Annotated in this window: 53 protein-coding genes, 1 tRNA gene and 1 riboswitch (2 of these 55 running past the window's edge); of the genes, 32 read left to right on the plus strand and 22 right to left on the minus strand. The window is 69.5% G+C overall.

All coding sequences use genetic code 11. The annotated features are described in order from the left end of the window. Positions 1-72: the 5' portion of an ATP-binding protein gene (locus tag DT074_RS04705; RefSeq protein WP_162914625.1), read on the minus strand. Its footprint begins 1,272 nt before the window's first position; only the first 72 of its 1,344 coding nucleotides appear in the window; it begins with the start codon at positions 70-72; its stop codon lies off the left edge, out of view. Positions 73-259: 187 nt separating this feature from the next. Between DT074_RS04705 and DT074_RS04710 the strand changes: the two genes are divergently transcribed. Genes DT074_RS04710 through DT074_RS04725 form a run of 4 tightly spaced genes read left to right on the plus strand, consistent with a single transcriptional unit; the run spans position 260 to position 3,695 of the window. After that, positions 260-1,048 (plus strand): TlyA family RNA methyltransferase, encoded by a 789-nt coding sequence (locus DT074_RS04710; protein ID WP_119418666.1) that lies wholly within the window; start codon positions 260-262, stop codon positions 1,046-1,048. Further along, the gene (gene rlmD, locus DT074_RS04715; protein WP_119418667.1) at positions 1,020-2,297 is read left to right on the plus strand and encodes a 23S rRNA (uracil(1939)-C(5))-methyltransferase RlmD; all 1,278 of its coding nucleotides are present in this window, start codon (positions 1,020-1,022) and stop codon (positions 2,295-2,297) included. Before DT074_RS04710 ends, rlmD begins: the two co-directional genes overlap by 29 nt. Next, positions 2,297-3,328: a class I SAM-dependent methyltransferase gene (locus tag DT074_RS04720; RefSeq protein WP_119418668.1), complete on the plus strand. Its 1,032-nt coding sequence runs from the start codon at positions 2,297-2,299 to the stop codon at positions 3,326-3,328. The genes rlmD and DT074_RS04720 overlap by 1 nt, the downstream gene beginning before the upstream one ends. Positions 3,329-3,335: 7 nt before the next feature. Beyond that, entirely contained in the window at positions 3,336-3,695 is a 360-nt protein-coding gene (locus tag DT074_RS04725) for an NIPSNAP family protein (RefSeq protein ID WP_119418669.1), read from the plus strand. 213 nt (positions 3,696-3,908) lie between these two features. Here DT074_RS04725 and DT074_RS04730 read toward each other — a convergent pair whose 3' ends face one another. Then, positions 3,909-4,385, minus strand: a complete 477-nt coding sequence (locus DT074_RS04730; protein WP_368744423.1) for a PaaI family thioesterase — start codon at positions 4,383-4,385, stop codon at positions 3,909-3,911. Positions 4,386-4,490: 105 nt separating this feature from the next. Between DT074_RS04730 and DT074_RS04735 the strand changes: the two genes are divergently transcribed. The 3 genes from DT074_RS04735 to DT074_RS04745 all read left to right on the plus strand — a co-directional run bounded on the left by DT074_RS04735 (position 4,491) and on the right by DT074_RS04745 (position 7,692). Beyond that, positions 4,491-4,940, plus strand: coding sequence for a MarR family winged helix-turn-helix transcriptional regulator (locus tag DT074_RS04735; RefSeq protein ID WP_119418670.1), 450 nt, complete (start codon positions 4,491-4,493; stop codon positions 4,938-4,940). Between the two features lie 326 nt (positions 4,941-5,266). Further along, positions 5,267-6,412, plus strand: a complete 1,146-nt coding sequence (locus DT074_RS04740; protein ID WP_368744431.1) for a multidrug effflux MFS transporter — start codon at positions 5,267-5,269, stop codon at positions 6,410-6,412. A 74-nt stretch (positions 6,413-6,486) separates the two neighbouring features. Further along, entirely contained in the window at positions 6,487-7,692 is a 1,206-nt protein-coding gene (locus DT074_RS04745; protein ID WP_162914626.1) for a hypothetical protein, read from the plus strand. A gap of 250 nt (positions 7,693-7,942) precedes the next feature. On the opposite strand, the gene DT074_RS04750 is transcribed toward DT074_RS04745, so the two are convergent. The 4 genes from DT074_RS04750 to DT074_RS04765 all read right to left on the minus strand — a co-directional run bounded on the left by DT074_RS04750 (position 7,943) and on the right by DT074_RS04765 (position 11,829). Further along, entirely contained in the window at positions 7,943-8,728 is a 786-nt protein-coding gene (locus DT074_RS04750; protein WP_119418673.1) for an SDR family NAD(P)-dependent oxidoreductase, read from the minus strand. 21 nt (positions 8,729-8,749) lie between these two features. Further along, positions 8,750-10,099, minus strand: a complete 1,350-nt coding sequence (locus tag DT074_RS04755) for an RsmB/NOP family class I SAM-dependent RNA methyltransferase (RefSeq protein ID WP_368744424.1) — start codon at positions 10,097-10,099, stop codon at positions 8,750-8,752. A 171-nt stretch (positions 10,100-10,270) separates the two neighbouring features. Continuing rightward, positions 10,271-11,083, minus strand: a complete 813-nt coding sequence (locus tag DT074_RS04760) for a 2-keto-4-pentenoate hydratase (RefSeq protein ID WP_119418675.1) — start codon at positions 11,081-11,083, stop codon at positions 10,271-10,273. Between the two features lie 8 nt (positions 11,084-11,091). Further along, positions 11,092-11,829 (minus strand): PhoH family protein, encoded by a 738-nt coding sequence (locus DT074_RS04765; protein WP_119418676.1) that lies wholly within the window; start codon positions 11,827-11,829, stop codon positions 11,092-11,094. A 358-nt stretch (positions 11,830-12,187) separates the two neighbouring features. On the opposite strand from DT074_RS04765, the gene DT074_RS04770 reads away from it, so the two are divergent. Beyond that, positions 12,188-12,367, plus strand: a complete 180-nt coding sequence (locus tag DT074_RS04770; protein WP_119418677.1) for a hypothetical protein — start codon at positions 12,188-12,190, stop codon at positions 12,365-12,367. Here DT074_RS04770 and DT074_RS04775 read toward each other — a convergent pair. After that, the gene (locus DT074_RS04775) at positions 12,354-14,717 is read right to left on the minus strand and encodes a GAF domain-containing protein (RefSeq protein ID WP_119418678.1); all 2,364 of its coding nucleotides are present in this window, start codon (positions 14,715-14,717) and stop codon (positions 12,354-12,356) included. The two genes, DT074_RS04770 and DT074_RS04775, sit on opposite strands and share 14 nt — an antisense overlap. A gap of 77 nt (positions 14,718-14,794) precedes the next feature. Here DT074_RS04775 and DT074_RS04780 point away from each other — a divergent pair, with 77 nt between their 5' ends. Next, positions 14,795-15,730, plus strand: coding sequence for an alpha/beta fold hydrolase (locus DT074_RS04780; protein ID WP_119418679.1), 936 nt, complete (start codon positions 14,795-14,797; stop codon positions 15,728-15,730). On the opposite strand, the gene trpS is transcribed toward DT074_RS04780, so the two are convergent. The 4 genes from trpS to DT074_RS04800 all read right to left on the minus strand — a co-directional run bounded on the left by trpS (position 15,727) and on the right by DT074_RS04800 (position 23,710). Continuing rightward, positions 15,727-16,728 carry a tryptophan--tRNA ligase gene (gene trpS, locus DT074_RS04785; RefSeq protein ID WP_119418680.1) on the minus strand — a complete coding sequence of 334 codons (1,002 nt, stop codon included), beginning with the start codon at positions 16,726-16,728 and terminating at the stop codon, positions 15,727-15,729. The two genes, DT074_RS04780 and trpS, sit on opposite strands and share 4 nt — an antisense overlap. 62 nt (positions 16,729-16,790) lie before the next feature. Beyond that, positions 16,791-18,350: a murein biosynthesis integral membrane protein MurJ gene (gene murJ, locus DT074_RS04790; protein ID WP_119418681.1), complete on the minus strand. Its 1,560-nt coding sequence runs from the start codon at positions 18,348-18,350 to the stop codon at positions 16,791-16,793. Between the two features lie 49 nt (positions 18,351-18,399). Further along, positions 18,400-20,724: a response regulator gene (locus tag DT074_RS04795; RefSeq protein WP_162914627.1), complete on the minus strand. Its 2,325-nt coding sequence runs from the start codon at positions 20,722-20,724 to the stop codon at positions 18,400-18,402. Positions 20,725-20,887: 163 nt separating this feature from the next. Further along, positions 20,888-23,710, minus strand: a complete 2,823-nt coding sequence (locus DT074_RS04800; RefSeq protein ID WP_119418683.1) for a [protein-PII] uridylyltransferase — start codon at positions 23,708-23,710, stop codon at positions 20,888-20,890. A gap of 220 nt (positions 23,711-23,930) precedes the next feature. Here DT074_RS04800 and DT074_RS04805 point away from each other — a divergent pair, with 220 nt between their 5' ends. The 4 genes from DT074_RS04805 to DT074_RS04820 all read left to right on the plus strand — a co-directional run bounded on the left by DT074_RS04805 (position 23,931) and on the right by DT074_RS04820 (position 27,363). Further along, positions 23,931-24,923, plus strand: a complete 993-nt coding sequence (locus DT074_RS04805; protein ID WP_119418684.1) for a TRAP transporter substrate-binding protein — start codon at positions 23,931-23,933, stop codon at positions 24,921-24,923. 61 nt (positions 24,924-24,984) lie between these two features. Then, complete coding sequence (locus DT074_RS04810; protein ID WP_119418685.1) at positions 24,985-25,491, plus strand: TRAP transporter small permease; 507 nt, start codon at positions 24,985-24,987, stop codon at positions 25,489-25,491. Further along, entirely contained in the window at positions 25,488-26,810 is a 1,323-nt protein-coding gene (locus DT074_RS04815; protein ID WP_119418686.1) for a TRAP transporter large permease, read from the plus strand. The genes DT074_RS04810 and DT074_RS04815 overlap by 4 nt, the downstream gene beginning before the upstream one ends. A 4-nt stretch (positions 26,811-26,814) precedes the next feature. Next, a complete protein-coding gene (locus tag DT074_RS04820; protein ID WP_119418687.1) occupies positions 26,815-27,363 on the plus strand; it encodes a hypothetical protein in 549 nt (182 codons plus the stop codon). Here the strand turns inward: DT074_RS04820 and mutS are convergent. The 4 genes from mutS to pspA all read right to left on the minus strand — a co-directional run bounded on the left by mutS (position 27,282) and on the right by pspA (position 31,436). Beyond that, positions 27,282-29,978 carry a DNA mismatch repair protein MutS gene (mutS, locus tag DT074_RS04825; protein WP_119418688.1) on the minus strand — a complete coding sequence of 899 codons (2,697 nt, stop codon included), beginning with the start codon at positions 29,976-29,978 and terminating at the stop codon, positions 27,282-27,284. The genes DT074_RS04820 and mutS overlap by 82 nt on opposite strands. Before the next feature lie 83 nt (positions 29,979-30,061). Next, a complete protein-coding gene (locus DT074_RS04830; RefSeq protein ID WP_119418689.1) occupies positions 30,062-30,532 on the minus strand; it encodes a PspC domain-containing protein in 471 nt (156 codons plus the stop codon). Further along, complete coding sequence (gene pspB, locus DT074_RS04835; RefSeq protein WP_119418690.1) at positions 30,529-30,759, minus strand: envelope stress response membrane protein PspB; 231 nt, start codon at positions 30,757-30,759, stop codon at positions 30,529-30,531. The genes DT074_RS04830 and pspB overlap by 4 nt, the downstream gene beginning before the upstream one ends. Then, a complete protein-coding gene (gene pspA, locus DT074_RS04840) occupies positions 30,756-31,436 on the minus strand; it encodes a phage shock protein PspA (protein ID WP_119418691.1) in 681 nt (226 codons plus the stop codon). The genes pspB and pspA overlap by 4 nt, the downstream gene beginning before the upstream one ends. 160 nt (positions 31,437-31,596) lie before the next feature. On the opposite strand from pspA, the gene pspF reads away from it, so the two are divergent. The 5 genes from pspF (at position 31,597) to DT074_RS04865 (ending at position 37,215) form a co-directional block, all read left to right on the plus strand. Then, on the plus strand, positions 31,597-32,628 hold the full coding sequence (gene pspF / locus DT074_RS04845; RefSeq protein ID WP_119418692.1) for a phage shock protein operon transcriptional activator: 1,032 nt from the start codon (positions 31,597-31,599) through the stop codon (positions 32,626-32,628). Between the two features lie 75 nt (positions 32,629-32,703). Next, entirely contained in the window at positions 32,704-34,971 is a 2,268-nt protein-coding gene (locus tag DT074_RS04850) for an NADP-dependent malic enzyme (protein ID WP_119418693.1), read from the plus strand. A 19-nt stretch (positions 34,972-34,990) separates the two neighbouring features. After that, positions 34,991-35,386 (plus strand): DUF350 domain-containing protein, encoded by a 396-nt coding sequence (locus tag DT074_RS04855; protein ID WP_119418694.1) that lies wholly within the window; start codon positions 34,991-34,993, stop codon positions 35,384-35,386. 10 nt (positions 35,387-35,396) lie between these two features. Further along, entirely contained in the window at positions 35,397-36,071 is a 675-nt protein-coding gene (locus DT074_RS04860; RefSeq protein ID WP_162914628.1) for a DUF1190 domain-containing protein, read from the plus strand. Between the two features lie 7 nt (positions 36,072-36,078). Then, entirely contained in the window at positions 36,079-37,215 is a 1,137-nt protein-coding gene (locus DT074_RS04865; RefSeq protein WP_119418696.1) for a glutathionylspermidine synthase family protein, read from the plus strand. A 4-nt stretch (positions 37,216-37,219) separates the two neighbouring features. Here DT074_RS04865 and DT074_RS04870 read toward each other — a convergent pair whose 3' ends face one another. After that, positions 37,220-37,918, minus strand: a complete 699-nt coding sequence (locus DT074_RS04870) for a hypothetical protein (RefSeq protein ID WP_162914629.1) — start codon at positions 37,916-37,918, stop codon at positions 37,220-37,222. A 59-nt stretch (positions 37,919-37,977) separates the two neighbouring features. Next, a complete protein-coding gene (locus tag DT074_RS04875) occupies positions 37,978-38,904 on the minus strand; it encodes a LysR family transcriptional regulator (RefSeq protein ID WP_368744426.1) in 927 nt (308 codons plus the stop codon). A gap of 123 nt (positions 38,905-39,027) precedes the next feature. Here DT074_RS04875 and DT074_RS04880 point away from each other — a divergent pair, with 123 nt between their 5' ends. Beyond that, positions 39,028-39,405 (plus strand): cupin domain-containing protein, encoded by a 378-nt coding sequence (locus DT074_RS04880; RefSeq protein ID WP_119418699.1) that lies wholly within the window; start codon positions 39,028-39,030, stop codon positions 39,403-39,405. 7 nt (positions 39,406-39,412) lie between these two features. Here the strand turns inward: DT074_RS04880 and DT074_RS04885 are convergent, their stop codons facing one another. Next, positions 39,413-39,850 (minus strand): GNAT family N-acetyltransferase, encoded by a 438-nt coding sequence (locus DT074_RS04885; protein ID WP_368744427.1) that lies wholly within the window; start codon positions 39,848-39,850, stop codon positions 39,413-39,415. Further along, complete coding sequence (locus tag DT074_RS04890) at positions 39,847-41,943, minus strand: protein-disulfide reductase DsbD family protein (RefSeq protein WP_368744428.1); 2,097 nt, start codon at positions 41,941-41,943, stop codon at positions 39,847-39,849. Before DT074_RS04890 ends, DT074_RS04885 begins: the two co-directional genes overlap by 4 nt. Before the next feature lie 171 nt (positions 41,944-42,114). Here DT074_RS04890 and DT074_RS04895 point away from each other — a divergent pair, with 171 nt between their 5' ends. From DT074_RS04895 to DT074_RS04920, 6 genes are all read left to right on the plus strand, one after another. Next, complete coding sequence (locus DT074_RS04895) at positions 42,115-44,289, plus strand: adenylate/guanylate cyclase domain-containing protein (protein WP_162914630.1); 2,175 nt, start codon at positions 42,115-42,117, stop codon at positions 44,287-44,289. An 11-nt stretch (positions 44,290-44,300) separates the two neighbouring features. Next, the gene (locus tag DT074_RS04900; RefSeq protein ID WP_162914631.1) at positions 44,301-44,696 is read left to right on the plus strand and encodes a c-type cytochrome; all 396 of its coding nucleotides are present in this window, start codon (positions 44,301-44,303) and stop codon (positions 44,694-44,696) included. 129 nt (positions 44,697-44,825) lie between these two features. Next, positions 44,826-45,104, plus strand: a complete 279-nt coding sequence (locus DT074_RS04905) for a DUF1488 family protein (protein ID WP_119418701.1) — start codon at positions 44,826-44,828, stop codon at positions 45,102-45,104. Positions 45,105-45,172: 68 nt separating this feature from the next. After that, on the plus strand, positions 45,173-45,634 hold the full coding sequence (locus tag DT074_RS04910) for a RidA family protein (RefSeq protein WP_119418702.1): 462 nt from the start codon (positions 45,173-45,175) through the stop codon (positions 45,632-45,634). 145 nt (positions 45,635-45,779) lie between these two features. Further along, entirely contained in the window at positions 45,780-46,979 is a 1,200-nt protein-coding gene (locus DT074_RS04915; protein WP_119418703.1) for an MFS transporter, read from the plus strand. 54 nt (positions 46,980-47,033) lie between these two features. After that, a complete protein-coding gene (locus DT074_RS04920) occupies positions 47,034-47,855 on the plus strand; it encodes a sulfite exporter TauE/SafE family protein (RefSeq protein ID WP_119418704.1) in 822 nt (273 codons plus the stop codon). 187 nt (positions 47,856-48,042) lie between these two features. Here the strand turns inward: DT074_RS04920 and DT074_RS04925 are convergent, their stop codons facing one another. The 3 genes from DT074_RS04925 to DT074_RS04935 form a co-directional block, all read right to left on the minus strand. Continuing rightward, the gene (locus DT074_RS04925; protein WP_119418705.1) at positions 48,043-48,570 is read right to left on the minus strand and encodes a PAS domain-containing protein; all 528 of its coding nucleotides are present in this window, start codon (positions 48,568-48,570) and stop codon (positions 48,043-48,045) included. 154 nt (positions 48,571-48,724) lie between these two features. After that, positions 48,725-48,799: transfer RNA gene (locus DT074_RS04930), tRNA-Thr, on the minus strand. Positions 48,800-48,875: 76 nt separating this feature from the next. Next, positions 48,876-49,349: an RT0821/Lpp0805 family surface protein gene (locus tag DT074_RS04935; RefSeq protein WP_119418706.1), complete on the minus strand. Its 474-nt coding sequence runs from the start codon at positions 49,347-49,349 to the stop codon at positions 48,876-48,878. Between the two features lie 168 nt (positions 49,350-49,517). Between DT074_RS04935 and pdxH the strand changes: the two genes are divergently transcribed. The 7 genes from pdxH to DT074_RS04970 form a co-directional block, all read left to right on the plus strand. Next, positions 49,518-50,108 carry a pyridoxamine 5'-phosphate oxidase gene (gene pdxH / locus DT074_RS04940; RefSeq protein ID WP_119418738.1) on the plus strand — a complete coding sequence of 197 codons (591 nt, stop codon included), beginning with the start codon at positions 49,518-49,520 and terminating at the stop codon, positions 50,106-50,108. Continuing rightward, on the plus strand, positions 50,105-51,025 hold the full coding sequence (locus DT074_RS04945; protein WP_162914632.1) for a cation diffusion facilitator family transporter: 921 nt from the start codon (positions 50,105-50,107) through the stop codon (positions 51,023-51,025). Before pdxH ends, DT074_RS04945 begins: the two co-directional genes overlap by 4 nt. Next, positions 51,006-52,580 carry a bifunctional aminoglycoside phosphotransferase/ATP-binding protein gene (locus tag DT074_RS04950; RefSeq protein WP_368744429.1) on the plus strand — a complete coding sequence of 525 codons (1,575 nt, stop codon included), beginning with the start codon at positions 51,006-51,008 and terminating at the stop codon, positions 52,578-52,580. Before DT074_RS04945 ends, DT074_RS04950 begins: the two co-directional genes overlap by 20 nt. A 64-nt stretch (positions 52,581-52,644) precedes the next feature. Next, positions 52,645-53,511: a universal stress protein gene (locus tag DT074_RS04955; protein WP_162914633.1), complete on the plus strand. Its 867-nt coding sequence runs from the start codon at positions 52,645-52,647 to the stop codon at positions 53,509-53,511. 34 nt (positions 53,512-53,545) lie between these two features. Beyond that, on the plus strand, positions 53,546-54,436 hold the full coding sequence (locus tag DT074_RS04960) for an isocitrate lyase/PEP mutase family protein (RefSeq protein WP_119418708.1): 891 nt from the start codon (positions 53,546-53,548) through the stop codon (positions 54,434-54,436). Beyond that, the gene (locus tag DT074_RS04965; protein ID WP_119418709.1) at positions 54,433-55,731 is read left to right on the plus strand and encodes a YihY family inner membrane protein; all 1,299 of its coding nucleotides are present in this window, start codon (positions 54,433-54,435) and stop codon (positions 55,729-55,731) included. The genes DT074_RS04960 and DT074_RS04965 overlap by 4 nt, the downstream gene beginning before the upstream one ends. A gap of 26 nt (positions 55,732-55,757) precedes the next feature. Beyond that, positions 55,758-55,969: riboswitch (cobalamin riboswitch) on the plus strand. A gap of 210 nt (positions 55,970-56,179) precedes the next feature. Continuing rightward, a protein-coding gene (locus DT074_RS04970; RefSeq protein WP_119418710.1) for a TonB-dependent receptor plug domain-containing protein crosses the window boundary here: on the plus strand, positions 56,180-56,370 show its beginning. Its footprint extends 1,702 nt past the window's final position; the window shows 191 of its 1,893 coding nt (coding positions 1-191); its start codon is at positions 56,180-56,182; its stop codon lies off the right edge, out of view.

A 56,370-nucleotide genomic window follows, 5' to 3' on the forward strand; every position in this document is an offset into this window, starting at 1 on the left:
GAGGATGAAGGCGACCAGGCACAGGCTGACCAGGCCCGCATTCGACAACAGCTCGTAAGTCGCTTCCGGCATGGGGCCCTCCACGCACCAACTGGCCCCCCTCTCCGTCTTCATCATGCGGCTACAAAGGTAAACGGCGGGTTAAGATTAGGGGCCGGTTAACATGGCCGCCGCGCCGGCATCCGTTAGATTGGCGGGTCGGATCGGCGTCGGCGGCAGGGCAGATGAGCGCGAGCGGTTACCGGGCGGGGAAACGGCGATGAGGCCGCGGGGCAGTCCCGGCGGCGCGCCGGCGCCGTCGCGGTCGAAGCCCAGGCTCGACCAGCTCCTGGTCGAGCGAGGCCTGGCCGAGAGCGGCAGCCGGGCCCGCGCCCTGATCCTGGCCGGCAAGGTCTTCACCGGCACGCGCCGGCTCGACAAGCCCGGCATGATGCTGCCGGCCGACAGCCCGCTCGAGGTCAAGGGCCCGGCACACCCCTACGTCTCGCGCGGCGGCCTCAAGCTCGCCCATGCGCTCGACGCCTTCGGCATCGATCCGGCCGGGCTCACCTGCCTCGATATCGGCGCCTCGACCGGCGGCTTCACCGACGTGCTGCTCATGCGCGGCGCCGCGCGCGTCTATGCCGTCGATGTCGGCCACGGCCAGCTGCACTGGAAGCTGCGCAACGATCCCCGCGTCCAGGTGCGCGAGCGCGTCAATGCGCGCCACCTGACCGAAGCGGAAGTGCCGGAGCTCGTCGATCTGCTGGTCGTCGATGCGAGCTTCATCGGCCTCGCCGTGCTATTGCCGGCGCCGCTCAAGCGGCTCAAGCCGGGCGGCCGCCTGGTCGCGCTGATCAAGCCGCAATTCGAGGTCGGGCCGGAGCATGTCGGCAAGGGCGGCGTGGTGCGCGACCCGGCGCAGCACGACGCGGTCTGCGCCCGCATCCGCGCCCATCTGGAAGACGCGCTGGGGCTGAAGATCATCGGCCTGACCGAAAGCCCGATCCTCGGGCCGGAAGGCAACAAGGAGTTCCTGATTGGCGCGCAGCTTCACCCAGGAGGTTGAGATCACCCGCCTCGGCGGCCATGGCGACGGCGTGGCGGAGACGCCGAAGGGCCTCGTCTTCGTGCCCTATACCGCGCCGGGCGACCGGGTCGGCGTGCGCCTCCTGAAGCAGGTCGATCAGGGCGTCGCCGCCGAACTGCTCGACCTGTACCAAGCCGGGCCCGACCGCGTCGAGCCGCCCTGCGCGCATTTCCACGATTGCGGCGGCTGCGCGCTGCAGCATCTCTCAGGCACCTTCCAGGCGAGGTGGAAGCAGGACCAGGTGCGTGACGCGCTGCGCCGCCGCAACCTCGATCCGGAGGTCGTGCGGCCCATCGCGACGGTGGCGCCGGGCGACCGCCGCCGCGCCGAATTCGTGGCTCGCCGGGTGGGGGCGGGCGTGCTCGCCGGCTTCAACCGCCGGCTCAGCCCGAAGATCGTCGATCTCGAAATGTGCCTGGTGCTGGACCCCAGGCTGGTCGCGCTGCTGCCGCCGCTCCGCGATACCTTCACCGGCCTGCTCAAGCCCGGTGCCGGCCTCGACGTGCAGGCGACGCTCACCGATACCGGCATCGACATGCTGCTGCGCGGCTTCGAGCCCGATCTCGCCGCCCGCGAGCGCCTCGCCGCCTTCGCCGCCGAGGCCGGCCTCGCGCGCCTCTCGCTCCGCCGCCGCGACGGCGAGGTCGAGGCGCTGCTCGTGCGCGGCACGCCGCAGGTGACGTTCGGCGGTGTCGCGGTCACGCTGCCGCCCGGCGCCTTCCTGCAGGCCTCGCCGGCGGCGGAGCGCCTGTTGCGCGACGCCGTCCTCGCCGGCATCGGCGATGCCGCGCGCGTCGCCGATCTCTATGCCGGCTGCGGCACCTTCGCCCTGCCGCTCTCCGGGAAGGCAGCGGTCACCGCGGTGGAAGGCGATGCGGCGCTGGCCGAGGCCTTGCGCAAGGCGGCCCAGCTCGCCGGCTGCCGCGTCACGGTGGAGACGCGCGACCTGGTGCGCCGGCCGCTGCAGGGAGCCGAGCTCGACCGCTTCGATGCCGTGGTGCTCGATCCGCCGCGCGCCGGTGCCCGCGAGCAGGCGGTGGCGCTCGCCGCGTCGAAGGTGCCGCGCGTCGTCATGGTGTCCTGCATGCCCGGCACCTTCGCCCGCGATGCGCGTATCCTCGTCGATGCCGGCTATCGGCTGACCGAGGTGCGGCCGGTGGACCAGTTCGTCTTCACCCCGCATATCGAGTTGGTGGGCGTGTTCGTTCGCGGCGAAGGAGACGCGTGATGGCGCTGGTGGATCGTCTGGCTTACGGCGCCAACCGGGCAGCGCGGGTCGGCTGGTACACGGCGCATTACTTTCTGGCGCGCCGGATCGCGCCGGCCGATGGCGAGCGGCGCGCGACGCGCGAGGAAGGTCTCGCGCTCCGCGCCGAGCTGCGCCGCGCCATGGCCGATCTGTTCGCGGCCGAGCTCGCCGATATCGAATCCGGCATCTACCGCGCCCCGCCGCCCTTCGAGCTGCCGCCGCATGAGCTGGTCGCCCGCTCGCTCCGCTTCTTCGCCGATATCCGCGAGGTCGATGCGCGCCGCCGCGGCCGCGTCAACGACGAGCCGTTCCGCGCCGGCCTGCGCCCGGACCTGCCGCGCTACTACCTGCAGAACTTTCACTACCAGACCGATGGCTGGCTCAGCCCGCAATCCGCCGCGCTGTACGACACCCAGGTCGAGACCTTGTTCACCGGCATGGCCGATGCGATGCGCCGCCGCGCTCTGCCGCCGCTCCGCCGGGCGCTCGCCGGCCGGCTGCGTTCGGCTAAGCTGCTCGACATCGCCTGCGGCACCGGCCGCTTCCTTGCCGAGGTGAAGCGCAACTGGCCGCGCCTCGCCGTCACCGGGCTCGATCTCAGCGGCGACTATCTTGCCGAGGCGCGCCGCCTGCTCGCGCCCTGGTCGCGCGTCGACCTGGTCGAGGCGAACGCCGAGGCGATGCCGCTGCCCGACGCGGCCTTCGACGCGGTGACGGCGATCTTCCTGTTCCACGAACTGCCCCGTGCGGTGCGCGTCCGCGTCGCGGCCGAGATCGCCCGCGTGCTGAAGCCCGGCGGCACTTTCGTGCTGGTCGACAGCCTGCAGAAGGGCGATCGCCCCGCCTTCGACGGCCTGATCGAAGCCTTCCCCAGGAGCTTCCATGAGCCCTATTACGCCGATTACGCGCGGACCGATCTGGCGGCGCTGTTCGGCGAGGCCGGCCTGCGCCTCCGCGAAACCGAGCTCGCCTTCATGAGCAAGGTCACCAGCTGGCAGCGCGAACCATGAGGTCCCGATGTTCACCTGCTTCATCCGCTATTCGATCGCGCCGGGCAGGCACGAGGCGTTCAAGGAATACGCCCGCGCCTGGATCGGATTGATCCGCAAATACGGCGGCACGCATCACGGCTATTTCGTGCCCGGGACGGAAGCGGACGACCTCCCCGACGCGAAGTTCAGCTTTCCCGGCCTCGGCCGCGAAGGCCCGCCCGATACCGGCATCGCCCTGTTCAGCTTCCCCGACCGCGCGAGCTACGAGCGGTACCGAAAGGACGTGGCCGAGGACGAGGGCTGCAAGGCCGCGACCGCGCGGTTCGAGGAGACGAGGTGCTTCTCCGCTTACGAGCGCACCTTCCTTGTGCCGATCTTCGAGTGAGGATGAGCGAGGTCGCGATGTACGAGCGCGCCTGAAGTCAGCTGAAGTCGAGCCTTCTCCCGTGGGAAGAGGGCGCCCGGCAGGGCGGTGAGGGGCAACGCTTCAGCCTTGCACTGCCTGCGGCAGAGGGCGCGCGGGTGGAGAGCGCACCCCTCATCCGCCCCTCCGGGGCACCTTCTCCCCAAGGAGACGGGAGTCGTTGCCACTGCCCCCTCAAATCGCGAACGTCATCACCGTCGTCGAGCCATGCGCGAGGAGCGTGCCCTTGGCGTCGGTGAGCTTGCCTTCCGCCGTGCTGATCGTCTTGCCGGCATGGATCACCCGGCCCTCGGCGCGCACCTCGCCGATCGCCTCGCTCAAGGGCCGCACGAAGTTGACCTTCATCTCCACCGTGGTGCAGGCCTGGCCGGCCGGCAAGGTCGCATGCACCGCGCAGGTCATGCAGGAATCGAGCAGGGTCGCGACCCAGCCGCCATGCACGGTGCCGATCGGGTTGAGATAGCGCCGGTCCGGCGTGCCGGCGAAGACCACGCGGCCCGGCTCCACCTCGACCAGGTTGAAGTTCATCGTCTGCCCGATCGGCGGCGCCGGCAGCTGGCCCGCCGCCATGGCGCGGAACAGGTCGATCGCCGGAGTGTCCCGGGCGCGCTCGCGCGGAATGGTGCCGGTCAACCTTTCGGGGGCGTTCATGGGGCAGGCTCGCTTCGCTTGATTACGGTGCATATACACATATCTTGCGGTCTGGCGCCGTCAAGCCGTCATGCTAGATTCGCCGGCGGAGGCATCGAACAAGCGATGAACAAGCACGTGGCCCCGGCCACCGCGCTGCCGCCGACCCTGGGCTGCACCTGTTTCCGCCTGCGACGGGCGAGCCGCAAGGTGACGCAGTATTACGACCGCTATCTGGAGCCGAGCGGGCTCAAGGTCACGCAATACAGCCTGCTCGGCAATATCCGCGCGTCCGAGCAGATCTCGATCACGGAGCTCGCCGAGGCGCTGGGCATGGACCGCACCACCCTGACGCGGAACCTCAAGCCCTTGCTCGACCAGGGCCTCGTCACGGTCAGCGAGGGCGCCGACCGCCGCACGCGTGCCATCGAGGTCACGCCGGAAGGCGACGCCGCCTTCAAGCGCGCCGTGCCGCGCTGGAAGGAAGCCCAGGCCAAGCTGATCGAAACCGTCGGCCGCGACCGCGTCACCGAGCTGCACCGCCTGATCGACGAAGCGGTCGACCGGCTGGGGTAACTAGATATCGCGTTGCGGCGCCGGTGAGCCCAAGGAACCCTCTCCGCCCTCGAAGAGGGGGGAGAGGGCAGGGTGAGGTGGGGAGGATGCGGTTTGAGGCTGAGCGTAGACGCGGATGCGTTGCGCACATGCGCAATTGGTCGAGACGCGGCACGCCCCACCTCTCCCCGATCCCAAGCTATTCTGGCTCTCCGCCCCTGAGGGGCAGAGAGGGCTCGAATGCTTGAGGGCCTCGCCGCCCGCACGCGCGTTGACGCAGCCATCGCGAACTGATCCGCGCGCTTCAGGAGACCCACGCACTGACCGGCCGGCCGGCCTTCATCCTGCTGCTCACCGCGCTGACCGCTGTCGGCCAGTTCGCGTCCAGCGTCTATCTGCCGGCGCTGCCGGCGATGACGCGGGCGCTCGGCACCGACCTGCCGACCGCCCAGCTCACCCTCACCGCCTTCCTGATCGCCTTCGCCGTGACCCAGCTGGTCTGCGGCCCGGTCTCCGACCGCTTCGGCCGCCGCCATCTGGCGCTGATCGGGCTCGGAATCTTCCTGCTCGGCAGCGTCGTCGCCGCGCTGGCGGGCGGCATCGGCGCGGTCTTCCTCGGCCGCGTGCTGCAGGGCATCGGCGCGGCGGCCAGCACCATCGCCTCGCGCGCGGCGATCCGCGACTGCTTCGACGGGCCGGAGGTCGCCCGCGTGATGGCGCTGACCACCATGGTGTTCGGCCTGGTGCCCGGCCTCGCGCCGCTGCTCGGCGGCGCGCTGCAGGACGGCTTCGGCTGGAGCGCGACGCTCTGGTCTGCCGCGCTCGCCGGGGCGGCGGTGCTCGCCGCCGCGGCGCTCTGGTTCCCGGAAACGATTCAGGCGCGCATGCCGGCGCTCAATCTCGGCGCCGCGCTCGCCGCCTATGCGCCGATCCTGCGCTCGCGCGCCTATCTCGGCTACGCTTCGGCCGGCGCGCTCGGCCTCGGTTCGCTGTTCGCCTTCCTCGCCGCCTCGTCCGCGGTCTACATCAACCATCTCGGCGCCTCGGCCACCGAATACGGCCTCTATCCGCCGTTCGGCGTCACCGCCTTCGTGGTCGGCGCCGCCGCAGCGCGCCGCCTCGCCGGCCGCGTGCCCGCGCCTAAGCTGGTGCGGCGCGCCTATATCGTCGTGCTGGCCGGCGCCATCGGCATCGCGGTGCTGCCGGCCATCGGCCTCTTCGACAAGGTGCCGATCATGGTGGGCATGGTGGTGTTCAGCTTAGGCCTCGGCGTGGTGATGCCGACCGGTGTCGCCGCCGCCATCACGCCCTTCGCCGACCGCGCCGGCACCGCGGCGGCGCTGATCGGCTTCCTGCAGCTCGGCGGCTCCGCCCTCGGCACCGCGGTGGCCAGCGCCCTCGATCCCGCACTCGGCCCGATCGCCTTCCCGGTGACGATGGCGCTGCTCTCCGGCGTAGGTGGGGTGTTGCTGATCTGGCTGGTGCCGCGCTGACGAGGCGCGGAGGATAGATATTGCTTGTAGAGCAAATATATTGTATCATACGGCATTCTATGATGGAAGCCGCGATGTCCGAAGATCATATTCCCCGGAAGCGCTCGCTGGCCGAGTGGTCCTACCTCTACCGCCGGGAGCATGTGCTCCGCGCGGTGCGCCATCCCGCCCTCACCCCGGCGGCCAAGCAGGTGCTGGTCGCGCTCAGCGTCGCGGTGGACGATCCCTTCATCCTGCCGGAACGGCCGCCGGTCCGGGCGCTGGCGCGGCACCTCGCCTTGGCCGAGCGGACGGTCAGGCAGGCGATCGCCGAGCTGGTCGAGCAGCTCTGCCTGACCTTGCGGCCGAACGGGCATTTCTTCCGCCCCGGCGAGGGGCCGCCGGCGGATCCCGCCGGGCAGCCCGAGCTTGCCCGCGAATGGGCCTTCCTCTCCGCGGCGCGGGCCGAGCCGAGCCCGGCGGAATATCTCGACATGCTGGCGAGCCTGCGCGACCGCGCCATCGCGGCCAAGCGGATCGCCACCGCCGTCTCGGCCGAGCGCGCGTTGGGCCGGGCGCTGCTGGCAGGGGAACAGATGCGCCGCGAGCCGGCGGAGCCGCCTGAGGACGAGGCGCCCCTCGGCGCGCCCGAGGCGGCCAACCTCGTGCTGGTCTCCAAGGTCAATGCCGACCGGGCGCTGGCCCCGGCCGCCCGCCATGCCCTGATCGAGGTGATGCTCGACCGCGCCAACGACCCGGTCGACTTCCCCGAGGACGACCGCGACAAGAGCTGGGCCTTCCGCATATCCCGCCGCCACGGCATCACGGTGCGCGGCGCCCGCAAGGCGCTGGCCGAGCTGGAAGACCTCCGCCTGATCGCCCAGGCCAACGGCGATGTCTGCGTCTACGAGAGCCGGATCGAGGAACGGATGCGCCGCGGCACCGATGCGCCGTCCCGGCTCCCCCTATGTGAAGGCCTCGATCCGCTGCAGGCGCACCGCCACCGGCTGGAGCGGCTCCGCGACCTCGCGCTGGAACAGGGCCTCGTCTCCACCGCGCTTTCCGCCCACAAGGCCATCGGCCGCGTGCTCGGCTTTGGCGGCGCGAAGCGGAACGCGCGCGCCGCGCCAGAGCCGAAGCCGGCACCACGGCCCACCGCGCCGCCCGCGGTGCATCCGCAGTTCCTCCCGGTGATCCGCAACATCCTCGACATCGACCCCGGCGCCGGCCGCGTCATGCTCGACGTGCTCAAGCAGATCCGCGCCGAGGAAACGGCATTGCTCGTGTCCGCCGCGGAGTGAAGGGTTCCCCGGCCGTCTGGCGAAGAATCTTTTCAACACGGAGGGCGCGGAGGACACGGAGGCACACGGAGAAAGGAAAGCCTGCCTGCGGCAAAGCAGATGCCTCCGCGTGCCTCCGTGCTCCCCGTGTCCTCCGTGGTGAAAAAGGCGCGCTCCGGCGCACCTACACGAAGGTCAGCATCGCTGTGGATTGCGGCCTACGCCGCTTTCTCCGGCTTCCGGCGCAGCACCGGCGCCTGGGCCGCCGCCGTCACCACACCGGCGACAGCCCGCCATCCACGTTGATCGCCGTGCCGGTGATGTAGGAGCCGGCATCGGAGCAGAGGAAGCAGGCCATGTTGGCGAATTCCTGCGCCTGGCCCATGCGGCCGATCGGGATGCGCCGGTCCTTGGCGAAGGCGTCGAGCCACTGCTCGTAGGTCTGGTTGTTGCCGGTCTTCGAATGGCGGCGCACCCACTGGTCGCTCTCGATCAGCCCGACCAGCAGCGCGTTGACCAGCACGTTGTGGGCTGCGCCCTCGTTCGACAGCGCCTTCATCAGCGCCATGCCGGCGGCGCGGCTCACGCTGGTCGGGGTGGAGGAGGCGCCCGGCGCCTTGGCCGCGGTGGCCAGCACGTTGATCACCCGGCCCCAGCGACGGCTCTTCATGTCGGGGAAGGCGGCCCGGGTGAAGCGGACCGCGGCATAGAGCTTGAGCGCGATGTCCTCCTCCCACATCTGGTCGGTCACCTGCTCGAACGGCATCGCCGCCGACTGGCCGGCGTTGTTGACCAGGATGTCGACCTTGCCGAGCTCCTTCACCGCGGCGGCATAGGTGGCGCTCACCTGGTCGGCGCGGGTGACGTCGCAAGGATAGGCGCGGGCCTTGCCGCCCACCGCCTTGATCGCCTCGGCGACCTGGTTCAGCGGATCGGCGCGGCGCGCCACCAGCGCGACGCTGGCGCCGGAGCGCGCGAAGGTCTCCGCCATCGCCTTGCCGAGCCCGGTGCTCGCGCCGGTGATCAGGGCCACCCGGCCATCCATGCGGCATTCCATGTCGTTCCCTCCCTCTGGTCGTCAATCCTCGTCCGCTGCGTCGCCTTCCGCCGCGCGCACGCGCTCCAGCACGGCGATGAAGAAGCCGCCGGTGCCATGGCGCGCCGGCGTCAGGGTCAGCATGTCACCTTCGGCCGGGCAGGGCGCCTTCAGCGTGGCGGCCCAGATTTCGCCGATCGGCAGCACGCGGAAATCCGGGTGCCGCGCCAGGAAGGCGGCGACCTGGTCCTCGTTCTCCTCAGCCAGCAGCGAGCAGGTGACGTAGACGAGGCGACCGCCGGCCGCGACCAGCGCCGCTGCCTGGTCCAGGATCTTCGCCTGCTTCGCCACCAGTTCCGGTACGTCCTCCGGCTTCAGGCGCCAGCGCGCATCGGGCACCCGGCGCCAGGCGCCGATGCCGGTGCAGGGCGCATCGACCAGCACGCGGTCGGCGCGGCCGCGCTGACGCTTGAACCACTTGCGGTCGGTGGTCTCGCGCGTCTCCACATTGGCGCCGGCGCGGCGGAAGCGCTGGCGCGCGCGCTCCAGCCGCTTGGCCGAGACATCGCCCGCGATCAGCCTTCCGCGGCCCTGCATCGCGCCGGCCAGCACCAGCGTCTTGCCGCCGGCGCCGGCGCAGTAATCGACCACGTACATGCCGGGCCGGGCCTCGACCAGCAGCGCCGCGATCTGCGAGCCCTCGTCCTGCGGCTCGACCAGGCCTTCCATCAGCGCCTGGCATTTGCCGAGATCGATGCCGTGATCGAGCCGGAGGCCGAGCGGCGAGAGCGGCGCCGGCAGCGCCTTCAGCCCCTCGCGCGCCAGCGCCTTGCGGGCGCCGTCGCGGTCGGTCTTCAGGCGGTTGGCGCGCAGGTCGAGCGGCGCGTCCTCGGCCAGCGCCGCCATCTCGATGCCGAAGCGGTCGCCGAACGCGGCGCGCAGCCGGGGCTCGAGCCAGTCCGGAACGCCGTAGCGCACGGCCGGCGGCACCGCGAGGTCGAGCGGCTGCTTGCCCTGCAGCGCTTCGATCAAAGCCTGCTCGCGGCCGCCGGGCGGCGCGGCGGTGTCCGGGCGGCCGGTGAAGACGCGGGCGATGGCGCCGGGCGTGCGGCTCTCGAACAGCACGAGATGGGCGAGCACCCGCGCCCTGGGCGTCGGCGGCAGGCCGAGGCGGGTGCCTTCGATCCACCAGTCGAGCAGCGCACGGCGGCGCAGGATGGCGCTGGTGAGTTCCAGCACGGCGCCGCGCGACGGGCCTGCCAGGTCCGGATGCGCGCGCAGATAGCCGGCGGTCACTGCATCCGCCGCGCGGGCATCGGCATCGATGGCCGTGCCGAGCGCGATGGCATGGGCGATCTCGCGCGCGCGGATCGCCAGCCGCTCGTTCGGCACCGGCCGCGCCGGCGGCTTGTGCGTTGGCGGCTTGCCCGGCAGTACTTTCCCTGGCGCTGCTTTGCCCTGATGCGCTTTGCCCGGCTGTGCGTCGCGCTGACCTGGCGGTTGCGCGCGCGGACCGTCGCGGCGCTGCGGCGCCGGCCGCTTATGAGGCGCGGAGTGTCGCATTCAGTCGAACCTGACGGTCGCGCGGCCCAGGCCTTCGATCTCGGCTTCCACCGGCTCGCCGCGCGCCGGGAACTGGGTCGCGACCAGGCTGCCGGTCATCACGATGTCGCCGGCGCGCAGCGGATCGCCGAGCCGCGCGCGCAGATCGGCCAGCCAGGCGAGTGCCGCGAAGGGATGGCCGCCCATCACGTCGCCGCCCTTGCCCTCGCCGGCGAGCCGGGGGCCGAGCATCATGCGGCCGGTCGCCTTGGGCAGGTCGAGGCGGCGCCACTCGCTCACCGCGGGGCCCAGCACCACGCCGCGGTTCAGCGCGTTGTCGGCGATCAGGGTGATGGCGTCGAGGCCGCCGGCCTTGTAGTCGACGCCGCGGTCGTCGACCAGCTCGATGCCGATCATGCAGGCGGCGACGGCCTCCGCGACGCTCGCCTGGTCATAGGGCCGGTCGCGCGCCGGCAGGTCGGCGCCGAGGCGCACCGCCACCTCGCATTCGACGCAGGGATGCACGAAGTCGTCGAAGCGCAGGCGCGCGTCGCGATGATGGATGGTGGTGACGAAGATGCCGCCGCCGACCGGCTCGTGATAGCCGACCAGCTGCTGCATCACCGGCGTGGTCAGCGCGATCTTGCCGCCGGCCAGCCGGCCGAAGCGCGGCACCAGCAGGCGCTGATAGGCCAGCTGCACCGCATAGGCGAAGCTGGCGTCGTCCTGCCGCAGCTCGGGCGGCAGCGGCTGGAACTTTGCCCGGCGCTGATCGATCAGCCAGCGCGCGGCGCGCTCGGCCAGCTCGGCGTCAGGGGAGGTGAGTGATGCCATGCCTCCATTTACAGCACGCCGAGCATGCTGGCGACCAGCGGGTGGCGCACCACATCGGCCTCGCCGAGCCGGACCACGGCGACGTCGCTCAGGGGCTCGAGCCTGCCGGCGATGTCCTTCAGGCCGGACAGCCCGTCGAGCAGGTCGGTCTGGTCGGGATCGCCGGTCAGCACCATGCGCGAGTTCCAGCCGAGCCGGGTCAGCAGCATCTTGATCTGGCCATAGGTGCAGTTCTGCGCCTCGTCGATCACGATGAAGGCATTGTTGAGCGTGCGGCCGCGCATATAGCCGACCGGCGCCACCTCGATCTGGCCTTCGGCGAGCAGGGCGCGCACTCGCTTGTTGCCGAGCCGGTCGCCGAGCGCGTCGTAGAGCGGCCGCAGATAGGGCGCGAGCTTCTCATGCAGGTCGCCGGGCAGGAAGCCGAGCGCCTCGCCCGCCTCGACCGCCGGCCGCGACAGCACGATGCGGCCGACGCGGCCTTCCTCGAAGGCCTCGACCGCGGCGGCGATGGCGAGATAGGTCTTACCGGTGCCGGCCGGGCCCAGCGCCACGGTCAGTGTGTAGTCGCCGATCGCCTCCATCAGGCGGCGCTGGTTGTCGCTCTGCGGCTTGACCCGCCGGGTGTAGTGGTGCTCGCGGTCCTCCGGCCGTTCGATCGGGTGCCAGCCGGTCCGATCCGGAAAGATCGGCTGGACCTTGCCGCCGTAATTCAGGGCTGCCGTGGCTCGGGACCGTTTCGCCATACGGGCTGTTCCTCGCTGTTGCTGGACCAAAGACGCGCATTGCACCGGGCGTGTGCCAGGGGTGACGGGTTCAGGGAACGTTGCAGAGGAGCGTGGCCGCGGCGATGCCGGGCGGCAGAGGAACGGGCGAGCGTCGTACGCGACAACAAGAGCCCCGATATGTCCTCGAGCGAATCGATAGCTCCGAGAATAGTCCCGGCCGAGTCGCGCCGCCACCCGGTTTTGTGGGTGTCACGAAGGATTCATACCGCATCTGGACGGGCGCCGTGCGGCAGCGCCGAAGTCGCGGTGATCGCGGTCACAGCCCGTCAACCAGCGGCCTGCCATCCTCAGGCTGGGAAGGATCGTGGTTGTTGCGATGAGCGGTGGCGTCCGCGTCGACTATTCCGATTACCGCCGTCTGATGCAGACGGCGCGCGAGCGGCTCGAGCGCTGGCTCGAGGATCCGCAGGCGCCGCCGGATTTTGCCGAAGCGCTGGCGCAGGTGAAGGCCTGCCTCGAGGCGACGGCGGGCGATGACGAGGCTACTTCTCGGTGAGCGTCCAGACGCCGTCCCAATCGTCGCCGGGCGGCTGTTCGGCATAGTAGACGCAGCGGTCGATATAGACCTTGGACGGGCCGTCCTCGGGATTGGCGGCGAGCGCCGCCTGAAAGGCTTGCCGCGCCGGCATCCACAAGCGGCTGCGATAGAGCGCAAGCCCTTCCTTGAAGCAGGCGAGCACCGTCTCGCCGTTCGGAAAGCTCTCTTCGGTGTGGTGGTCCAGCGCCTCGAAGATGGAGCCGGGCCGCTGCCGTCCCTTGACGCGGATCAGGTCGAGCTCGCGGAAGCGGTGCGGCCATTCGACGTGGTCGATCGTCTCGCCGGCGACCAGGACATGCGTGCCGTAATGCTTGTTGGCGCTTTCCAGCCGGGCGGCGAGGTTCACGCTGTCGCCGATCACGGTGTACTCCATGCGCTTCTCCGAGCCGATGGAGCCCGCCAGCACCGGGCCGGTGGCGAGCCCGATGCCGATCTCGATCGCCTCCAGCCCCTTGGCCGCGCGGCGCTGGTTGAGGCCGCGCAGCGCCGTCATCATGCCGTTGGCGACGCGCAGCGCGTTGTCGGCATCGGAGCCGGAGACGATCGGCGCGCCGAAGGTCGCCATGATGGCGTCGCCGATATACTTGTCGAGAATGCCGCCATGGCGGAACACGATCTCGACCATCTCGCCGAAATACTCGTTCAGCATGGTGACGGTCTCGCGCGCCGTCATGCGCTCGACCAGCGAGGTGAAGCGGCGGATGTCGGAGAACAGCACGGTGGCGAGCTGCGAGCTCCCCTCCATCACCTCGCGGCCGCCTTCCAGGATCTTGTCGACCACCTCCTTCGCCATGTAGCGCGACATGGTGCTGCGCACCCGCTTCTCGCGGGTGATGTCCTCGAAGACCAGCATGTAGCCGATGGTCTGGCCCTTCAGGTCCTTCAGCGGCGCGACGGTCAGGTTGACCGAGGCGGCGGCGCTCTCCGGCAGCTTCAGCTCGGTATCGGCGTGGTAGTCGCTGCCGCCGGTGCGGCCGACATAGTCGAGGCTGCGCAGGATCCAGGGATTGGTCTCGGCGAACAGGTCGGCCACCGCCATCTGCTCGGCCTGGCCCTCGGCGATGCCGAGCAGGCGCTCCGCCGCCTCGTTCATCTTCACCACGCGGCGCTCGCGGTCGAGCGTGACCACGCCGTTGGTCAGCGATTTGAGCACGCTCTCGTTGTAGTTCTTCAGCTCCAGCACATCGGCGAACAGCCGCGCATTGGCGATCGAGATGGCGATCTGCGAGGAGAAGGTGCGGAGCAGGCGGATGTCGTGCTGGGTGAACGGGCCGCCGCGCTTGTTCAGCACCTGCAGCACGCCGACCGCACCGCCATAGCGATCGTCGACTGGCAGGCAGAGCAGGTTGCGGGTGCGGAAGCCGGAGCGCCGGTCGACCTCGGCGTTGAAGCGCGGATCGGCATAGGCATCGGCGATGTTCTGCGGCTTGCCGCTGGTGAAGGCCACCCCGGCGATGCCGGCATCGGAGGCGATGCGGATCTCGGCCAGCTCGGCGCCGGCGCCGGTCGCGACCTTGGACCAGAGCTCGCGCGTCTCCGGGTCGTACAGGAACAGCGTGGCGCGCTCGGCGTCGAGCAGGTCGTTGGTCGCCTCGACGATGCGGCCGAGCAGGGTGTCGATCTGCAGGTCGGAGGAGATCGCCTCGCTTATCTCCAAGAGGCGCGCCTGTTCGGACCGCGCCCGCTCCAGCGTCTCGTAGAGCCGGGCATGTTCCAGTGCGGCGGCAGCCTGGGCCGAGATCGCCTCCAGCAGATTGCGGTCGGCATCGCTGAACCGGGTGCCGCGATGATTGAGCGCCTGGGCGACGCCGATCACGCGCGCCGTCGGGTCGCGCATCGGCACGCAGAGGATGTCGCGGGTGCGGAAGCCGGATTGGCGGTCCACCTCCGGGTTGAACCGCTGATCGGCATAGGCGTCGGGCACGATGACCGCCTCGCCCTTGCGGAACACCGCGCCGGCGATGCCCGAACCGGCGGGCATGCGGATCTCGGTCACGCCGTCGCCGCTCAGCACGCGCGAGAACAGCTCGTCGGTTTCCGGATCGTGCAGGAACAGGCTCGCCCGCTCGGCATCCAGCAGCTCGCCGATCAGCCGGATCATGCGCGGCAGCATGCGGTCGAGCGACAGCGTGCCGGAGAGCGTGTTGACCACCTGGGCGAGTTGCGACAGCTGGCGGAGCGTCGCCGCCGCCTTCGCGGCCAGCGCCGCGTCGCCGCTGCCGAGGCCGGCGGCGAGTGCCTCCGTCTGCGCCACGTCGAGGCCGCGCGACAGCGCCAGGTCGATCAGGGCGGCGGGCTCGACGGTCATTCCATTCCCCGGCGCCGAGTGTATCGTGCGGCGGCCAGCGCGCGATAGCGGCGTCGAGACAGCATGCCGATCAGTTGATGAAGGCGGTCCTAATTTCCGCGGCGGTTCTCGCCGCCGTCGCGCTGTCGCTGTACGTCGCCTCGCGTCTCGTGGAGGCGGCGGTGGAGCGGGCGCACCCGCCGCGCGGCGATTTTGTCGAGCGCAACGGCATCCGCCTGCACGTGCTGGACCAGGGCAGCGGGCCGGCGGTGGTGCTGCTGCACGGCGCCAACGGCTCGGTCGGCGATTGGGCGGCGGTGTCGTCGCTGCTCGCCGATTTCCGCGTCGTCGCCATCGACCGGCCGGGCCACGGCTATTCCAGCCGGCCGGAACCCGGCCCCTGGACGCCCGACAAGCAGGCGGCGGCGATCCGCGAGGCGCTGGCCGCCATGTCGATATCGCGGCCGATCCTGGTCGGCTTCTCCTGGGGCGGCACGGTGGCGACGGCCTATGCGCTGGACCATCCGGCGGAGGTCGCCGGCATCGTGACCGTGGGCGCGCCGTTCAACGATTGGCCGACGCCGGTGAACGCCTCCTATCGCCTGCCGACCTGGCCGGTGGTCGGCCCGGCCTTCACCTACGGTCTCGCGCCGATCGCCGGCCGGCTGCTCGGCGACGCGATGACGGCCACGGTCTTCGCGCCGGAAACGCCGCCGCCGGCCTTCGCGGCCTCGCCCTGGCCGCTCGCGGTGCGCAGCCGCACCTACCTTGCCAATGCCGAGGACGTCCGGGAGCTGAAGCCGTTCCTGCTGCGCCAGAAGGCGCGCTATGCCGGCCTCGACCTGCCGGTCGAGATCCTGCACGGCACCGGCGACGGCGTGGTCTCTGTGGCGATCCATGCCAGGCCCGCGGCCGCGGCGATGCCGCAGGCGCGGCTGACCCTGGTCGAGGGCGCCGGCCACATGATCCCCTATACCCGGCCGGAGCTGGTGGCCGCGGCGATCCGCCGGATCGCCGCGAGCCCGCCGCGCTAGGCGCCGAGGAAGCCGACGATGCGCTTGGCCTCGCGCAGGATCGGCGCCGCCATGGCGGCGGCCCGCTCCGCGCCGTTCGCCAGCACGCCGTCGATATGGTCGGGATCCTTGACCAGGCGCTGCATCTCGGTGCCGATCGGCCCGAGCCTGGCGACCGCGAGGTCGATCAGCTGCGCCTTGAAGTCGGAGAACAGCTTGCCGCCGAAGTGGTGCAGCACCTGGTGGCGGGTGATGTCGTCCAGGGCGGCGTAGATGCCGACCAGGTTGTCGGCTTCGGGCCGCTTCTCCAGCTCCTCGATCGTCTCGGGCAGCGGATGCGGATCGGTGCGGGCCTTCCTGATCTTGTCGGCGATCTGGTCCGGACCGTCGGTCAGGTTGATGCGCGAATAATCGGATGGGTCCGATTTCGACATCTTCTTGGTGCCGTCGCGCAGGCTCATCACCCGCGTAGCCTCGCCCTGGATGATCGGCTCGGTGATCGGGAAGAACTCGACGCCGAAATCGTGGTTGAACTTCTGCGCGATGTCGCGGGTCAGCTCCAGATGCTGCTTCTGGTCCTCGCCGACCGGCACATGCGTCGCCTTGTAGACCAGGATGTCGGCCGCCATCAGCACCGGATAGGCATAGAGTCCGACGGAGGCGTTCTCGCGCTGCTTGCCGGCCTTCTCCTTGAACTGCGTCATGCGGTTGAGCCAGCCGAGGCGGGCGACGCAGTTGAAGATCCAGGCGAGCTCGGCATGCGCTGGCACCCGGCTCTGGTTGAAGATGATGTTCCGCTTCGGGTCGAGCCCGGCGGCCAGGAAGCTCGCCGCCACGGTGCGGGTCGCCTGGGTCAGCTCCTTCGGGTCCTGCCACATGGTGATCGCGTGCATGTCGACCATGCAGTACAGGCACTCGTAGTCGCCCTGCAGCGCCACGAAATTGCGGATCGCGCCGAGATAGTTGCCGAGATGCAGCTGGCCGGTCGGCTGCACGCCGGAGAAGATGCGGTTTGCCAAGGCTTTGGCCCTCGTGCCCAAGATCGGGCGGGGTTATGGCGGCTCCGCCGCGGGCGGTCAACTCAGGGCTGGGCCGTCGGCCTTCGGCGGATCTGCGCCCAGACCTCGGCCGCCCGCGCGGCGCCGAGCAGGTGGCACAGCGCGAAATACGCGACCGCGCCGCCGCCGACGATGAGGACCAGCGCCGCGACGCGATGCACGGTCGGGCCGTGCAGCCAGGCATCCAGCCAGTACGCCGCCAGCGCGACCAGCACGCCCATGCCGATGGCGGCGGCAATCTGCCGCGGCAGCACGCGCTTCAGCCGCCGGTCCATGCGCCAATGCTCGCGCCGGCGCAGCAGGTAGGAGAAGAGCAGGGCCTGCGCCCAGGCCGCCGTGCTGGTCGCGAGCGCGAGGCCGACATGGCCGAGCGGGCGGATCAGCGCGAGGTTGAGGGCAAGATTGACCGCGACCGCGGCCAGCGCGACCCGCAGCGGCGTCACCGTGTCGCCGCGGGCATGGAAGCCCGGCACCAGCACGCGGATCAGGATGAAGGCGGGCACGCCCATGCCATAGGCCATCAAGGCCTGCGCGGTCCCGGCGGTCTCCGCCGGGCCGAAGGCGCCGCGCTCGAACAGCACGCGGATGATCGGCTCCGGTATCGCGACCATCGCGACGGCGGCCGGCAGGGTCAGCAGCAGGCCGAGCTCGATGCCGCGGTTCTGGTGCGCCATGCCCTGGGCCACCCGTCCGGCGGCGATCTCGCGCGACAGCAGCGGCAGAAGGGCGGTGCCGAGCGCCACCCCGATGATGCCGAGCGGCAGCTCCATCAGCCGGTTGGCGTAGAACAGGAACGAGATGGCGCCGGCCGGCAGCAGCGAGGACAGCATCAGGTTGACGAACAGGTTGATCTGCACCGCGCCGGCGCCGATCGCGGCAGGCAGCATGCGGCGCAGCATCAGCCTTACCTCGGGCGTCAGCCGCGGCCATGGCAGCCGCAGCGGCAGGCCGAGGCGCCGGCAGGCGATGGCGAGCCAGAGGAATTGCAGCACGCCCGCGATCGAGACGGCCCAGGCCAGCGCATAGGCGAAATCGCCGGCAAGCCCGTGCGCGATCAGCAGCGCGACGATCAGGCAGAGGTTGAACATGATCGGCGCGGCGGCGGCGGCGGCGAACCGGTCGAAGGCGTTCAGCACGCCGGCCAGGAGCGAGACCAGGCTGATGAACAGGAGATAGGGAAAGGTCAGCCGCAGCAGGTCGGTGGTCAGCGCGAAGCGCTCGGGGTCGCCGATGAAGCCCGGGGCCAGCACGGTGATCAGCTGCGGCGCGAAGATCTCGCAAAGGCCGGTGAACACCAACAGGGTGGCGAGCAGGGCGGACAGCGCCGCCTCGGCGAAGCTGAAGGCGGCCGGCCGGCCGCCCTGGCTCAGCCGCTCGGCGAAGATCGGCACGAAGGCGGCATTGAACGCCCCTTCGGCGAACAGGCGGCGGAACATGTTGGGCAGCTGCAGGGCGACGAAGAACGCATCCGCCGCCAGGCCGGCGCCGAGTGTCGCCGCGGTCAGCAGATCGCGGACGAAACCGAGGATGCGGCTGGCGAGGGTGAGACCGCCGACGGTGGCGACGGAGCGGATCAAGGACATCGGCGCGGAAGATGGCCGAATTCGCTTCCGGAAGAAAGCGAGCGCGAGGTCAGACGCCGTCCGTCCCGGTGGCGAGCTGCTCGAACGAAGCGAGCAGGCTGCGCAGCTCGGCTTCCGCGGCGGGACCGGCGCGATGCTCCGGTTCGCGGCCGGGGCCGGGGCCGGCTTCGGGCAACCCGGCGGCCTCGGCGCCGGGCGGCATGCCGACCGCCCGCACCAGCGCAGTCCACAGCGCCGCCGGATCGATCGGCTTGGCCAGGAAGTCGGTCATGCCGGCGGCAAGGCAGTCGTTGCGCTGGCTGTCCATCGCGTGCGCGGTCAGGGCGATGATCGGCATCGTCGCCGCGTGGCCGCCCAGTGCCCGCAGCGCGCGCGTGGTGGCGAAACCGTCCATCCGCGGCATCTGGATGTCCATCAGGATGGCGTCGTAGCGCGTGGCGCGGGCGGCGGCCAGCGCTGCCTCGCCGTCGGTCGCCATGTCGGCACGGCAGCCGAACTGGGCGAGGATGGTGGCCATGATCTGCCGGTTGACCGGATGGTCGTCGACGATGAGCAGGTTCAGCCGATCCGGCAGGGGGCCGGCGGGGGCATTCGGCGCGTCGGCTTCGCCGGCCGGCGGGTTTGCCGCGGCGGCCGGCAGATCGACCGGGATGGTGAAGGCGAAGGTGCTGCCGCGGCCCGGCATGCTGTCCACCGTGATGGCGCCGCCCATCAGCTCGACCAGCTCGCGGCAGATGGCGAGGCCGAGGCCGGTGCCGCCGAAGCGCCGGGACGTGCTGGCATCCGCCTGGACGAAACGTTCGAACAGCCGCGGCCTGGCATCCGCGGCGATGCCGATGCCGGTATCTCGCACGGCGAAGGCGAGGCGGATCCGGCCGTCCTGGATCGGTCGCGAAGTCACCTCCAGGACGACCTCGCCGAAATCGGTGAATTTGACGGCATTGCCCAAGAGGTTGAAGAGGATCTGGCGGATCCGGCCGGCATCGGCGCGCAGCACCGGCGGCACGTCGGCGGCGATCGTGTAGTGCAGCCGAAGGCCCTTGGCGCTCGCCTTGGGGTGCAGCAGGCCGACCGTCGCCTCGATCACATGACCGAGGGTGAAATCGACCGGATCGATCTCGATCCGGCCCTCCTCGAGCTTGGTCAGGTCGAGGATGTCGTTGATGATGGCGAGCAGGCCCTGGGCGGATTCGACGGCGATCGATGCGTGGTCGCGCTGCGTATCGTCCAGCCTGGAGGCGAGCAGCAGCTCGAGCATGCCGATGACGCCGTTCATCGGCGTGCGGATCTCGTGGCTCATCATCGCCAGGAATTGCGACTTGGCGCGATTGGCCGCCTGCGCCACGTCGCGCGACGCGGCGAAATCCTTGGCCATGCGCGACAGCTGCACGGCCTGCTCCTCCAGCCGCCGGCGCGCCGCTTCCAGCTCGCCGATATAGCGTTCGAGCTCGTCCTGGTTGCGGCGCAATGCGGCCTCGTTGCGCTTCAGGTCGGAGATGTCGGTGAAGGTGAAGACGACATGCCCGCCGCTCGCCGGCTTGGCGATGGCGCGCCAGCAGCGGCCGTCCGGTCCGTCGCATTCGATCGGGGCCCAGTCCTCGGGACGGCCTCTGTCGCCGATTGCCTCGAGCAGCCGCTGGGTATTGAGCGCTCCGTGCGTGTCGCCGAAAGTGCGGCGCTGCAGATCCAGGATCTCGGCCAGCGTGAGGCCGACCAGCGATCCGCAACGCGCGCGCAGCATCGGCATGTAGCGCTCGTTGTGCAGCCTGAGGCGCCCGTCGCGGTCGAACAGGCTGAAGCCCGCATCGATCGCTTCGATGGCGTCGCGCAGCAGGAACTCCGCCCGCTTCATTGCCGTGATGTCGGTGCCGATGGCGACCAGGCCGCCGCTCGGAGTGCGCGTCTTGCTGACCCGGATCCAGCGGCCATCGGGCAGCATCCGGTCGTCCGGATGCGGGGGTGGATTGCGCTGGGTGTCGATGCGCTCCGCGATCCAGGCGTCGCGGTCGGCGATCTCCTCGCGCTGCGTCACCTCCCCGGCGGCCACGGCCACCAGTTCCGCGTGAGTGCGTCCGCGCAGATCGCCGAGCTGCCGCAGGCTCGGGTAATCGTCGATGAACTGCCGATTGCAGATCACCAGCCGGTCATGCTCGTCCCACAGGACGAAGTTGTCCGGCATGCTGTCGATCGCCTGGCGCAGGGCAGTGAGTTCGTGGTCGGCCGCTGCCGCAGACATGGCGGCGCGGCGACGCAGCCGGTGCCAGGCGAAAGCCGCGCCGGCCATCGCGCCGAGAGCGAGGCCGAGCAGCAATCCGCCTGCCGCGGGCAGCAACGGCACCGCCGCCGGCGCAGCCGCATCGGCCGCCGAGGCCATGCCCGGTGGCAGCGTCAGCGCGATCGCCGCGAGAGCTCGGCCGAGAACCGATAACGCTTGCCGGGACATGAGTCCGGATGGTGGCAGTTGACCCTGCCGGCATGCTTGCCTTCGGCCATCAAGGAAGGGTTAACCGCGAAGTGCCGCGGCGCGACACGGCAGGTTACTCGGCGGCGGTCGCCGTCTCGCGGCTGCGCTGAGCCTGCTTCGGCCGCGGCGCCTTGCCATCGGCCGCGGTGCCGTCCGGCGCGGCCAGGGCCTGCAGCAGGCGCCGCTCGATCGCCGCCAGCTTGTGCTTCTGGTCGATCTTCAGGCCGAACATGTCCTTGACGTAAAACACGTCCACCGCCCGCTCGCCATAGGTCGAGATCTGCGCCGAGGAGATCGAGAGCGAGAGACGGTACATCGCATAGGTCAGGTCGTGCAGCAGGCCCGGGCGGTCGCGGCCGTTGACCTCGATCACCGTATGCGTCGCCGAGGCCTCGTTGTCGAACAGGACCAGCGGCGCCACGGTGAACACGTCGGTCCGCTTCGGCCAGGTGCCGCGCGACTTGGCGAGCACGTCGCGCAGATTCACCTCGCCGCCCAGCGCCCGCTCGATCGAGGCCGAGAGCCGGGCCAGGCGGTCGGGCCGGTCGAAGGCGCTGCCGTCGCTCTCCTGGATCGAGAAGGCGTCGAGCGCCATGCCGTCGCCGGTCGTGAAGATCTTGGCTTCCAGGATGTTGGCGCCGGCGATCGCCATGGCGCCGGCGATGCGCGCGAACAGGCCCGGATGGTCGGGTGTGAATACGGTGACCTCGGTGACGGCGCGGAACCGGTCCGAGCGCGTCTCGACGGTCAGCGACTGTCCGGCGCGCTCGGCCTGGCGCACCATGCGGGCGTGGCGGACATGGGTGTCGGTGTCGAAGGCGAGCCAGTAGGAGGCGGCATGGCGGCGGAGATAGCGCTCCGACTCGGCCGGCGGCCAATCGGGGAGCTGGGCGCGCAGCGCCTCCTGGGCGCCGCGCACGCGCGCCTCGCGCCCTTCGGTCGCATGCCCGCCGGAAAGCGCGTTCTCGGCCTGGAAATAGAGCTCGCGCAGCAGCTGGCCCTTCCAGCCGTTCCACACGGTCGGCCCGACGGCGCGGATATCGGCGACGGTCAGCACGAGCAACAGGCGAAGCCGCTCCAGGCTCTGCACCCGTCCGATGAAGTCGGCGACCGTCTTGGGATCGGAGATGTCCCGCTTGAAGGCGGTCGCGCTCATGGCGAGGTGCCAGCGCACCAGCCAGGCGACCGTCTCGGTCTCCTGCTCGCTCAAACCGACGCGCGGGCAGAGCTTCAGCGCCACCTCCTCGCCCAGCACCGAGTGGTCGCCGCCGCGGCCCTTGGCGATGTCGTGCAGCAGCACGGCGAGGTAGAGCACGCGTCGCGACTTGATCTGGTGGATCACCTTGTGGGAGAGCGGGTGGTCGTCGGCGAGCTCGCCCTTCTCGATGCGGGACAGCAGGCCGATGGCGCGGATCGAGTGCTCGTCCACCGTGTACACGTGGTACATGTCGTGCTGCATCTGCGCGACGACGCGGCCGAAATCCGGGATGAAGCGGCCGAACACGCCGGCCTCGTTGAGGCGGCGGAGCGTCGTCTCCGGATCCTTCTCCGACGTCAGCATCTCCAGGAGCAGCCGGTTGGCTTCCGGATCGGCGCGCAGCTTGGCATTGATCAGCCTGAGGTGCTGGCGGATCTGCCGCAGCGCGTTCGGGTGGATGTCGAGGTTGCGTGCCTGCGCCACGTGGAACAGGCGCAGCATCTCGATCGGCTTCTCGGCGAAGACCTTGTCGTCCTTGACGTCGAGCCTGGTGCCGTCGAGCACGAAGCCCTCGACCTCGCGCTTGCGCAGGCCGAAGCGGGCGAGGCCGAACTTGGCCTTGCGCTTGTGCTGCTGCTCCAGTGCCGCGCAGAAGATGCGCGTCAGATCGCCGACATCCTTGGCGATCAGGAAGTAGTGCTTCATGAACCGCTCGACGCCGCGCGTTCCGGCGTGATCGGTGTAGCGCATGCGCGTCGCGAGCTCGCGCTGCACGTCGAAGGTGAGCCGCTCCTCCGGCCGGCCGGCCAGGTAATGCAGGTGGCAGCGCACCGTCCACAGGAAGGCCTGGGCGGACTGGAAGCGGCGGTTCTCCTCGACGGTGAAGACGCCCTCGTCGACCAGGTCGGCGATCGAATTGTTCTGGTAGAGATACTTGGCGATCCAGAACAGCGTGTGCAGGTCGCGCAGGCCGCCTTTGCCGTCCTTGATATTGGGCTCGACGACGTAGCGGGAATCGCCCATCCGCTGGTGCCGCTGGTCACGCTCGGTGAGCTTGGCCTCGATGAAGTCGGGCCCGGTACCGGCAACGACCTCCTTGAGGAAGCGCAGGCGCAGCTTACGCGGCAGCTCTTCGTCGCCCCAGATGTAGCGTGATTCGAGCAGCGCGGTGCGGATGGTCAGGTCCTGCTTGGCGAGGCGGATGCAATCGTCGAGCGAGCGCGTCGAGTGCCCGACCTTGAGCCCCATATCCCAAAGCAGGTAGAGCATGAGCTCCACCACCTGCTCGCCCCAGGCGGTCTGCTTGTAGGGAAACAGGAACAGCAGATCGATGTCGGATTGCGGCGCCAGCTCGCCGCGGCCATAGCCGCCGACCGCGACGACCGAGAGCCGCTCGCCGGCCGTGCGGTTGGCGAGGCGGAACACCCGCTCGGTCGCGAGGTCGTGGATCACCCGGATCAGCTGGTCGATCAGGAAGCTGTACTCGCGGGCGCAGACGAGGCCGGCATCGGCGACGCGCGCGCCGTCGAAGCGGAGCCGGATCTCGGCCCGCCCGGCGGCCAGCGCCTCCTTCAGCAGGCCGAGCGCCGCGTTGCGGAAGGCCGGCTGCTCGACCGGCAGCTCGTCCGCAAGCTTTTCCAGCCCCGCGGTCAGATCGCGGCGGCGGATGAGGTCGCGGGGATTGCGGATCTCGATCATCGGCTCCGGGGGCAGGCGGCGCGGTGAATATTGGTGGGCGGCATCCAGGTTACAATCGGATTCTGAACGCTTTGATCCGGCGCCGCCGCGCCGGGACGGTGGCGCCGGGCTGGGCCTTCATTCCAGTCTACGCCATTATCGATAATTCGCTTATAGTCGTTGCCACCATGGTCCCGGAAGCCTTCGGGGCGCTGGCGTCGCAGATCCTCAGGGAGGGGACATGAAACGGAGAGGCTTCATCGCCGGCATGGCCGGCGGCATCGCGCTGGCATTCGCGTCTACGGCCGCGTCTGCCCAGACCATCACGTTGAACGGCGCGTCCCAGTTCAACGACGACCACGCCTTCACCAAGTCGATGGTGAAGTTCGAGGAGCTGGTGAAGAAGTACTACGGCAAGCCGGTCAACTTCGTGCTGCACAAGAACAGCGCGCTCGGCCTGGAGAAGCAGTATTTCGAGTACATGGCGCAGGGCCGGGCGGTGGACTACGCGATCGTCTCGCCGGCGCATATGTCGACCTTCTCCAAGGCGGCGCCGTTCATCGACGCGCCGTTCCTGTTCCGCGACCTCGCGCATTGGAACAAGGTGCTGGACCAGGACGTGCTGAAGCCGATCGCCGACGAGATCGCGCAGAAAGCCGATGTCATGCTGATCGGCTATGCGGGCGGCGGCGTGCGCAATGTCTTCGCCAACAAGCCGGTGCGCAACATGGCGGAGCTGAAGGGCCTGAAGGTGCGCGTGCAGGGCGCGCCGATCTGGTCGAAGACCTTCGCGGCAACCGGCATGTCGCCGACCGTCATCGCCTATAACGAGGTCTACAACGCGATCCAGAACGGCGTGATCGAGGCCGGCGAGAACGAGGCGGCCGGCGTCGAGCAGATGAAGTTCTACGAGGTGGGCCCCAACCTCGCGATGACCGAGCACGCCATCACCATCCGGCCGCTCTGCTTCTCCGGCAAGACGTTCAAGAAGCTGCCGGCCGACCTGCAGGCGGCGATCGTTAAGGCGGGTGTCGAGGCGGGCGCCTATGGCCGGCAGATCGAATCGGGCGAGGACGCGGCCAAGCTCGACACGCTGGAGAAAGCCGGCAAGCTGAAGCGCATTCCGTTTGCCGATCGCGACCAGTTGAAGAAGCTGGTCGATCCGGTGATGGCGTCCTACGCCAAGGAGATCGGCGCCGACCAGATCCTGGCCAAGATCAACGCCATCAAGTGATCGTCTCCGGTGCCGGCGGGCCCTGCCGCCCGCCGGCGCCGCGTCGTTTCGGGAAATCGTGATGCCGTCATCTATCGCGCGCGGTCCGCTCCGCCGGCTGACCGAGTGGTATGCCCGTCTGCTGTCCTGGCTGCTGGTGCTGAGCGTCGCCGTGCTGGTGATTCCGGTGACCTTGCAGATCTTCTCGCGCTTCACCCACCTCATCCCGCATTACATCTGGACCGAGGAGATGGCGCGTCTTCTCTTCATCTGGATGATCATGATCGGCGCCAATGTCGGCATCCGCGAGGGCGCGCATTTCGTCGTCGATGTCTGGCCGCGGCTGACGCCGCGGCTGGCCGCGACGCTCGATCTCGTTGCCGGCATCTTCGTGCTGGCCTTCGCCTTCGTCTTCCTGTGGTGGGGCATCGAGTTCACCGAGTTTGCCCTGAACCGCATATCGGAACTGGCGGAGCTGCCGCTCTGGATGATCCACGTCGCCTGGCCGATCACCGGCTTCACCTGGATCGTGTTCATGGGTGAGCGGATGTGGGACGACCTGCGCGTCGTCACGGGGGCGGTGCGATGAGCGGCGCCAACATCCTGTCGGCCGGCACCGCCAGCCTGATCCTGTTCGGCATCTTCTTCGGCCTGCTCGCGCTGCGCGTGCCGGTGGCGGTGGCGCTCGGCCTCGCCTGCCTGCCGATCATGCTGATCGAGCCGCACCTCTCGCCGATGAACATCGTCGGCGAGACCTTCAACGCCTACAATTCCTTCATCCTGCTGGCGGTGCCGTTCTTCCTGCTGACCGCCAACCTGATGAACGTGGGCGGCATCACCAACCGGCTGGTGCGGCTCTCGCGCGCCCTGGTCGGGCATTTCCCGGGCGGGCTCGCCCAGATCAACGTCGTGCTGTCGATCTTCTTCGCCGGCATCTCGGGCTCCTCCACCGCGGATGCGGCGAGCCAGTCGAAGATCTTCATCGAGGCGCAGCGCAGGGAAGGCTACGACGACAGCTTCTCGGTGGCGATCACCGCCGTATCGGCCGTGCTGGCGGTGATCGTGCCGCCGTCGATCCTGATGATCGTCTGGGGCGGCGTGCTGACCGTCTCGATCGGCGGCCTGTTCCTGGCCGGCATCGTGCCGGGCCTGCTGATCGGCCTGGTGCAGATGATGACCGTGCACGCCTATGCCAAGGCGCGCGGTTATCCGACCTATCCGCGGGCCACGGCGCTGGAGGCGCTGAAGGCCATGGTGATCTCCGTGCCGGCGATGATGACCCCGGTCATCATCATCGGCGGCAAGATCTTCGGCTGGTTCACGGCGACGGAATCCGCCTGCATCGCCGTGCTCTATGCGGGCACCTTGTCGCTGCTGGTCTATCGCGAGATGGACCTGAAGGGGCTCTATGCGGCGCTGCTCGATACCGGCAAGCTCGCGGCGGTCGCTCTGTTCTGCGTCGGCACGGCCTCGGCCTTCGGTTGGCTGCTGGCCTATTACCAGATCCCCAAGGTTCTGCTGGAGGACGTGCTGAGCTGGGGCATGGGCCGGATCTCGACCGGCTTCTTCATCGCCCTGGTCTTCCTGGTGGTGGGCTGCTTCCTCGATGCCATTCCGGCCATCATCATCGTCGGCACGATCCTGCAGCCGCTCGCCCAGGCGGCGGGAATGGACCCGATCCACTTCGCCATGGTCGGTATCGTTTCGCTGGCCTTCGGCCTAGTGACGCCGCCCTACGGTCTCTGCCTGCTGATCTCCTGCGCAGTGGCCGGAATCCGCATGGCGGATGCGCTGAAGGATACCTGCATCATGCTGCTGCCGATGCTCGGCGTGCTGGCGCTTGTCATCCTGTGGCCGGATGTGGTGCTGTTCCTGCCCAGTTTGATCTCGCCACAGTTCCTACGGTGAAGCTTTGCCCTTCAGGGCCATCGTCTACGGTCTTGTGATCCTTGTCCTGGCCGCCTGCGAAGGAAGCAGCGGCGGCGGCACCTCGAGCGAGGACGCGCGGACGCCCGAGGCCAGCGCCTTCTTTCTGACCGGCGAGGATACGATCGAGGTGCGGGGCTTCGGCCGCATGCCGCTCGATCACGCCGAGCTGATTGCGCCCGACGGCACCACGCAGACGGCGCTCGACCGGCGCAACGAGCGCGTTGCGGACGACTATGTGAGCCGGCCTACGGTCGGGATCGGCGGCGGAGGCGGATCGCGCGGCGCCGGTGTCGGCGTCGGCCTCAGCTTCCCGATCCTGGACGATCGGCCCGCCGGCGTCTGGTACCGCAGCCGGGCGAGCTTTCCGATTCTTGACATGGCGCTCTACCGCGTCACATGGCGCGACTGGCGTATCCGCATGCGGTTTCAGGGCGCCGATGGTCCGACGCGTCAGGTCGAGCTGCCGGCGCCGGAGCCGCCAATAGCGCCATCTGGGCCGCCGCCTTCCGCGGCGCCGCCAAGCAGGCCGTAGAGGCGATAGACGAGATCCAGCGCGCCGCGCGGCGTGAGGTCGTCGGGGCGGATCTCGCGCAGGGCGGCCTCGACCGGCGAAGCCCGCTCCGCCGGCTCGGTCCGGCGGGCCGCCTGGAACAGCGGCAGGTCCTCGGCAAGGCGGCCGCCAGCGCCCCCCGCGCGGCCCTTTTCCAGCCGATGCAGCACCTCGTCGGCCCGCGCCAGCACGGCCGGCGGCAAGCCGGCCAGGCGCGCGACCTGGATGCCGTAGGAGCGGTCGGCCGCGCCGGGGCCGACCTCGTGCAGGAACACGACGTCGCCCTTCCACTCCTTGACCCGCATGGCGTGGTTGGCGAGCTCGCCGAGCCGGCCGGCGAGCGCGGTGAGCTCGTGGTAATGCGTGGCGAACAGCGCGCGGCAACGGTTCACGTCGTGCAGGTGCTCGACCGTTGCCCAGGCGATGGAGAGCCCGTCGAAGGTCGCGGTGCCGCGGCCGATCTCGTCCAGTATCACCAGCGCCCGGGCGCCGGCCTGGTTGAGGATCGCCGCGGTTTCGATCATCTCGACCATGAAGGTGGACCGCCCGCGGGCGAGATCGTCGGCGGCACCGACCCGGCTGAACAGCCGGTCCACGATGCCGATATGGGCGGCCTCCGCCGGTACGAAGCTGCCGATCTGCGCCAGGATGGCGATCAGCGCGTTCTGCCGGAGGAAGGTGCTCTTGCCGGCCATGTTGGGGCCGGTCAGCAGCCAGAGGCGCCGGCCCTCGCCGAGATCGCAATCGTTCGGCACGAAGCCGCCGGCGCCCGATGCGTCGAGCGCTGCCTCGACCACCGGATGGCGGCCGCCCTTGATGGCGAAGGCAAGGCTGCGGTCGACCTCGGGCCGGGTCCAGCGTCGCTCGACCGCCAGCTCGGCGAGCGCGGCGGCGGCATCGATCACGGCGACGCTCGCCGCAGCCGCCATAATGCGCCGCGCCTCCGCCAGCACGGCGGCGCCAAGCTCGGCAAAGATTTCGAGCTCCAGCGCCAGCGCGCGCTCGCCGGCCTGCATGATGCGGGTCTCGAGATCGGCAAGCTCGGCGCTGGAGAAGCGCATCGCATTGGCCATGGTCTGGCGATGCGCGAAGCCCGAGCCCAGCCGCTCGGCATGGCGCGGCGCTACCTCGATAAAGAAGCCGAGCACGTTGTTGTGGCGGATCTTGAGCCCGGGGACGCCGGTCTCTTCGGCATAGCGAGCCTGCAGCTGCGCCACCAGCCGCCGGCTTTCGTCGCGCAAGGCGCGATGCTCGTCGAGATCGGGGCGGAAGCCCGCCGCGACGAAACCGCCGTCGCGGGCGAGCAGCGGCGGATCCTCCGCCAGCGCGCGGCCGAGCAGGGTCACCAGCTCGCCATGCAGTCCGAGATCGGCGAGCGCGGCGTCGAGCAGAGCCGGGCGGCCAAGCGGCATGCCGTCGACCAGTCGCCGCTTCAGGCGCTCGCCGGCGGCGAGACCGTCGCGGATTGCGGCGAGGTCACGCGGGCCACCGCGGCCGAGCGAGAGGCGCGATAGCGCGCGCTCGATATCGGGCGCTTCGGCCAACATCTTCCGCAGCGCCTGCCGCAGGGCGGCGTCGCCGGCGAGAGCTTCCACGGCATCGTGACGCTCGCCGATCGGCGCCGGGTCGGTGAGCGGCGTGCGCAGCCATTCGTCGAGCCGGCGGGCGCCGAGGCCGGTAACGGTGCGGTCGATGGTGGCAAGCAGGCTGCCGCGGCGCTCGCCGGCGAGCGTGTGGGTGAGCTCCAGGTTGCGCCGCGTGGCGGCATCGATCGCCATCACCGCATCCGGCTCGATCCGCGCCGGCGGCTTGATCAGCGGCAGCTTGCCGCGCTGGGTGACTTCGACATAGTCGATCAGCGCGCCGAGCGCGGCGACCTCCGGACGCGAAAAGGCGGCGAAGCCGTCGAGCGTGGCGACGCCGAGCGTGTCCTTGAGCCGTCGCTCGCCGCTGATGCTGTCGAACCGGGCGCCGGGCAACGGCGTGGCGCGGATGCGGTGCTCCAGCTCGATCTCGGGCACCAGCCCCTCCGGCAGCAGGATCTCGGTCGGGGCGAGGCGGGCGAGCTCGGCCGGCAGACCGGCGCCGTCCATCTGGCGCGACAGGAGATCGCCGGTCGAGACATCGATCCAGGCGAGCCCGAGCCTTCCGTCGACCCGGGCCAGCGCCGCGAGATAGTTGTGCGTGCGGGCGTCGAGCAAAGTGTCTTCGGTCAGGGTGCCGGGCGTGACCAGGCGCACCACCTCGCGGCGCACCACGGCGCGCGAGCCGCGCTTCTTCGCCTCCGCCGGGTCCTCCATCTGCTCGCAGATCGCGACCTTGTTGCCGGCGCGGATCAGGCGGGCGAGATAGCCCTCGGCCGCATGCACCGGGACGCCGCACATCGGAATGTCCTGGCCGTCATGCTTGCCGCGCTTGGTCAGCGCGATGTCGAGCGTGCGCGCGGCGATCACCGCGTCGTCGAAGAACAGCTCGTAGAAATCGCCCATGCGATAGAACAGCAGCGCGTCGGCATGATCCCGCTTGATGGCAAGGAACTGCGCCATCGAGGGCGTGGCGTCGACGGTGCGGGCGGGCGCATCGCTCGGGGAGGACATCGCCCGCTCCTACCCCGCCGGCCGGGCCGGCGCAATGCGCGCGGCACCACGTCGGGCCAGGCCGGCGGCGCGCGGGCGGGTACTTAACTGAGATCGCGGAACTGGCGCTTCAGGTTGTAGTCGGGATGCGTCACCTCGGTTTCGAGGCCGGCCAGACGCTCCTCCAGCTCGTGGAACCTCGCCTTCAGCGCGGCGAAGGTGTCGGTCGGCTTGATGGTCACGTTGCGCCAGAAATCGGCTTCCTCGCGCGGCGGCTCCGGCGCGGTTTCCGGACGCTGCGGCAGGATGAAGGCGAGCGCGATATAAGCGAGGCCGACGATCCACGGGAAGAGGATGAAGCCGACGATGGTCGCCGCGCGCACCACGCCGCGGCGCAGGCCGAAATAGTCGGCGATACCGGCGCAGACGCCGAACAGCTTGCCGCGGCGGCGCTGCCGGCACAGGCGATGCGGGTTGGGCGATTCGAAGCCGGCTTCATCCGCGCGCATATGGGCGTCCCATTGCCGGCGCCAATAGCGCTCCCTCCGGCGCCAGCGGCGATCGCGTTTGCTCATGGCGTCTCCTTCCGCGGCGCCTCGCCGCCCTCGTGCACGATCTGCTCCAGGTTGGCGATGCGCGCCTCCAGGCGCTTCGCGCTGGCCCAGAGATCCCCCAGCATCCGCTCGTCATCCGGCGACAGGCCGCGCTGGCTGCGCCACAGGGTCAGGTAGTGGAACACGATCCAGAGCGGCGCGACGATGGTGAGCGCGATAATGCCGAGGACAAAGACGAAGAAGCTCATGCGCCGGACCCGCCGCTGCGGGCACCGACGCGGGCCTTGAGCGCGGCGAACTCCGCCTCGACCCGGGAATCGGCCTCGAGCGACGCGAACTCATCGGCAAGCGTCTTGCCGCGGCCCATGGAGATCGCCTCGGCCCGGCCTTCCAGCTCGTCGAGCTGGCGCTCGACATGCTCGAAGCGGGCGAGCGCGTCGTGGATGCGCTCGTCATGCAGCTTCTCGCGCAACCGCACGCGGTTGGCCGCCTGTTCGTGGCGCACCACCAGCACCTTCTCGCGCTGCTTCGCCTCGGTCAGCTTGGCCTGCAGCTTGGTGATGTCCTCGGTGGTCCGCGCCACCGCGGTGTCGATATCGGTGAGCTGCTTCTCGTGGTCGGCGATGGCGTCGGCATAGCGCGCCTTGGCCACCAGTGCCGCCTTGGCGAGATCCTCGCGGCCCTTGGCGAGGGCGAGCTCGGCCCGTGCCTCCCAGGCCTCGCGCTCCTTCGCCGCGCCGGCGATGCGCCGCTCCAGCTCCTTCTTCTCGGCCAGGGTCTTCACCGCCGAGGCGCGCACCTCGACCAGGGTGTCCTCCATCTCCTGGATCATCAGGCGGATCAGCTTGCGCGGATCCTCGGCCCGGTCGAGCAGCGAGTTGAGGTTGGCGTTCACGATATCGGCGAGGCGAGAGAAGATACCCATTTGGCCCTCCAGCGAGCGGTTGCGGCCTGCTACGCAACCGGCGTGCCAGAGACGGATGAATGGTTAAGTCGTTGTTTTCACTGGGGTCGAGCGCGAGGCGCCTTAATGCATGGAGCGTGTTCTATCGAATCTTGAGAGATTACGCTATTCTGCGGCGTAAATGGCGACATCAACCCCAGATCCTTCGCTGCCTCCCTTGATCGGCGAGGCGGCCGCGTTTGCCGGCGTCTTGTCCGAAGTGTCGCGGATGGCACCGCTGGCGCGACCGGTCCTGGTGGTCGGCGAGCGGGGGACGGGCAAGGAGCTGATCGCAGCCCGACTGCACTACCTATCGCGCCGGTGGGAACAGCCGTTCCTCAAGCTCAATTGCGGCGCGCTGCCGGAGACCTTGCTGGAGGCCGAGCTGTTCGGCCACGAGGCCGGCGCCTTCACCGGCGCGTTGCGGCGGCGCCTGGGACGCTTCGAGCTTGCCGATGGCGGCACGCTGTTCCTCGACGAGATCGCCTCGGCCGGCGCCGCGGTGCAGGAGAAATTGCTGCGCGCCATCGAATACGGCGAGTTCGAGCGCCTCGGCTCGAGCGAGACGCGGCGCGGCGACGTCCGGGTGATTGCCGCGGCCAATGTCGATCTGCCGGAGCTGGTGGCGGCGGGGCGCTTCCGGGCCGACCTGCTCGACCGGCTGGCCTTCGACGTGGTGACGCTGCCGCCGCTCCGGGCCCGGCGCGGCGACATTCTGCTGCTGGCCGAGCATTTCGGCCGCGCCATGGCGCGCGAGCTTGGCCGGCGCTTCGCCGGCTTCGCGCCCGCGGCGCGCGCGGCCCTGGAGGGGCATGACTGGCCCGGCAATGTGCGTGAGCTGAAGAACGTTGTGGAGCGGGCGGTCTATCGCGCCGAGGCCGAGGACCGGTTGATCGCGGAAGTTACCCTGGACCCGTTCGCCTCACCGTTCCGGCCGGCCGCGGCGCCTGCCGCCGCTGACGCGACGCCGGCAAATGAACCCGCCACCCCGCCCGAGCGGTCCTCGCCAGCGCCGGGATTCGCCGACCGGGTCGCCGCTTTCGAGCGCGAACTGATCGAGGAGGCGCTCCGCCGGCAGCGCCACAACCAGCGGCGCGCGGCCACGGCACTCGGTCTCACCTATCACCAGTTCCGCCACCAGCTCAGGCGCCACGGCCTGATCGGCATCGCGTAACGGTTATCGGGGCCGGTTTGACCTGCGGGAGGGGGGGCCTTAGCGTCGCGCGGAGCGGGAGGAATCCGAAAACCGATGAGCGACGACCGTTTCAGGAGCCTGTACGACGAGGCCCTCAAGTTCCATGCGCGCGGCCGGCCGGGCAAGCTCGAGATCAAGGCCACCGTGCCGATGGCGACGCAGCACGACCTGTCGCTGGCCTATTCGCCGGGCGTCGCCGCCCCCTGCCTCGCCATCCAGAAGGACCCCGACGCCGCCTACGACTACACCTCGCGCGGCAACATGGTGGCGGTGATCTCGAACGGCACCGCCGTGCTCGGCCTCGGCAATCTCGGGGCGCTCGCCGGCAAGCCGGTGATGGAAGGCAAGGCGGTGCTGTTCAAGCGCTTCGCCGACGTCGATTCCATCGACCTGGAAGTGGCGACCGAAGACGTCGACGAGTTCGTCAATTCCGTGCGCTTCCTCGGCCCCTCCTTCGGCGGCATCAACCTGGAGGACATCAAGGCGCCGGAATGCTTCATCATCGAGCAGCGCCTGCGCGAGCTGATGGACATCCCGATCTTCCATGACGACCAGCACGGCACCGCCATCATCTCCGTCGCCGGCCTGATCAACGCGCTGGACCTGACCGGGCGTTCGCTGAAGGACATCAAGCTGGTGGTGAACGGCGCCGGCGCCGCCGGCATCGCCTGCCTGGAGCTGGTCAAGGCGATGGGCATGCCGCACGGCAACGCCGTCCTCTGCGACACCAAGGGCGTGATTTACAAGGGCCGCACCGAAGGCATGAACCAGTGGAAGTCGGCGCATGCGGTCGAGACCAGGGCGCGCACCCTGGATGAGGCGATGAAGGGCGCCGACGTGTTCTTCGGCCTCTCGGCCAAGGGCGCGGTGACGCGCGAGATGCTGCGCACCATGGCGGCGAAGCCGATCGTCTTCGCCATGGCCAATCCGGATCCCGAGATCACGCCGGAAGAGGCGCTGTCGGTCCGCCCCGACGCGATCATGGCGACCGGCCGCTCCGACTATCCGAACCAGGTCAACAACGTCCTCGGTTTTCCCTACATCTTCCGCGGCGCGCTGGACGTGCGGGCGCGCACCATCAACGACGCGATGAAGATCGCCGCCGCCGAGGCGATCGCGCGGCTGGCGCGCCAGGACGTGCCGGACGAGGTGGCCGCCGCCTATCGCGGCAAGCGCCTGCAATACGGGCCGGAATACATCATCCCGGCGCCGTTCGATCCGCGCCTGATCGAGGAAGTGCCGATGGCGGTGGCCAAGGCGGCGATGGAGTCCGGCGTGGCGCGCCGGCCGATCATCGACACGCACGGCTATCGCCAGGAGCTGCGGGCGCGCCTCAATCCGATGGCAGGCGCGCTCCACCTGGTCAGCACCTTCGTCGAGGAGCATCCCAAGCGCATCGTCTTCGCCGAGGGCGAGGAGGAGAGCGTGATCCGCGCCGCCATCGCCTTCCGCAACGAAGGCTACGGCACGCCGATCCTGGTGGCGCGGCAGAAGGTGGTCCAGGAATGCGTGAAGCGGCTCGGCCTCGGCTCGCTCGACGGCGTCGAGTTCCAGGATCTGGACCTCAATGCGCACGAGAAGGAGGATGTCGACTTCCTCTACAGCCGCTTGCAGCGCCAGGGCAGCCTGTACCGCGACTGCCAGCGCCTGGTGCACCGCAATCGCAACGTTCTGGCCGCCTGCATGGTGGCGCGCGGCCGGGCCGACACCATGGTCACCGGCGTCACGCGCAACTATTTCGACGCATTGCGCGACATCCAGATGGTGATCGATCCGCTGCCGGGCCAGAAGGTGTTCGGCCTGACCATGATCATCTCGAAGGGCGGCCGCACCGTGTTCATCGCCGACACGACGGTGCACGAGCTGCCGACGCCCGACGATCTGGCGGCGATCACCGTGCAGACGGCGCAGATCGCCCGCGGCCTCGGGCACGAGCCGCGCGTGGCGCTGCTCTCGTACTCGAATTTCGGCAACCCGATGCGCGAGCGCGCCCAGCACGTTCGCAAGGCCGTGCAGATGCTGCACGCGATGGATCTCGACTTCGAATGCGACGGTGAGATGTCGGCCGACGTGGCGCTCAATGCCGAGCTGCTGGCGGTCTACCCGTTCTCCCGCCTCTCGGGTCCGGCGAACGTGCTGATCATGCCGGCGTTGCACGCGGCCAATATAGGCTCCGGCATGCTGCAATCGCTGGGCGAGGGCGAGGTGATCGGCCCGCTGCTGATGGGCCTTGCCAAGCCGGTGCAGATCGCGCCGATGGGGACCACGGTGCGCGGCCTGGTTAATTTCGCGCTGGTGGCGGCGCGGCAGACGACGCTCTGACGGGGGCAGGGGGCACGGCATGAACATTGCGGCAATCGGCGGCTACCTCGCCTATGCGGGGGGAGGCCTGGTCCTGGTCGTGATCGGGCTCGCCATCTACTCGATCGTCACGCCCTATCATGAGCTGAAGCTGATCCGCGCCGGCAACGAGGCGGCGGCGTTCAGCTTCGGCGGCACGGCGATCGGGCTTTCGATCGCGATCTACAGCGTCGCGGCGCACAGCATCGGCTATCTCGACATGATCGTCTGGAGCGCCATCGCCGTGGTCGGCCAGCTGATCGCCTTCCTGCTGGTGGCGGTGGTGCTGACCGGCTTCAAGCAAGGTATCGAATCCGGCAAGACTTCCTATGGTATAGCGCTCGGTGCGTTCTCGATTGCCGTCGGCCTGCTGAATGCCGGCGCCGTCACGACCTGAGGAGGGTAAAATGCGTCGTTCCAGACGGATTGCCACGCTGCTGGTCGGCACCGCAACGCTTTTGGTGCTGACCGCGTGCGACGAAGATCCCGCCTCCGACGCCAAGCTCTACAGCGATCTCGAGGCCTGCAAGGTCGAAAATACGCCGGAGGAGTGCGACAAGGCGTTTGGCGCCGCCAAAGCCTTTCACGCCCAGGAAACCCCGCGCTATCGCAGCCAGGCCGAATGCGAGGATCTGTTCGGCCAGGGCCGTTGCGAACAGGCACCCGCCGTCGCGAGCGGCCTTGCCGGCCAGTCGACGCCGGGACAGCCGACACCGGGCCAGACCGCACCGGGCCAGACGGCCTCGACCGGCAGTTTCTTCATGCCGGCGCTGATGGGCTTCATGCTGGGCCGCAGCATGTCCGGCTTCGGCTCGTCGGCAGGCTATCCGGTTTATGCAGATCGCCAGGGCTACGTCTACGCGGGCCGTCAGCAGCTCGGCACCTGCGTTCCGCCGCAGAACTGCCCGCGGCCAATGGGCAGCACGAGCTCGACACGCACCGGCGCGACGGGCATCTCTTCGTCCAGTGGTCGGTATGCCATCTCCTCGGCCGGAACCGGCACGGAGGCCGCCTCCCGTGCGGCCACGCGCGGCGGCTTCGGAACGACGGCCAGCCGCATGTCAAGCTCGTCCGGCAGCTGAGCCGGCCGTGGAGCGCGTCTCGACGCCGCCGCGCCCGGATTGGCGCGACAAGGTCGAAGGACTCGGCTTCGACTTCCACACCATCGACGCCGCGCCCTATTGGGACGAGCGCGCCTATTACCGCTTCACCGAGGCGCAGATCGACGAGATCGACGATGCGGCCGTGACGCTGCACAAGATGTGCCTGGAAGCGGTCGACTACGCGGTGACGGGCAACTTCCTCGACCGCTTCGGCCTGCCGCCCGGCGCGGCGGAGCTCGCGGCCGAAAGCTGGCGCCGGCGCGACCCGGATGTCTACGGCCGGTTCGACCTCGTCTATGACGGCAAGGGTCCGCCGAAGCTGCTCGAATACAACGGCGATACGCCGACCGCGCTGTTCGAGGCGGCGGTCGTGCAATGGCACTGGCTGCAGGATCTGCATGCCGATGCCGACCAGTTCAATTCGATCCACGAGGGCCTGGTGGAGCGCTGGCGCGAGCTGGCGCAGCAATTCCCGGGCTTTGCTTCCCTGCATCTCGCCTGCGCCATGCCCCATGCGGAGGACGAAGGCACGGTACGCTACCTGCAGGCGACGGCGCTGGAGGCGGGGCTCTCCACCAAGGTTCTGGGGATGCACGAGATCGGCTGGAACGGCCAGGAATTTCTCGACATGGAAGGCGAGCCGGTCCGTTTCCTGTTCAAGCTCTATCCGTGGGACTGGCTGCTGAAGGAGGATTTCGGCACTCATATCGGGCCGAGCGGCACCGCGATGATCGAGCCGGCCTGGAAAATGCTGGTGGCGAGCAAGGCGATCCTCTCGCTGCTCTCGCATAAGTTCCCGGACAGTCCCTATCTGCTGCCGGCGACCTTCGATGCGGCCGAAATCCCGAAGGGCGTGAAGGCGGTGAAGAAGCCGCTGCTCGGCCGCGAGGGCTCGAATGTTCAGGTGATCGAGGACGGCCGCGTCATCATGCAGAACGACGGCCCCTATGGCGAGGAGGGCTATGTCTATCAGGCCTTCCAGGCGCTGCCGGGCTTCGACCGCAATTATCCGGTGATCGGCGCCTGGATGGTGGGCGACAAGTGCCGCGGCATGGGCATTCGCGAGGACGACACGCCGATCACCCGCAATTCCAGCCGCTTCGTGCCGCACCTGTTCCGCTGAAGCCTCAGCGCGCGCAATACGCCTCGGTCTCGACCACCTGCACGTTGCGGATCTTGCTGCCCTTGCGCACGACGTATTCTGAGAGACCGACATTGCCCGGGCTGTCGGGGCTCCAATCATAGGTGTAGCCGAGACCGGTGAAAGGGAAGCCGGACCGCTCGCGCCCCTGACCGACGCGATAGGACCGCATCATCTGGCCGGCGAGCCAGGCGAGATGCGCGTCCGCCGCGGGCGTGCCGCTGCCATAGGCGACGTCGGGAGGAACCGCCGGGCATGACGTCGTCGTCACCGCCGGATCGGCACAGGGGCGGAAGACTTTGTTGCGGGCGACCTCGAAGGTGATGATGCGGCGGCCGGCGCCGGCGCCGGGCGGCAGCCCCAGGAGCTGCTCGACACGGCTCACCACCCGGTCGCGCGGAAAGGCGCTGCAGCGATCCTTCAGATGCGTCTCGGTGGTGATCCAGGTCTCGCCGTAGAGCGGCGAGCCGTAAGGTGGTGCCTGATAGCTCTGCCAATGTGGCGACCAGGACACTGCCTTGACCGTCTCGGTGGTGATCGGGACCAGCGCGGCGGCGGCGTCCGGCCCCTTCACTGCCGATCTGGCGATCGCATCCTCGTATTGCCGCTGGACGGTCGGCGCCGCGCAAGCCGACAGGACAGCAAGAAGGATGAGAGTGGCTGCCGCCCGCACACGACCGGTCATCGTTCCGCCCTCCCCGAAGCTGTCGGGAACAGAACGATAATGGATCGACGGGGCCTTCGCTAAGCGTTCCGCCGTGCCGTTGTGCGAGGCTTTCCCCGGTGACCGGCAGCAAGCGGGGTCAGCGCCTCGATCAGGACGCGCAGGCGAAGCGGCACGTGGCGCGCCGTCGGGTAGACGAGTGAAATCGGCAGTGCCGGCGGCCGGTATCCGGCCAGCACTTCGACAAGCCGTCCGCCGCGCAGCTCGGCCTCGGCCATGTGGGTCGGTACCTGCGCCAGGCCGAGCCCGGCGGCGGCTGCGGCAACCACCGCCTCGCCTTCGTCGAGAACGAAGCGGTCGGGCGGGTGCCATTCGGCGGGCCGTCGCCCGACGCCGAACTGCCAGGGCCGGATGCGGCCGGTGGCAGGGATGCGGAAGCCGATGCAGCCATGGCCGGCGAGCGCAGCCGGCGCCCGCGGCGCGCCATGTCGGGCGAGATAGCCGGCGCTCGCCACGACGGCGAGGGATTGCGCGCCGATCCGCCGCGCGAGCAAACGTGAATCGCCGAGGGGGCCAATGCGGACCAGCGCATCGAGGCCTTCGGCGATCAGGTCGACGCGATGGTCGGAGAAGCCGAGATCCAGCGACAGGGCGGGGTGCCGCCGGCACAGTTCCGCCAGAACGGGCACCACCACCTTCTTGCCGTAGGTGATGGGCAGATTGAGGCGGAGCACGCCGCCGGGCTCCCGCCGGCTGCCTTCCGCCTCCTCGCGAATTGCCTCCATCTCATCGAGCAGCCGGCGACACTGCGAGAACAGGCGATTTCCGTCGCCGGTCAGGCTGACCTTCCGGGTGGTGCGATGGAACAGGCGAAGCCCGAGCTCCTCTTCCAGACGCGCGACGCTCTTGGCGACCGCGGAGGCGGTGAGGCCGAGATTGCGGGCGGCAGCGGCGAAATTGCCCTGCCGCGCCGTTTCGGTGAATGCCAGAACCGTCTGCGCGCTCATCATCGGCAAGAGTCCGATTAAGGAATAAAAGTCGTCAAAGAAACGATATACCGGGCTCTTCTCTCGTCAATACGTTCGCCTCATAACCGCGCCGGCAACCACAACAAGCCATAGAGAGCGAACATGTACGTCCTGAACAACGCCGCGCCGGCGGAAACCGGCCTGCCCGGATTGCGGCATTCGACGCTGGCGGGCTCGTCCGACGGCCTGAATCGGCTTTCGCTGTGGCAGCAGACGATCGGCGCCGGCGCGGCCACGCCGCCCCACCGGCACGATTGCGAGGAGGTGGTGATGGTTCGATCCGGCCGCGGCGAACTGCATATCCGTGGCGAGGTGCACCGCTTCGGGCCGGAGACCACGCTGGTCATTCCGCCCGGTGTCGACCACCAGATCATCAATTCCGGCGGCGAGCCCCTGGAACTGACCGCCGCTTTCTCGACCTCGCCGGTCGAGGTCGTGCTGCCCGACGGTACGCCGCTGCCCTTGCCCTGGCGCAGCTGAGCGGCTGCTAGCCGCCGGTCTCGATCGACATGTCTTCGAGATCGGTGCGCAGCTGCCAGCCGAGGCTGCGCCAGAATGCTTTGCCCGCCTGGTTGTCCGGCGCGACGAAGAGATGGCATTTCGGGATCCCGGCATCGGCGAGCGCCGCGATGCATCGGCCGACCATGGCGCGGCCGACGCCGTAGCGGCGATGCGTCGCCGCCACGGCCATGTGGTGGATGAAGCCGCGGCGGCCGTCATGGCCGCACAGCACCGTCGCGACGATCTGCCCGCCATCCTCGGCGACCAGGCTCATGCCGGGATTGCGGGCGAGATACATGGCGATGCCTTCCGGCGTGTCGCCCAGGCTCTCGCGCACGCCGGCCGAGGCCTTCCACAGCGCCGCCATGCGCGGGAAATCCTCCGCCCGCATCGGGCGGATCTCGATATCGGCAGGCAGGGTCATAGGCGGGTGAGCTCGGCGCGCAGCGAGGCTTCGGTCAGCAGCTGGGGCAGCACGATCGGCTCGCCCTTGGGCGGATATAGCACATAGAGCGGCACGCCGTTGCGGCCGTGGCTGGCGAGAAAGCGCGAGATCTCGGCGTCGCGATTGGTCCAGTCGCCCTTGAGGTACAGCACCTTCTTGGCCGAGAAGAGCTCGGCCGCCGCGGCGGTGTCGAGGGCGATGCGCTCGTTGACCAGGCAAGTGATGCACCAGGCCGCCGTCATGTTGACGAAGACCGGTCGTCCCTCCGCCCGTGCCGCTTCGAGCTTGGCGAGGGAAAACGTCTCCCAGGCGGGCCCGCTGCCGCTCGAAACGGCCGACGCGGCCCCGGTGCCCGGCGCGGTTGCCGTGCCGTCGCGTGGGATCAGGAAGACGGCGCCGGCGAGGGCGAGCAGCGCCAGCCCGCCGCCGATCAGCCGGGCCGTCTGCCGGGCGGAACGGGCCTGCAGCCAGAGCCAGGCGGCGAAGCCGAGCAGGACGAAGCCCGCGAGCACGGCGGCGAGGCCGTCGGCGCCTGTCTGCAGGCTCAGCACCCAGACCAGCCAGGCGGCGGCGGCGAACATCGGGAAGGCCAGCGCCTGGCGGAAGACCTCCATCCAGGCCCCCGGCCGCGGCAGCAGGCGGGCCAGGGCCGGCAGCATGGCGATGGCGAGATAGGGCAGGGCGAGGCCGAGGCCCAGCGCCTCGAAGACCAGCAACGCGATCGGCCAGGGCGCCGCCAGCGCGAAACCCATCGCCGTCACCATGAAGGGCGCGGTGCAGGGCGTCGCGACAAGTGTCGCCAGGGCGCCGGTGAAAAACGAGCCGACATAGCCCTGCTTGGCGGCGAGGCTGCCGCCGGCATCGAAGCTGCCGCCGACCGGCAGCAGGCCGGCGAGATTGAGGCCGACCGCGAACATCACATAGGCGAGCACCGCGACGAAGGCCGGCGATTGCAGCTGGAAGCCCCAGCCGAGCTCGGCGCCGCCGGCGCGCACGGCGATCAGGGCGCCGGCGACGGCGGCGAACGACACCAGCACGCCGGCCGTATAGGCAAGGCCGTGGCCCCGCATCACGCCGCGATCGCCATGCGCGTGGGCGACCAGGCCGATCGCCTTGATCGACAGCACCGGGAACACGCAGGGCATCAGGTTGAGGATCAGGCCGCCGAGCAGCGCGAGCAGCAAGGCGGCCCAGAGATCGGTCTCACCGGCGGCGCCGGCAGCTGCGGTCGGCGCAGCCGCAGCGCCGGCCGCCGCAGCGACCGTGAAGCCGTGCCGTACGGTGCGGCCATCGATCCGCTCCTCGACGACAAGCAGGCCGTCGAGGCTGGCCGGAAAGCTCTGCACCGTTCCCGTCGAGGTGCTGAGGCGAAGCGCGCCGCCATCGACCGTCAGGCGCTGGGGCGCCGCATGCTCCAGCACCGTCTCGCCATAGGGAAAGAAATAGACGTCGAGGAGCCGGTCGCGGTCGAGGCCCGGCGCCTCGAACACGATGTCGACGCGCTTGCCGTCGCGTGCGTATTTCGCCGGCCACGGCGAGGGCTTGGGCTGCGCCTCGCGCGCCTGGCGGAACAGGTCGGCGGTCGCCGGGTCGGGGCTGGCGGCGGCACCGATCGGCAGCGCGATCGTCAGCCGATCCTCTTCCGGGATGCAGATCGCCTCGCAGACCAGCCAGCTGGCAAACGCCTCGATCCGCGCCGTGCTGCCGGGTGTCGCGCTCGCCGGCACGGATATCGCCACCGGCAGGATGACTTCGCCGGCATAGCCGTAATTCATCAGCGGGCCGACTGCGTGTCGCTCGGGCAGCGGCCACTGGATGTCGCCGGCGGCATAGCCCTGCGGCAGCGTCCATTCGATGGTGGTCGCAATGCCGGAATCGCCGGGATTGCGCCAATAGGTATGCCAGCCCGGATGGATCTGCATGCGCAGGCCGACCAGAACCGTCGTGCCGGGCGCGGCAACGGCCCGCTCGCTGACCAGGGCCGCCTGCACATAGCGCTGCGGATCGGCGCCCAGGGCGGCGCCGGACAGCAGGAGCGCAAGCAGAGCCGGTATGAGACGAAGCAAAGCCATGTCAGCCAACTTTCATACACGCTTACGACGACCGCCGGGTGGCGGACCAGTAACGTCGGCTTGAGCGGGCCCGCCGGCCGTCTTGGCGAAGTGGTGGAAAGTCCCGCAATCGTTAGGGAATTAGGAACCCTAGGGGAACATCATGCGGCTCTTCGCCCCAGGGGAATGCCCGTGGAACCCGCCGATCGTCCGGCGTCCGACCAGGCTTTGCCATCGCCGACGGCCGCCGCGCTGCCGGTGGCGCTGCCGCGCTTCAAGATCAGCTTCCGGCTCAGCCTGCTCGCCGTGTCGCTGATCACCGTCATCGTCACCGCCGCGGCCGTGCACCTGCCCTGGATCTGGATCTCGCGCACCAACGTGGTGGAGATGGCGGTCCAGCTGAACACCGAGATCATCGGCGGCATCGGCCGCGAGATCGACCAGCTGTTTCGCACCGCGGAAGCCACCCAGGATTCCGTGCAGGAGGTGTTCCAGACCGGCACCGTCATCCTGGAGGACCGCAAGCGCCGCGATCAGTTCATGTTCTCGGTGCTGCGCGCGAACCCGCATTTCTCCTGGGTCAGCCTCGGCATGCCGAACGGCGATTTCTTCGGCGCGCAGCGCCGCGACGAGCGCACCTTCCGGATCGCCGAGAGCCTGTGGGACGACAAGGCGAAGATGGCGACCCGCAAGGAGGACTACTACGTCGCCGACGAGCACAAGGTCTACTTCACCCAGAGCAAGACCAAGACCAACGACTACTACTCGGTGACGCGCCAGTGGTACCAGCGCGCGGTGACCAATCCGGGCACCCACATCTGGACCGATGTCTACATCTTCGCCAACAGCGGCAAGCCCGGCATCAACACCGCCGTCACCTTCGAGCGCGACGGCCAGCTGACGGGCGTCGTCAGCATCGCGATCGAGCTCGAGCGCATCTCCCGCTACCTGCGCCAGCTCCACATCGCCGAGAACGGCGTTGCCTTCATCATCGATCGCGCCGGCCGCATGATCGCGTTCAAGGATCCGAACGAGGTCGCGAGGATCGGCGAGGGCGATTCCGGCGGCGCGCTGAAGGACATATCGGAATCGCACTATCCCGCGCTGCGCATCGCGCGCGAGGCGGTCGAAGACAACCGCTTCACCTGGAGCGAGGTGACCGAGACGCGCCAGCTGCAGTATCGCTGGGGCGCGAACGGCGAGCGCTACTTCGTCACCCTCGCGCCGGCGGGGCAGCTCGACTGGGTGATCGGGACGGTCATTCCCGAGGCCGACTTTCTCACCGGCGTCGAGCAGAACCAGAAGCGTCTGGCCTTCATCGTGCTCGGTGTCATCGCCTTCGTGATGGCATTGTCGATGGTGGTCGCGCGGTGGCTGTTCATCGCGCCGCTCGGCCGCATGATCGACCAGACCCACTTGATCGAGCGCTTCGAGCTGGACGCCGTGCAGCCGGTGCCGTCACGGGTGCGCGAGCTGGACAGCCTGGCGACCGCGCTGCAGCAGATGAGCCTCGGCCTCTCCGCCTTCCGCAAATACATCGCGACCGACCTGGTGCGCGGACTGCTCGATCGCGGGGTTGAGGCCAAGCTCGGCGGCGAGCGGCGGACCCTGACCGTGCTGTTCATGGACCTCGCCAACTTCACCACCATGACCGAGCGCCTCGGTCACCGCATCCTGCCCTTCCTGGCGCGCTATCTCGGCGAAATGTCGGGCATCATCATGGCGCGGCGCGGCACCATCGATAAGTTCATCGGCGACGCTGTCATGGCGTTCTGGGGCGCGCCGACCTGGAACCAGGATCATGCCGCCGATGCCTGCCGCTCGGCGCTGGCCTGCAAGGCGGCGATGGAGGCGATCCGCGCCGAGCTCAAGCGCGACGGCCGTCCCGACCTGTTCGTGCGCATCGGCGTCAATACCGGCCGCGTGGTGGTGGGCAATATCGGCTCGGAGGAGCGGCTCGACTACACCGTGATCGGCGACCCGGTGAACCTGGCGAGCCGGCTCGAAGGCATGAACAAGGAATACGGCACGCAGATCATCATCGGCCACAACACCTACGAGGAGGCCAAGTACGACATCGTCGCCCGCCGCCTCGACGCCGTGACGGTGAAGGGCCGGGAAGAGCCGGTCTTCATCTACGAGCTGCTGGAGATGGCCGACCCGGTCAAGGAGATCGTGCGCCCGGATTGGGTCCTCGCCTATGAAGCAGGGCTCGACGCCTTCAACGGCCGCGAATGGACGCGCGCGCTCGAGCATTTCCGGCGGGCGATCGACCTGCGCGGCGCGGATGCGCCGTCGGAAGCGATGATCCGGCGCTGCGAGGCGGCCCTGCCGCGCGCCATTCGCGAGGGCGACCTCGCGGCCTGACATATCGCCGATTGCGCTGGATCAACACGCCGATCCTCGATACGGGCGAGAATGCGCGCGTTCCCAGGGGAAGGGGCATATCGATGCGCGCATTCGCATGTCTGCTGTCGTTCATCGCCGCGATGTCCACCGGCGCCGCTGCCATGGCGGCGGAGATCGGCGACCGCGATCAAGGGCGTCAGATCGCCAACCGCTGGTGCGCGGAGTGTCACGACGTCACCGGCACCATGCCGCGCCTGACCGACGGCCCGCCATCGTTCCTGACCATCGCCAACCAGACGGAGACCACGGCGGCCGGCTTGCGTGCCTTCCTCCACACGCCGCATGGCAAGATGCCCGATCTGTCGCTGACCCGGGCCGAGATCGATGACCTGATCGCGTACCTGCTGTCGCTGAAACGTCAGTGAGTGCCGCGCTCATCTTGCTGCAGTGCGATATGGCGGCCGTCGTGTGACTTTCCTCGGGCGGGGGCTGATTTAACGACTCGACCGGCCCGATTGCGATAGGATCACGCTCTGCATTGGGGAGGCATCGCGATGGCGCTGACCTTTTCCACCCGGCCAGCTGAATACAGCCTGCTCGCGCGTAGCGTTCTGCTCTACGCCGTGAGCGGGGGCGAAGGCATCGCCTTCGGCTTCGAGAAGACGGCGCTGAACCAGCTGGAGCCGCGTCCGCATCGCCTCACCCCGGGCCAGCAGGAGCGTCTGGCCGAGCGGCATCGCCCGCGCCTGGAGGCGGCGGCGGCATCCGCCTTCGCCGAAGGGCGGGGCCGCGGATCGGGCTATTGCATCTGGATCGGCCCCAAGGACATCTGATCCGCATCGGCGGAACGGCGAATCCCGGCTAAGTTCTCGCTCTGTTGTTTCGAGCCGGGAGAGACCGAGTGACTGCCGAACGCCGCCTTCAGGAACTGGGCATCGCCCTGCCGCCGCCGCCGCAGCCGATCGGCAATTATGTGCCGTTCCGCATCGGCGGACCTCTGCTCTTCCTTTCCGGCGTCGGGCCGCGTCTGCCCGATGGCGGCATCCGTACCGGCAAGGTCGGTGCCGAAGTGGACGTGGCGGCAGCGCGCGACCATGCCCGGCTTTGCGGCCTGAACCTGCTGACCAACATGCGCACCGCGCTCGGCAGCCTCGATCGGGTCGACACCGTGCTGAAGGTGCTCGGGATGGTGAACGCGGTGCCGAGCTTCACCGAGCACCCGAAGGTGATCGACGGCTGCACCGATCTGTTCGTCGAGATCTTCGGCGAAGGCGGCCGGCCCGCGCGCTCGGCGGTCGGCATGGGCAGCCTGCCGCGCAACATCTCGGTGGAGATCGAGGCCGTGGTGCTGATCCGCAGCTGATCGCGGGCCCGCCATCGGCCGCAGCCAAGCCCTGCGCCCGCCGCATGGCGGCGACATCTCCCGTAAACTAGGATCGGTCTAAACGGGCACGGAAGGCTGCGCCGGCGGGCTGGCAGCGGCGTGGTTGGTTTGGGGGCGGTTCGGCATGGCGGTGGCGGCGGAAATCGGCGGGCGCGATGCGCGCGTGATCGGCCTGGTCGGGGCCGGCCACTTCCTCAGCCATTTCTACATCTTCCTGCTGCCGCCGCTGTTCCCGGTGCTGAAAGAGGCCTTCGGCGTCTCCTATGTCGAGCTCGGCCTGATCGTTACCGTCTTCAACGTGACCTCCGGCCTGACCCAGGCGCCGGCGGGATTCCTGGTGGATCGCTTCGGGGCCGCCACGCTGCTGATCGGCGGCCTGCTGCTCGAGGCGGTGGCCTATTTCGGCATGGGTGCCTTCGGCTCTTACACGGCGGTGCTGGTGCTGGCGGGCGTCGCCGGGATCGCCAACAGCGTCTACCACCCGGCCGATTATGCGATTCTGTCGGCGGCGGTGCGCGAGGAGCGCATCGGCCGCGCCTTCAGCCTGCACACCTTTGCCGGCTTCTTGGGCAATGCGGCGACGCCGGCTCTGGTCGTCGGGGTCGCGGCGCTGGCGAGCTGGCAGACCGCGTTGATGCTGGCCGGATTGTTCGGTCTGGTCTGCGCCGGGCTGATGATCGCCAATCGCGACGTCATGGACGTGCAGCCGCGCGAGCGGCGCACCGCCGCAGCCGGTTCGGCAGGAGGCGCCGGCGGGCTCGCGCTGCTGCTGTCATTCCCGATCGTGATGTGCTTCCTGTTCTACGTCGCGCTCGCCATGTCGCAGAGCGGGCTGTCGAGCTTCGCGCCGACCGCCTTCGTGCAGCTCTACGGCGTCTCGGTGGCCGAGGCCGGCATGCTGCTCACCGTGTTCGCCACCGGCAATGCGATCGGCATCCTGGCCGGCGGCCAGATCGCCGATCGCACCACGCGGCACGAGCTGGTGGCGATCGCCGGCTTCATCGCGACCGCGGGGCTGATGCTGGTGATCGCCTGGGTCGCGCTGCCGGTCGCGTTGCTGGTCGGGCTGCTGGCGGTGGCGGGCGTGCTCTACGGCCTGATCATGCCGTCCCGCGACATGCTGGTGCGCGCGGTGACGCCGCCAGGCGCCATGGGCAAGGTCTTCGGCTTTGTTTCGACCGGCCTCAATGTCGGGGCCGCGATCACGCCGGCGGCGATCGGCTGGGTGATGGACCAGGGCCAGCCGTCGCTGCTCTTTGTCGTCTCGGCGGCGTTCATGATGGTGGCCATCCTGACGGTGATCGGTGCGCGCGCCGGCCGCTGAATCGGATGCGCGGCATCCGCCTTGCATGAGGGCGTAAGGGAGGCACGGTCCGGCATGCAGCTCTCCGCGGATCTCGTCTGGCTCGGGCTGACGCTGGTCGTCACCGGCGCAGTGACCGGATTGCTGGCCGGGCTGCTCGGGGTGGGCGGCGGCATCATCATCGTGCCGGTGATCATCGAGATCCATCGCCGCCATGGCATGGACATCCCGACAGCGACACTGTTCGCCATCGGCACCTCGCAGGCGGCCATGGTGGCGGCGTCCGTGCTGGCGGCGCTGGCGCATCGCCGCGGCCTCGGCATCGACCGTGAGGTATTGCGGGCCTGGACCGCGCCGGTTCTGGCCGGCGCGGTGGCCGGCGTCGCGGCGGCACCGTTCGTCCCGGCGACGCTTCTCATTCTCATCTTCGTCTCGGTCGCGCTCGCCATGTCGCTCCAGCTCGGCACCGGCGGCCGCTGGATGCTGCGCGGCGGGCTCGCCCGCGGTGTCGCAGGCGCGCCGGTGCCGTTCCTGGTCGGCGGGCTGTCGGCCGCGCTCGGCCTCGGCGCAGGCACGCTCGGCGTCCCCGCGCTCACCTTCTACGGCGTGCCGCTGCGGCGCAGTGTCGGCGCCGCCTCGGTCCTCGCCGCCATGGTGGCGACCGTGGCCATGGCTGGCTTCATCGCCGCTGGCTGGTCGGCCCCAGCCGCCGCCGCGGGGGCGCTCGGTTATGTGGAGATCCTCCCGGCGGCGATCCTCACTGTCGGCGCGCTGGCGCTGGCGCCTATAGGCGCGCGGCTGGCGAACCATCTGCCGGTGCGCCGGCTGCAGGTTGCCTTTGCGCTCATCCTCGTGGTTGTGGCGGCGCGGATGCTGTGGCTTGCCTTCGCGCACTGATCTGCGGGCAGTTTCTTGTCACAACCTTGTCGCTGTCGTTGCCGGGCCGGCGCTTGCAGGCTGGCTTTGCGTGACGGGCGGGCAGGCCGCCGTCACGTGATGCCCTGCGTCACGCCTCACCTAGGGGCATCCACTGCGCGGGGCGCCCTTCCCCCAGGGCGCCCCGCTACCTTTTTTCAGCACTCCGTCATCGCGGCCGCTGGCGCAAGGTGGTGAACGCCGAAGCGCCGAAGATCATGTCGACGCGCTCGCCGTCGGCCGAAAGCGGCAGATGGATGGCGGCCGAAACGACGAAATCCCGCCCCACCTGGTCGAGCGGCGCCCGGCTCCACACCGGCACCGCCTCGGCGGCGACGCGCCGGTAGATGGCGCGCAGCCAGTCCGCGGTCGCGGGATCGGCGTCGCGATAGGCCTCGGCAAAGGTCTTCCCGGTGCTGTCGCGCCCGAAGCGCTCGACCAGAAGCGTCCCGATCAGGCGGAAGCGGAAATCGGTGCCGCCGTCCAGCACATCGATCAGGAACATGCTGCCCATGAAGGGACGCAGCTCCAGCACGTCCATATCGGCCCGCGCGGGCATGCGCCGGCCGCGCCGCTTGCTGTGCCAGTATTCGCGAACCGCACGCAGCAGCGGCTCGTCGATGGTTGGCGGGTCGACGGCGACGCGATAGCCGGTGCCGGCCGGTCGCGGCGGAGTGAAGCTGTCAGGTCCGATCATGCCCCGGGCCCGCGGTTCTGCGCTGCGGCCGCCACAGCATGTCGCAAGCCCGGGCGGGGTGCCATCACGTTGCGGCCTCTGGCACCGTGGCACCGGCGGTTGCCGCGCCCTTGCGCGGGAATCCTGCCCCACGGGTTTCGCGGGGGAACCGGGATGGTGCTGCCGAGTGGAATTGAACCACCGACCCCGTCCTTACCAAGGACGTGCTCTACCCCTGAGCTACGGCAGCATGCCCGGAAAAACGGCCGGCAACCTGCCACAGGGGGGGCGCCGCCGCAAGCTGCGTTCGGGCGTGGCTGTGCTGCTCAGCTGACGACCTTCCAGGTGCCGTCGGGCTGCCGGCAGGCGGTGCCGTAGGCCTGTTCCTGGCGGCCGCCGATCATCACCGTCTGGGTGAACTCACGGCAATATTGGCCGGTCTGCGTCTGGTAGGCGGGCTGCGGGGTGGTCCAGCCCGCATGGCCGCTATCCGGATTGCGCCATTCGACCGGCTGGCCGGACCGCCCGGATTCCAGCGCCCGGTGGCTGGCCCGCTCGGCATAGAGCTGGTCCGACTTGTCGAGCGACCTGCCGACCTCGCCGCCGAGCAGGGCGCCGAGCAGCGTGCCGGCACCGACCGCGACGAGGCGCCCGGTGCCGTGGCCGATCTGCGAGCCGGCGAGGCCGCCCAGGCCGGCGCCGACCAGGGTGCCGCCGGTCTGCTTCGGACCGTAGGAATCGGCGCAGGCGCCCAGCCCCAAGGCCAGGATGGCAACCGCACCGATAGCGAACTTACGCATGGGATTTCCCCGCGATTGGAACGATTTCGCGGGGCGAAGCTTCGGCACCGAAACATGGCGGCGGCCGGCTACGATCATGGCAGAAAGGTGACGCTGGCGAGCGTCGCCGGCGGCGGCGCTGGCCGTGCACGCTGCATTGCGGCATGGTGGGGCCGGCGGAAAGGTGCCATGCAGAATGTGAGCTTGCGCGATCCGATCGAGCTGTTCGGCGAGTGGCTTGCCGAGGCCGAGAAGACGGAGCCGAACGATCCCAACGCCGTTGCCCTGGCGACGGCGGATGCGGAGGGATTCCCCTCGGTGCGCATGGTGCTGCTCAAGGGCTTCGACGAGGCGGGCTTCGTCTTCTACACCAACTATGAGAGCCGCAAGGGCGGCGAGCTCCAGGCCAACCCGAAGGCGGCGCTCTGCTTCCACTGGAAGAGCCTGCGCCGCCAGGTGCGCGTGCGCGGGACGGTCTCGCCGGTGACGCCGGAGGAGGCGGACGCCTATTTCGCCAGTCGGGCCCGCGACAGCCAGATCGGCGCCTGGGCCTCGGCGCAGTCGCGTCCGATGCAGGGCCGCTTCGAGCTGGAGAAGGCGGTGGCGCGCTATGCGGCGAAGTTCGCCATCGGCCGCATTCCGCGCCCGCCGCACTGGTCCGGCTTCCGCATCGCGCCGATCGAGATCGAGTTCTGGCGCGACCGGCCGTTCCGGCTGCACGAGCGCCACCTCTACCGCCGCGAAGGTGACGTGTGGAAAGCGGAAACGCTCTTCCCGTGACCGGTCTCGGCGAAGCGGAGGCGCGCACGGCGCGCCTGCTCCGGCGCGCCACCTATGCGGCGGTCGGCACCGCCCTTGTGCTGGTGGCGGTGAAGACGGCCGCCTGGTTCATGTCCGGCTCGGTGGCGGTGCTGAGCTCGTTGGTCGATTCGGTCGCCGATTTCGCCGCCTCGGGCATCAACCTGCTGGCCGTCCGGCATGCCTTGACGCCGGCCGATCGCGAGCATCGCTTCGGACACGGCAAGGCGGAGCCGCTGGCCGGGCTCGGCCAGGCCGCGTTCATCGCCGGCTCGGCCGTGTTCCTCGGCCTGGAGGCGACCGACCGGCTACTGAACCCGCATCCGATCAGCCATGCGCCGGTGGCGATCGGCGTCATGCTGTTTTCGCTGGCGATGACCTGCGGGCTGATTCTGGTGCAGCGCCATGCGGTGCGCGCGACCCGCTCGATCGCAGTTCAGGCCGATTCGGTGCACTACGCCTCCGACTTCCTGTCCAACGGCGCCACCATCCTGGCGCTGGTGCTGGCCACGCAGGTCGGCTGGATCTGGGCCGATCCGGTTCTCGGCGTGGTCGTTGCCGGCATCATCCTGTGGACCGGTTTCGGCATCGCCCGCACGGCGCTGGATCAGCTGATGGACCGCGAGCTGCCCGACGACGACCGCGCGCGGGTGCGCGCCATCGCGCTCGCCCATCCCAAGGTTCAGGCGATCCACGACCTGAAGACGCGTGCCGCCGGCACCTCGCGCTTCATCCAGTTCCACCTCGAACTGGATGGCGGCATGACCTTGAGCGAAGCGCATGTCATCGCCGATGAGGTGGAGGCGGCGGTGATGCAGGCCTTTCCCGGCACCGAGGTCATCATCCATCAGGACCCCGCCGGCATCGTCGAGCCGGACCGTGCCACGCACGCCGCCTGACCCGGTGCCGGTGGCCGAAGGCGACCAGGCGGCGGCCATTGCGTTTCTGTCCGATCCAGCCAGCTGGCCGCCGCCGGCGGAGGCGGTCGAACGGATCGAGACACACGGGGCGCTGGTCTTCCTGGCCGGCGATCTCGTGCTGAAGATGAAGCGCGCGGTCGGCTTCGACTGGATGGATTTCTCCACGATCGACAAGCGTGCCGCCGCCACCGCGGCCGAGGTCGAGCTCAACCGCCGCACCGCGCCGACCATCTATCTGGGCCAGCGCTGGATCACCCGCGAGGCCGACGGCCGCCTGGCGCTGGACGGTTCGGGCACGCGGATCGAACCCCTGGTCGCCATGCGCCGCTTCCCGCAAGAGGCCCTGTTCGACCATCTGGCGGCCGAGGGCAAACTCGACCCGGCGCTGGTCGAGCGGCTGGCCGACAGCGTCGCGGAGTTCCATGCGGCTGCGGCGCCGAAGCCGGATTCCGGTGGCGTTGCCATGCATCGCGGCGTGATCCTGACCGCGTGTGAAAGCCTGGCCGCCAATGGCGGCTTCCTGGAGCGCGCGCGGATCGATCGGTTGCGCACCGACATGCTGGCAGCGCTCGATCGCGTCGGCCCTCTGCTGGAACGACGTCGAAGCGAAGGACGCGTCCGGCATTGCCACGGCGACCTGCACCTTCGGAACATCGTGCTGCTCGACGGCGCGCCGGTGCCGTTCGACTGCATCGAGTTCAATCCGGCCTTCGCCGAGATCGACGTGCTCTACGATCTCGCCTTCCTGGTGATGGATCTGGTGCATCGCGGCCTGGCGCCGCTCGGCAACATCGTTCTGTCGCGCTATCTCGCGGTGACGGCGGATCTGGAGGGCCTGGCGGCATTGCCGCTCTTCCTCGCCACGCGTGCGGCGGTGCGTGCCTATGTCGCGGCGATTGCCGCCGGAACGGTGGCGGGGCCTGATGCGGCCGAGGCGCAGCGGGCGGAGGCGGGTGCCTATCTCGACCGCGCGCTCGATTTCCTGCGACCGCCTGGGCCGCGGCTGCTTGCCGTCGGCGGCCTGTCCGGCACCGGCAAGACCACTCTCGCGCGCGCTTTGGCGCCGCGCCTCGACGGCGCGCCGGGGGCGGTGGTCCTGCGCAGCGACGAGATCCGCAAATGCCTGCTCGGCCGCCTGCCGACCGAACGGCTGGCGCCCGAGGACTACGCACCGGAGCTCTCGCCCCGGGTCTACGCCGCCCTGCGCGAGCGCGCCGGCGCGGCCTTGGCGGCCGGCCGCGCCGTCGTGGTCGATGCGGTACACGCCCGGCCGGAGGAGCGCAGCGCGATCGAAGCGGTGGCGACCGCTGCGGGCGTGCGGTTCGACGGGCTCTGGCTCGAGGCGCCCCGGGCCACGCTGACGGCGCGGCTGGCGCACCGGCAGGGCGACGCGTCGGACGCCACCGCCGCCGTGCTGCAGGAGCAATATGGTTACGATACCGGGCCCATCACTTGGCGCCGGATCGAGACCGGCGGGGAGGTGGCGCAGATCGTCGACCATCTGGCGGCCGGGCTCGACCTCACGAGCGGTTGAACACGCGCCCCGTCGGCGTATCTTTGCGGTCCGGGAGACTTCACGAAGGAAGGTAGGGGCGCGCATGCCGCAGATCCGCAAGATCACCGTGCCGCTGTCGGGGCACGAGATCGACGAGCCGGTGCTGGACACCGCCTTCGCCGTCGCCAAGCGCTTCGACGCCAATCTGCGCGCCGCCCTGATCCTGGCCGATCCGCGCGACGCGGTCGCCTTCGTCGGCGAGGGCATGACCAGTGCGATGCTGGAGCAGATCATGCTGTCGGCCGAAAGCGAGGGGAAGGACAAGGCCGGCAAGACGCGGGCCCTGTTCGAGACCCTGCGCCAACGCTATGGCTGCCCCGACATTCTGCCGCCGGCCGGCACCGGCTATGGCTGTCACTATTTCGAGCGGGTCGGCCGCGAGGACGAGATCGTGGCGCAACGCGGCCGGCTCTGCGACCTGCTGGTCGCCGGCCGGGTGCGGACCAACGATGCCAATGCGCCGCATCTCGCGCTGGAAGCGGCGCTGCGCGAGACCGGCCGGCCGGTCCTGGTCGTGTCGACCACGGCGCCGGCGGATTTCGGCAAGACCATAGCGATCGCCTGGAACGGCTCGATCGAAGTCAGCCGCGCCATCATCATGGGCATGCCCTTCCTGGAACGGGCCGAGCGCGTGATCGTCCTCTCGGTCGAAGGCGACACCGAATACGGCCCGCCGGGATCCGACCTCCTCGAATATCTCGGCTGGCACGGCATCACCGGCCAGGCCGTGGCGGTGAAGTCGAGCGAGCGCGGCCAGGGCCAGGCCCTGCTCGCCGCCGCGGAAGCGGCGAAGGCCGATATGATGTTCATGGGCGCCTATACGCGGAGCCATATGCGCCGCCTGATCTTCGGTGGCGTGACCGCCTATATGCTGGACCATGCGCCGTTCCCGCTGCTGATGACGCATTGAGCGTCGGCTGCGCCGCGACGAGACGGGGGTGGGGATGAGTTCTGCGGCGGCTTTTCGCGAACGTTTGCGGCGACCGCCGATCCTGGTGGCGCCGGGCGTGTTCGACGCGCTCGGAGCGCTGATCGCCGAGCAGGCCGGATTCGAGGCGCTGTACCTCTCCGGCGCCAGCCTCGCCTATACGCGGCTCGGCCGGCCGGATATCGGCCTCGTGTCGCTGGCGGAGCTCGCCCAGGCGGTCGGCCAGATCCGCGAACGCGTCGCGCTGCCGCTGATCGTCGATGCCGATACCGGCTTCGGCAACGCGCTCAACGTCCAGCGCACGGTGAGCCTGCTGGAGCGCGAGGGCGCCAGCGCCATCCAGCTCGAAGACCAATCCAGCCCGAAGCGCTGCGGCCATCTCGACGGCAAGTCGCTGATCAGGACGGGCGAGATGGTCGGCAAGATCAGGGCGGCGGTGGATGCTAGGCGGAGCGGCGACACGATCATCGTCGCGCGCACCGATGCGATCGCCGTCGAGGGTTTCGCGGCGGCCATCGAACGCGCGGAGCGGTATCTCGAAGCCGGTGCCGACGTGCTGTTCGTCGAGGCGCCGCCGACGCGCGAGCGGCTGGCGGAAATCGGCGCCGGTCTCGGCCGGCGGGTCCCGGTGCTGGCCAACATGGTCGAGGGCGGCAAGACGCCCCTCGCCGGCGCCGCCGAGCTGGAGGCCATGGGCTTCCGCATCGTGATCTTTCCGGGCGGGCTGGTGCGGACCGTGGCCAAGGCGGCCACGGAGTATTTCGCGGCGCTGCGCCGTGACGGCTCCGCCGAAGCGACGCGCGGGCGCATGTTCGATTTCGCCGGCCTCAACGGCGTGCTGGGTACGGCCGCCATGCTCGAACACGGCGCGGCGTATGACGGCGAGCGCTTCGTCGACGTCCGATGAGCGCAACGGCGGCGCCCGAGTTTCGCGAAGGGTTTGCCCGGCGCTACGCGCTCGACGATGGCGTGCGCTTCGCCCGCTACACCTTGGCACGCTTTTTCGGCGATAACGGTCTGCAGCTCGCCGGGTCGCTGACCTATACGACGCTGCTCGCGGTCGTACCCACCGCCGTCGTGGGATTCGCGACGCTCGCGGGCGTGCCCGCCTTCGAGCCGTTCCGCGAACAGATCCTGGAGGCGGTGTTCACCAACCTGCTGCCGGATGCGATGGTGACCGTGCAGACGGAGTTCAACCGCTTTGCCTCCAATGCCGGCAAGCTGGGCCTCGCCGGCCTCGCCGGCATGATGGTGACCGCCATATTGACGCTGTCTGCCATCGAAGGCGCGTTCAACACCATCTGGCGCGTTCGCGAAAGGCGGGGGCTGGCCGCCCGGCTGGCCATCTACTGGGCGATCCTGACCCTTGGACCGCTGCTGTTCGGGGCCAGCATTTCGCTGACCAGCTATGTCTACACGGCGGCGCGCACGGCCGGGATCGAGGGCTATGCGCCGGGCTGGCTCCGGCCGGCAGCCTTCGCGCCGGTGGCGGTCGCCTGGCTCGGCTTCGCCTGGCTCTACTTCACCTTGCCGAACCGTGCCGTGCGCCCCCTGCACGCCCTGATCGGCGGCGGCGTGGCGGCAATTCTGTTCGAGGGGCTGAAGCGCGGCTTCGCCTGGTACGTCACCGCCTTTCCGACCTATCAGGCGATCTACGGCGCGCTGGCGGCAATCCCCATCCTGCTGGTTTGGACCTATCTCGCCTGGTCGGTGACCTTGTTCGGCGCGCTGATCACCGCCTCGCTGCCCGATTGGCGGCATCGCGCGCGCCTCGGCACGGGGGCCGGACAGGGTCCGGCGCCCAGGCTCGCCATCGCGCTCGCGCTGCTCGCGACGCTCCGCCAGGCGGCACGCAACGGCCAGCAGATTCGCCGGCGCGAGCTGATGGCGGTCAGCGAGGCGCCGCCCGATATCGAGGACGATGTGCTGGACAAGCTGCAGCAGACGCGCTTCGTGGCGCGTACCGGCCGGGATCGGTGGATGCTGGCGCGGGATCTCGCCGCCGTCACCCTCTATGACCTGCTGGCCGCGCTGGAGCTGGTGCCGTTCGGCGGCGACGTCACGGCCGAGCAGGAATGGGCGGTGCCCTATCGCGACATCGTGTTCCGGGTCGATGCCGACCAGCGCGATCTTATGGCGGTGCCGCTGGATCGGCTGCTTGCCGGCGTTCTGCCGACGCATGACAAGGTCGTGGCGGCTTGACCTTGCGCGCGATCCCGATCGGGCGCTAGTTTCGCGCCGTCGACGGTTCCCGAAAGGGATTGAAAGGGAACAGGGAAGAGGCGGCGACGCCTCGCGCCCTGGCTGCCCCCGCAACTGTGAGCGGCGAGCCGGCTTCCGCAATAGGCCACTGGCGCGGTCCATATCGGACCTCGCTGGGAAGGCCGGAAGCCGGCAGCGACCCGCGAGCCAGGAGACCTGCCGTCGCGCGTCGCCCACCGTTGGACGGGGTTCTTCCATCGGTCCGGTTCACCCGCGCGCGGCGACGACGGGACGTGTGGTCGCGATCGGGGGAGAGCCGTGAGGGTTCACCGCCTTGAGGATGCTGTCGGACCGTTGATGCCACCCGGCGCGTGCCGGTTGGTGGCGCGTGGGGCAATCGGGCCGTCTCGCCCGGCTGTGGGCTTCTTCCAACTCGGAGGGAGTCCTCATGCACAAGTCATCCATCCCCGGAACGATACACTTGCTGTTGCTCGCGTCCGGCCCGGCCGCGGCGCAGGAAGTCAGCCTGCTGCCGGCGCTGGTCGTCACCGCCTCGCGCATCGAGACGCCGCTCGCCAGTGTCGGGAGCTCGGTCACGGTGATCGATCGCGAGCAGCTCGACCAGCGCCGGACCCGCGC

The organism is Desertibaculum subflavum (genome assembly GCA_003576705.1).
GTDB classification, from domain to species: Bacteria; Pseudomonadota; Alphaproteobacteria; order Ferrovibrionales; family Ferrovibrionaceae; genus Desertibaculum; species Desertibaculum subflavum.

Bases quoted from the DNA above. Each gene is read 5' to 3' on its own strand.
- DT074_RS04725 (WP_119418669.1), top strand. From the start codon at position 3,336: ATGTTCACCTGCTTCATCCGCTATTCGATCGCGCCGGGCAGGCACGAG.
- DT074_RS04920 (WP_119418704.1), top strand. From the start codon at position 47,034: ATGCAGCTCTCCGCGGATCTCGTCTGGCTCGGGCTGACGCTGGTCGTC.
- DT074_RS04730 (WP_368744423.1), bottom strand. From the start codon at position 4,385: ATGAACGCCCCCGAAAGGTTGACCGGCACCATTCCGCGCGAGCGCGCC.
- murJ (WP_119418681.1), bottom strand. From the start codon at position 18,350: ATGTCCTTGATCCGCTCCGTCGCCACCGTCGGCGGTCTCACCCTCGCC.
- DT074_RS04800 (WP_119418683.1), bottom strand. From the start codon at position 23,710: ATGATCGAGATCCGCAATCCCCGCGACCTCATCCGCCGCCGCGATCTG.
- DT074_RS04875 (WP_368744426.1), bottom strand. From the start codon at position 38,904: ATGAGCGCGCAGACGGTTCTGGCATTCACCGAAACGGCGCGGCAGGGC.
- DT074_RS04855 (WP_119418694.1), top strand. From the start codon at position 34,991: ATGAACATTGCGGCAATCGGCGGCTACCTCGCCTATGCGGGGGGAGGC.
- mutS (WP_119418688.1), bottom strand. From the start codon at position 29,978: ATGTCCTCCCCGAGCGATGCGCCCGCCCGCACCGTCGACGCCACGCCC.
- DT074_RS04810 (WP_119418685.1), top strand. From the start codon at position 24,985: ATGCCGTCATCTATCGCGCGCGGTCCGCTCCGCCGGCTGACCGAGTGG.
- pspB (WP_119418690.1), bottom strand. From the start codon at position 30,759: ATGAGCTTCTTCGTCTTTGTCCTCGGCATTATCGCGCTCACCATCGTC.
- DT074_RS04880 (WP_119418699.1), top strand. From the start codon at position 39,028: ATGTACGTCCTGAACAACGCCGCGCCGGCGGAAACCGGCCTGCCCGGA.
- DT074_RS04750 (WP_119418673.1), bottom strand. From the start codon at position 8,728: ATGGAATGCCGCATGGATGGCCGGGTGGCCCTGATCACCGGCGCGAGC.
- DT074_RS04795 (WP_162914627.1), bottom strand. From the start codon at position 20,724: ATGGCCTCGGCGGCCGATGCGGCTGCGCCGGCGGCGGTGCCGTTGCTG.
- DT074_RS04960 (WP_119418708.1), top strand. From the start codon at position 53,546: ATGAGTTCTGCGGCGGCTTTTCGCGAACGTTTGCGGCGACCGCCGATC.
- DT074_RS04780 (WP_119418679.1), top strand. From the start codon at position 14,795: ATGAAGGCGGTCCTAATTTCCGCGGCGGTTCTCGCCGCCGTCGCGCTG.
- DT074_RS04805 (WP_119418684.1), top strand. From the start codon at position 23,931: ATGAAACGGAGAGGCTTCATCGCCGGCATGGCCGGCGGCATCGCGCTG.
- DT074_RS04720 (WP_119418668.1), top strand. From the start codon at position 2,297: ATGGCGCTGGTGGATCGTCTGGCTTACGGCGCCAACCGGGCAGCGCGG.
- DT074_RS04775 (WP_119418678.1), bottom strand. From the start codon at position 14,717: ATGACCGTCGAGCCCGCCGCCCTGATCGACCTGGCGCTGTCGCGCGGC.
- DT074_RS04735 (WP_119418670.1), top strand. From the start codon at position 4,491: ATGAACAAGCACGTGGCCCCGGCCACCGCGCTGCCGCCGACCCTGGGC.
- pspA (WP_119418691.1), bottom strand. From the start codon at position 31,436: ATGGGTATCTTCTCTCGCCTCGCCGATATCGTGAACGCCAACCTCAAC.
- DT074_RS04935 (WP_119418706.1), bottom strand. From the start codon at position 49,349: ATGCGTAAGTTCGCTATCGGTGCGGTTGCCATCCTGGCCTTGGGGCTG.
- DT074_RS04850 (WP_119418693.1), top strand. From the start codon at position 32,704: ATGAGCGACGACCGTTTCAGGAGCCTGTACGACGAGGCCCTCAAGTTC.
- pdxH (WP_119418738.1), top strand. From the start codon at position 49,518: ATGCAGAATGTGAGCTTGCGCGATCCGATCGAGCTGTTCGGCGAGTGG.
- DT074_RS04905 (WP_119418701.1), top strand. From the start codon at position 44,826: ATGGCGCTGACCTTTTCCACCCGGCCAGCTGAATACAGCCTGCTCGCG.
- DT074_RS04830 (WP_119418689.1), bottom strand. From the start codon at position 30,532: ATGAGCAAACGCGATCGCCGCTGGCGCCGGAGGGAGCGCTATTGGCGC.
- DT074_RS04955 (WP_162914633.1), top strand. From the start codon at position 52,645: ATGCCGCAGATCCGCAAGATCACCGTGCCGCTGTCGGGGCACGAGATC.
- DT074_RS04760 (WP_119418675.1), bottom strand. From the start codon at position 11,083: ATGGCATCACTCACCTCCCCTGACGCCGAGCTGGCCGAGCGCGCCGCG.
- DT074_RS04925 (WP_119418705.1), bottom strand. From the start codon at position 48,570: ATGATCGGACCTGACAGCTTCACTCCGCCGCGACCGGCCGGCACCGGC.
- DT074_RS04765 (WP_119418676.1), bottom strand. From the start codon at position 11,829: ATGGCGAAACGGTCCCGAGCCACGGCAGCCCTGAATTACGGCGGCAAG.
- DT074_RS04770 (WP_119418677.1), top strand. From the start codon at position 12,188: ATGAGCGGTGGCGTCCGCGTCGACTATTCCGATTACCGCCGTCTGATG.
- DT074_RS04965 (WP_119418709.1), top strand. From the start codon at position 54,433: ATGAGCGCAACGGCGGCGCCCGAGTTTCGCGAAGGGTTTGCCCGGCGC.
- DT074_RS04860 (WP_162914628.1), top strand. From the start codon at position 35,397: ATGCGTCGTTCCAGACGGATTGCCACGCTGCTGGTCGGCACCGCAACG.
- DT074_RS04915 (WP_119418703.1), top strand. From the start codon at position 45,780: ATGGCGGTGGCGGCGGAAATCGGCGGGCGCGATGCGCGCGTGATCGGC.
- pspF (WP_119418692.1), top strand. From the start codon at position 31,597: ATGGCGACATCAACCCCAGATCCTTCGCTGCCTCCCTTGATCGGCGAG.
- DT074_RS04885 (WP_368744427.1), bottom strand. From the start codon at position 39,850: ATGACCCTGCCTGCCGATATCGAGATCCGCCCGATGCGGGCGGAGGAT.
- DT074_RS04745 (WP_162914626.1), top strand. From the start codon at position 6,487: ATGTCCGAAGATCATATTCCCCGGAAGCGCTCGCTGGCCGAGTGGTCC.
- DT074_RS04815 (WP_119418686.1), top strand. From the start codon at position 25,488: ATGAGCGGCGCCAACATCCTGTCGGCCGGCACCGCCAGCCTGATCCTG.
- DT074_RS04890 (WP_368744428.1), bottom strand. From the start codon at position 41,943: ATGGCTTTGCTTCGTCTCATACCGGCTCTGCTTGCGCTCCTGCTGTCC.
- DT074_RS04870 (WP_162914629.1), bottom strand. From the start codon at position 37,918: ATGACCGGTCGTGTGCGGGCGGCAGCCACTCTCATCCTTCTTGCTGTC.
- DT074_RS04710 (WP_119418666.1), top strand. From the start codon at position 260: ATGAGGCCGCGGGGCAGTCCCGGCGGCGCGCCGGCGCCGTCGCGGTCG.